A 56,490-nucleotide genomic window follows, 5' to 3' on the forward strand; every position below is an offset into this window, starting at 1 on the left:
CGCAGCAGGTTCCAGTCGGCATAGGGCACCATGACGTACTCCGCCTGGCCACCGACCCAGCCGCCCATGTCGACGTAGCCGTAGGCGCTGCCGGGCCGGTCGGGGTTCACGTTGAGGCAGATGCCGGTCTTGCGCTCCTTGCAGTTCCAGCAGCGCCCGCAGGCGATGTTGAAGGGCACCGAGCACAGGTCGCCCTCCGTGATGAACTCGACGCCCGGGCCGACCTCCACGACCTCACCGGTGATCTCGTGGCCGAGGATGAGGCCCTCGGGGGCGGTCGTCCGGCCGCGGACCATGTGCTGGTCGGAGCCGCAGATGTTGGTGGTGACCACCTTGAGGATGGCGCCGTGCGGCACCTGCCGTCCGACGTTGTCCGGGTTCACCCCCGGCCCGTCCTGGAGCACGAAGGTGGGGTAGTCGATCGACTGCACCTCGGTCTTGCCGGTGCCCATGTATGCGATGCCGCGGTTGCCTGCCATGGGGAACACATCCTTCGTGGCGACGGTGGGCGCGGGCGTCGTTGTCAGCGGGCCGCCGCCGATGGGCTCCTCACGCTAGCGCAGCCGCAGCACCACCGCAGCCGCCGATCTGCCGGTGGCGGCGAGGCTGCGGTGCTCCCGTACCCAGGCCACCCGACGGTCCCGTTCGGCGGCCTCGTCGAGGGCTTCGTCGGCGGCCTCGGCGGCCTCGTCTGGGTCGGTGCCGCGATGGCTGCCCCGGCCACGGTCCGACCGCAGCGCCTCGACCATCGCAGCCGCCACCTGGCCGACGTCGTGCGCCACCGCCGCCCCCAGCCGGTGCTCGGCGACGTCCGCGGCGGCCGGGCCCGGGCCGGCGAAGACGACCGGGGCACCGCAGGCGAGCGCGGCGATGACCTTGGTCGGGTAGGCGAAGTCGTAGCCCACCCCTGGCCGCACGCTGACCAGCGCGGCCGCGGCACCCCGAAGCCAGGCGGCGGCCACGGCCGGCGGCACCAGAGGACGCAGCTCGATGGCCCCTGGCGCGAGATCGTCGGCCACCCGCTGCAGGGCCGGCCAGGAGGCGCCCTGGCCGAGGAAGACGGCCCGTGCGTCGGGCACCTGACGCACGACCTCGCGCATCGCCTCGGCGAAGACCTCGGCGCCCTGCCACTCCGAGGCGGTCCCGGCATACACCAGGTATGCCGTCCCCGGCGCGTCCGGGTGCCGCTCACCGTCGGGGTTGAAGACCTCCGTGTCGATGCCGTTGGGGACCACCGTCACCGGGGCGCCCGGACCGGCGAGGGCGCGGACCCGCTCGGCGACGCCCTCGGAGACGGCCACGACGTCGCGGGCCCCGCGCAGCGCGAAGGTCTCCACCAGACGCATCACCCGGACCACCGCGGCCGGGGCACCCATCGACGCGGTCGCGTCCGACCAGACGTCGGCCGCGTAGTAGACGTAGGGGATGCGCCCGCCGAGGAGACCGCGGACGGCCAGCGCGACCCGGGTGACGGCCCCGGTGGTGGGCGGCGGCTCGACGACGACCACGTCCGGGCGCGGACCGGTGAGCAGCCGCGCGCCGAGCGGCAGGTCGAAGGACAGGTAGGGAAGGTAGCCACGGACATACCCGGACGCGTCCCGCAGCACCGGCCAGCGGGAGACGGTGGCACCTCCGGTCGTCTCGGGGGCGTCGGCAGGCCGGTCGCGCAGTGCCGGCGGGGCGGTCGCGGTGAGGACCCGGACCCGGGCGTGCTCGCCGAGCGAGCGGACCAGCGCGCCCAGCCGGAACGTCGCCGCCGCGGCCTCGGGGGCGAAGATCCGGGTCGCGACCACCACGAGCGGCGTCCGGTCGGTGCTCACGGCAACCACAGCCGACGCCCGGTGGTGCTGGGAGCAACCATCAACGACGCTCGGTGGAGAGAGAGGTCACAGGGCGGAGGTCTGGCCGGTGGCGGCGGACTCGAGCACGGCCTCCACCACTTGCAGCGTGTGCACGCCCTCGGCCATCGACACCACGTCGGAGGCCCGGCCCCACAGCGCGTCCCGGAAGTTCTCCTGCTCCACCCGCAGCGGCTCCCGCTGGGCGATGGCGTACCGGATCGAGTCACCCTCGGAGACCCCGCGGAAGACGGACACCTTGTCCCACTCGCTGCGCACGTCGCCGTTGGCCACGAAGGTGAGGTCGCCGTGCAGGGTGTTCGCGATGAAGGCGCCCTTCTCCCCGGTGGCGATCGTCTCGCGCACCTTGAGCGGGGACAGCCAGTTCACCACGTGCGAGACGATGATCCCGTTGCGCAGCCGACCGGTCGCCACCACCATGTCCTCGTGCTCGCGCCCGGAGCGGTGGCTCACCTGCCCGGCCACGCTCGCGTACGGCGAACGCGCAATCCACGAGGTCAGGTCGATGTCGTGGGTGGCCAGGTCCTTGACCACGCCCACGTCCGCGATCCGGGCCGGGAACGGGCCCTGGCGGGAGGTGGTGATCTGGTAGACCTCGCCGAGCTCACCGTCCGCGATCCGCCGACGCATCTCCAGCAGCGCCGGGTTGCACCGTTCCACGTAGCCCACGGCACCGACCAGACCGGCCTCCTCGAAGGCCCGGGCCACCCGGGCCCCGGACTCCGCGGTCGCCGCGATCGGCTTCTCCACCATGGTGTGCACCCCGGCCTCCGCCAGGGCCAGCGCGACCTCCTCGTGCAGGTAGGTCGGCACCGCGACCATCGCGGCGTCGATGCCCTGCGCGATCAGCGCCTGCACGTCCGGCTGCACGGCCAGGTCCTTGGCCACCCCGTGCTTGTCCCCGTAGGGGTCGGCGACCGCGACCAGGTCCATCCCCTCGACCTCACGGATCACCCGGGCGTGGTGGCGACCCATCGAGCCCAGCCCGATGACCCCCATCCGGATCGGGGTGCCCTCGGCGAGGGTGCCCACCACGGGCATCAGGCGCCCGCCCCGGCCACCGCCGCCACCGAGGCCCCGACCCGCTCCAGGTCCTCCTGGGTCAGCGACGGGTGCACCGGCAGGCTGATCACCTCGGCCGCAGCCCGTGCCGTCTCCGGCAGCTCGTGCGCCGGGGCGAACCGGGACAGCGAGACCAGCTCGTGGTTCGGCGTCGGGTAGTACACACCGCACCCCACCCGGTGCTCCTCACGCAAGGCCGTCACCGCCGCGTCCCGCTCGGCCGCCGACGCACCCTCGAGCCGGATCGTGTACTGGTGGTAGACGTGCGTGCAGCCCTCGCGCACCACCGGGGTGAGCACGCCCGGCACCGAGCCCAGGTGCTCGTCCAGCCAGGCCGCGTTCTCCTGGCGGGCCTGCGTCCAGGCCGCCACCTTGGTCAGCTGCACCCGCCCGATCGCGGCGTGGATGTCGGTCATCCGGTTGTTCAGCCCGATGACCTCGTTGGCGTACTGCTTCTCCATCCCCTGGTTGCGCAGCAACCGCACCCCGCGCGCCACCTCCTCGTCGGCGCAGGAGACCATGCCGCCCTCACCGGAGGTCATGTTCTTGGTCGGGTAGAGGCTGAACATCGCGAACGAGCCGAAGCCGCCCACCGGGGTGCCGTGGTACGTCGCGCCGTGCGCCTGCGCCGCGTCCTCGAAGAGCTGGACGCCGGCCTCGGCGGTAACCGCCCGCAGCGCGTCCATGTCGGCGGGGTGGCCGTACAGGTGCACCGGCATCACCGCGGCCGTCCGGTCGGTGACCGCGGCCCGGACCGAGGCCGGGTCCAGGTTGAAGGTGTCCGCGCTGATGTCCGCGAAGACCGGCGTCGCACCGGTCAGCGCCACCGCGTTCGCGGTCGCCGCGAAGGTGAAGCTCGGCACGATGACCTCGTCGCCGGCACCGATCCCGCAGGCCAGCAGCCCCAGGTGCAGCCCGGAGGTCCCTGAGTTCACCGCCACACAGGTCCTGCCCCCCACCAGCTGGGCACCGAACTCCTCCTCGAAGGCCGCCACCTCGGGGCCCTGCGCGACCATCCCGGAGCGCAGCACCCGGTCGACCGCGGCCCGCTCGTCGTCGCCGATGATCGGCTTGGCGGCAGGGATCATGGACTGCTCAGTCATCGTTCTCCTCGGGGGACTCGATCAGGGTCATGGCGCCCTCGCTCTCACGGTATGTCGTGCCCTCCTGCGGGCAGCGCCACTCCCCCTGGGTGCCGGTCGGCTCCAGCGGGCGGCCGGCGTGCCCGACCCAGCCGACCTGGCGGGCCGGGACCCCCACCACCAGGGCGTGCGCCGGGACGTCGGCGGTGACCACGGCACCGGCGGCGACGGTGGCCCAGGCGCCGATCGAGACCGGGGCCACGCAGACCGCGCGGGCGCCGATCGCAGCGCCGTCCCCCACGGTGACCCCGACCGCGTCCCAGTCGCTGGCCGCCTTGAGCGAGCCGTCCGGGTTCACCGCGCGGGGGAAGGTGTCGTTGGTGAGCACCACGGCGGGGCCGACGAAGACACCGTGCCCGAGGCGGGCCGGCTCGTAGACCAGGGCGTAGTTCTGGACCTTGCAGTGGTCGCCCATCCGGACCCCGGTGCCCACGTAGGCGCCGCGGCCGATGACGCACCCGGCGCCCAGCACGGCGTCCTCGCGGACCTGGGCGAGGTGCCAGATCGAGCTTCCGTCACCGACGGTGGCGCTCGAGGCCACATCGGCGCTGTCGACGATGCGTGTCGTCACGGGACTCCCAGCGTTGCGGTGAGGGACAATGCACCCATGACTCTATCGCCCGCGCAGGAGGACGCCTGGCTGGTGATCCCCCTCTTCAACGAGGCGAGCGTCATCGGGCAGGTGCTCGAGCAGGCGCGTCAGGTCTTCCCGCACGTGGTCTGCGTGGACGACGCCTCTACCGACGGCTCGGCCGACCGGGCCCGGGAGGCGGGGGCGGTCGTCGTCCAGCACCCGTTCAACCTGGGTCAGGGGGCTGCCCTGCAGACGGGGTTGCGCTACGTGCTGGAGGCGACGGACGCGGCATACCTGGTCACCTTCGACGCGGACGGCCAGCACCGGGCGGCGGACGCGGCGGACATGGTGCAGCGGGCCAAGGAGGAGGACCTGGCCGTCGTCTTCGGCTCCCGGTTCCTGGACGACCGCACCCAGCCGGGGCGGCTGAAGCGGGTGGTCCTCAAGCTGGCGGTCTGGCTGACCAACCAGCAGACGGGGATGAAGCTCACCGACGCGCACAACGGGCTGCGGGTCATCCGCCGGGACGCGGCCGAGCGGCTCGACCTGCGGCAGAACCGGATGGCGCACGCCACCGAGATCGTGCTCCAGCTGGGGCGGACCCGGCTGCCGTGGGCGGAGCAGCCGGTGCACGTGCTCTACACCGACTACAGCCGGGCCAAGGGCCAGTCGCTGATGAACTCGGTGAACATCCTCGTCGACACCATCCTGAAGTGAGGAGCTGACGTGCTCGACCAACCGGTCATCAAGATCGTCCTGCTGGTCGCCGTGGTGGTGGTCACCGCGATGCTCACCCGCTCCACCGCCGGCGTCCGGCACCAGGCGGTCCGCCGGTTGCTGCTCATCGGTTTCGTGGTGCTGGCGGCGATGGCGATCCTCTTCCCGCGACTGCTCACCCAGGTGGCGCAGCTGCTCGGGGTGGGGCGCGGTGCCGACCTGCTGCTCTACGGCCTGACCGTGGTCTTCCTCGGGTACGTCGCGGCCTCGTACCGCCGGATGCGTCAGCTGGAGCAGCAGGTCACCACGCTGGCCCGGGAGCTGTCGCTGCGGGCCGCGGTGCACGACAGCACCGAGCACCCCGGCCCCGCCGCACGCCCCGGCGCTTCCGGAAGCCGGTCCGAGGGACCTCAGGACTCCCGGACGAGCCGCTCGTAGAGACCCGGTGAGCCGGTCGCCACCAGGGCGGCCGGGTCGCTGCGCGGCCCGTAGCGCTCCCCGTCGGTGGAGCCGACCGTCCCCCCGAGCTCGCTCACCATGAGTGCCCCCGGGACGTGGTCCCACGGGCGGGTGCTGCGGTAGAGCAGCGCGTCGCAGACCCCTTCGGCCAGCTTCGGGTAGTCGATGCCGCAGCTCAGCCAGGTCAGCTCCATCGCCGGCGCCCCGACCAGCTCCTCCCCCACCCGGGCCGGGGCGGAGGTCCGCAGCCGCCAGCGGGCGGGGTCGTCGCCCACGTCCAGCCGCGGCAGCTGCTCCCCGTTGCGGGTCGTGCCGGCGCCGAGCTCGGCGACGTAGGCCAGCTCGTGCTGGGGCTGCCAGATCCAGGCCCGGACGGTGACCCCGGACCGAGTCTCGGCGACCATCACCGCGTGGTCCGGCGAGCCGTGCACGAAGTTGCGGGTGCCGTCGACCGGGTCGACCGTGAAGGCGTGCTCGGCGGCCCGGAAGTCGTCCATCAGCGATGGGTCCTCGGCGAAGGCCTCCTCCCCCAGGATCGCCGCGTCGGGGTATGCCCTGCTCAGCGCCCGGGTGATGAGCACCTCGGACTCCCGGTCGGCGACCGTGACCAGGTCCCCGGGATGCGACTTGGAGCCCACCTCGTGCTCGGCCAGCATCCGGAACCGTGGTGTGATCACCTCCGCCGCGACGTCCTGCAGCAGGGTCAGCACGGTCTCGGTGTCCAGGGCCACGCCCCTACCCTGTCACGCCGACCGGTCAGGCCTCCCGCGCAGGTGTTCTGCCCTTGACAGCCAGCACGGGGGCGGCCGACTCCAGCAGGATCTGCTGGGCCACCGATCCCAGCAGCAGCTTGCCCACGGCCGAGCGGTGGCGGACCCCGATCACCACCAGCGAGGCCTCCTCCTCCGCCGCGATGTCGAGGAAGTCTCCGACCACGTCCCGGTCGCGGCGGTCCGGGTGCCGCACCCTGACGTCGACCCCGTCGGCGTGCAGGTCGGGCGTCGGGGCACCCTCCTCCACCGGCACCACCACCAGGTCCAGGCCGCGCCGGGCGGCCTCGCTCAGGGCCGCCTCCTGGGCGGCCTGTCCCTCGGGCGTCGTCGTCCAGGCCAGCACCACGGTCATGGGTGTTCCCGCTCTCGGTGGGGTGTCAGATGTTGCTTGTCTCTTGACCTTGCGTCAGTGATAGTAGTCGCACACGCCGACACGCAAAGGGGCACGGATGAGCGGGGCACAGGTGGGGCGCTCGCGTCCCGGGTGGGCGATGGTCGTCTACGGGGTGGTCGCGGCCCTGGTCGTCGGCTGGGCGCTCACCGCGTCGGTGCGTTCCGCGCACAGCGGCGAGGACCTCCGCTCGACCCTCACCCTGATCGCCCCGGCCGGTGCCGGCGGCGGGTGGGACACCTTCACCCGTGAGCAGCAGGCGGCCATGCGCTCCAACGGCATCGTCAACAACGCCACCGTCGTCAACATCCCCGGCGCCGGCGGCACCATCGGGCTCGGAAAGTTCTCGACGATGGAGGGCGAGGCCACGAACCTGCTCACCACCGGCACCGTGATGACCGGGGCGATCGCGCTGAACGAGTCACCGGTCACCTTCGACGACGTCCGTCCGATCGCCCGGGTCTCCGAGGAGTACGACATCATCGTGGTCCCCGCCGACTCGCCGTACCGGACCATCGACGAGCTGATCGCGGACTGGCAGCAAGACCCCGCAGCGTTCCCCTTCACCGGGGGCTCGGCCGGCGGCCTGGACCACCTGATCGTGGCCGACCTGGCTCTCGAGGTCGGGATCGACCCGGCGGACATCACCTACATCCCCCAGTCCGGGGGTGGCGAGGCCATCCAGGTGGTGAACTCGGGTGGGGCCGAGGCGGCGGTCTCCGGCTACACCGAGTTCGCGTCGCAGATCGAGGCGGGGAACATGCGGGGGCTGGCCATCGTCTCCCCCGAGCGGGTCGAGGGCATCGACCTGCCCACCCTGATCGAGCAGGGCTACGACGTAGCGATGACCAACTGGCGGGGCTACCTTGCCCCCGCGGGCATCACCGACGAGCAGTTCGCCGAGCTGGAGGCGATCCTCACCGAGACCGCCGAGAGCGCGGAGTGGCAGGACGCGATGGACCGCAACCTGTGGACCGACGTCTTCCTCACCGGTCCCGAGCTGGAGCAGTTCCTCGAGGAGGACACCGCGCAGATCGAGGCCCTGGTGCAGGAGCTGGGTCTGTGAGCGCCTCCCCGGGCACGGCCACCGCGCGCGAGGACCAGGGGTTCTGGCACGGGCGTGCCGGGCTGGTGGTTCCCGGGATCGTCGCTGCCTTCAGCACCTACCTGCTGGTCGGGGTACTCACGATGGAGGTGCCCGAGGGCACCGACTTCCCAGGGCCCCGGTTCTTCCCGACCATCCTCATCGTCGCCGGGTACCTGATCGCGCTGCTGCTCACCGTCCACTACCTTCGCCACCCGGAGCCGCCGGAGGAGACCGGCGACCGTCCGCACCGGACGTTCACCGACTGGCAGGCGGTCGCCTGGTGCGTCGGCGGTTTCCTCGTCTTCGCGGTGACCATCGAGATCCTCGGGTGGATCCTGGCCGCCGGCCTCCTGTTCTGGTGCGTCGCACGAGGGATCGGCTCCCTGCGCCCGCTCTTCGACATCAGCCTGGCCCTGCTCTTCTCGTCCCTCGTCTACCTGGCCTTCAGCCAGGGCCTCGGGCTGAACCTGCCGTCCGGCTTCCTCGGGGGGTTCTGATATGGAGTCGATCTCGCTGCTCATGGACGGCTTCGCCGGCGCCCTGACCCCGATGAACCTGCTCTGGGTCGTCATCGGCTGCCTGCTCGGCACCGCCGTGGGCGTGATGCCCGGCCTCGGCAGCTCGATGGCGGTCGCCCTGCTGCTGCCGATGACTTTCGCCCTGGACCCCACCTCGGCGTTCATCATGTTCGCCGGGGTCTACTTCGGCGGGCTCTTCGGCGACTCCACGATGGCCATCCTGATGAACACCCCCGGCCAGGCCTCCGCGATCGCCTCCACCTTCGAGGGCCACCGGATGGCCAAGGACGGCCGGGCACCGCAGGCCCTCGCCACCGCGGCCATCGGCGCCTTCATCGGGGGCTTCTGCGCCTCGGTGGTCGTGGTCTTCCTGGCCCCGACCCTGGCCGACCTCTCGAACAACTTCGGGGCGGCCGAGTTCTTCGCGCTGGCGGTGTTCGCCTTCGTCGCCACCTCCTCCATCGTCGGGGACTCCGCCACCAAGGGCCTCGCCTCGCTGGTCATCGGCCTGGGGATCGCCACCATCGGCATCGACACCACGACCGGCACCGAACGGGCGACCCTCGGCATACCCGAGATGTTCGACGGCGTGTCCCTGGTCACCGTCACCGTGGCGGTGCTCGCCCTGGGCGAGGTCTTCCACATCGCGTCCCGGGTCCGCCGCGACCCGAAGACGGTCGCGATGAAGGCCGGCGGACGCGCCTGGCTGTCCAAGGCCGAGTTCAAGGAGGCCGCGCCCGCCTGGGCCCGCGGCACCGCCATCGGGCTGCCCTTCGGCGTCATCCCGGTAGGCGGCTCCGAGGTCCCCACCTTCATGGCCTACGACGTGGAGCGCCGGCTCGACCGGCGCCGCGCCACCCCCCTCTTCGGCAAGGGCGCCATCCGCGGTCTGGCGGCACCGGAGGCCGCCGGCAACGCGACCACAGGGACGGCGATGGGGGCGCTGCTCGCCCTCGGGCTGCCGGTCTCGGCGACCGCCGCGATCATGCTCGCCGCCTTCCGGCAGTACGGCATCCAGCCCGGTCCGCAGCTCTTCGTCAACCGTCCCGACCTGGTCTGGGCCCTGCTCGCCAGCTTCTTCGTGGCCCTCGTGGTGCTGCTGGTCATCAACCTGCCGTTCGCCCAGCTGTGGTCCAAGCTGCTGCTCATCCCCCCGCCGTACCTGTACGCCGGGATCACCGTCTTCTGCGGGCTGGGGGTGTATGCCCTCTCCGCGGCACGGTTCGACCTGTTCCTGCTGCTCTTCATCGGCGTCATCGGCTTCGCGCTGCGACGCTTCGGCATCCCGCTGGCCCCGCTGATGATCGGGATGGTGCTAGGCCCCCTGGCCGAGTCGAGCATGCGGGACGCACTGCTCTCCTCCAACGGCGACTACACGACCTTCGTCGCCAGCCCGATCACCTGGGCGCTCTACGGCATCCTCGCCGTGGTCCTGATCATCACGGTCCGGACCCGGCTGGTGAACCGGCGCCGTTCGGACGTCTGAGCGGCGCGGGATGATGACGACACGTTACCCGCTGCACTAGCCTGACGGGCCTGAGGCTAGGAGGCCCACCCGTGACCGATTCCCTTCCCATCCTGACGATCCTGCCGCCGCTCGTCGCGATCGTCCTGGTGATCGCGACGAAGAAGGTCCTCCTCAGCCTGGGGGCCGGTGTGCTGGCCAGCGCGCTGCTGGTGACCGACCTCAACCCGATCGAGGCCTTGGGCCTGATCTGGACGTCCTTCGCCGGCGTCTTCTGGGAGGAGGGCGCGGTCAACACCTACTACGTCTACATCCTGGTGTTCACCCTGCTGCTCGGGATCATCGCCGCCCTCATCATGATGTCCGGCGGCAGCCAGGCCTTCTCCGACTGGGCCATCCAGCGGATCCGGACCCGCCGCGGCGCGCAGGTCCTGCCCGCCACGCTCGGCATCATCATCTTCATCGACGACTACTTCAACGCCCTCGCCGTGGGGCAGGTGTCCAAGCCGGTCACCGACCGGCACCACGTCGCCCGTGCCAAGCTCGCCTACCTCATCGACTCCACCTCGGCCCCGGTCGCCGTGCTGGCACCGTTCTCCAGCTGGGGCGCCAGCATCATCGGGATCATGGCCCCGCTGGTGGCCGCCTCCGCCCTCACCATCAGCGACGTCGAGGCCTTCCTCGGCGCCGCCGCGATGAACTTCTACGCGATCGCCGCCATCGCCGTCGTCTGGATCGTGGTGGGCCTGCAGATCGACATCGGTCCGATGCGCAAGGAGGAACGCCGGGCGATCGCCGAGGGGCAGACCTACGACGCGAGCGAGGAGATCCCCGGCGAGCTGGCCGAGGACCTCCCTGTGCACCAGCCGGGCGCCAAGCGCGCCCTGGTCATCCCGTTCCTGCTGCTGGTCGTCGGCGTCCTCGGGGGCATCGTGTGGACGGGCTACAGCGCTGGGGGCAGCTGGGCGGTGCTCGACATCCTGGCGAACACGCTGGTCACCGACGCGCTGCTCTACGGCGGCCTCCTCGGGCTGGTCGCGGCCGTCTACTACTACGTGCGCTACACCTCCAGCAACCCCAAGTTCTCCGGGGCGACGCTCGGCAAGGGCGTCTGGGGCGGGCTGCAGTCGATGCTCCCGGCGGTGTACATCCTGGTGCTGGCGTGGATCCTCGGTTCGCTGATCGGCGACCTGGGCACCGGTGAGTACCTCGGCGGGCTGGTGGAGAGCGCCAACCTGCCGCCGCAGTGGCTGATCCCGGTGATGTTCGTGCTGGCGGGGGCGATGGCGTTCTCGACGGGCACCTCGTGGGGCTCGTTCGGGATCCTGCTGCCGATCGCCGGCGACATCATGAACAACGTCGAGGGCGGCCCGGAGCTGCTGCTCGCGGCCTTCGGCGCGGTGCTGGCCGGTGCCGTCTGGGGAGACCACTGCTCCCCCATCAGCGACACCACGATCCTGTCCAGCACCGGCGCCAGCTGCAACGTCATCACCCACGTCACCACCCAGCTGCCGTATGCCGTCATCGGTGCGGTGATCGCGCTGGTGGGCTACGTCGCCTACGCGCTGACCACGAGCACCGTGGTCGGTCTGGCGGCGGTGGCGCTCGGGCTGGTCGCCTTCGCGGTCATCGGCAAGACCATGGTCCGCCGGCTCGAGGAGGAGATCCCGCAGGACCAGCAGGCGGAGCGGGCGCTCAGCTGATCAGTCGATCTGCAGCTCGCCCATCGCGTCCCATCCGTCGCCCTCGACCTGCCGGGAGAGGATCTTCGGGGTGGCGGTGAGGTGCGGGCGCATCGCCTCGATGCCCTCGGTGAAGTGCGGGCTCTCGACGTGCGCGGCGGCGCCCTCGTCGGTGAACCCCTCGACCAGGACGAACTCGTTCGGGTCCTCCAGGGAGCGTGACCACTCGAAGAAGAGGTTGCCCTCCTCGCTGCGGCACGCGCTGGTGTAGTCGGAGACGATCTGTGGCCACCGGCCTGCGGACTCGGGCTTGACCGGGAACTTCACGACGATGAGGTACATGTCGTGATGCTCTCCGGCATACCCCGCCCCGGTCAAACGGAGCGGCGCGGAAAAGGTGTTGCGTGGCACCGGGGGTCCGCGGCAGGCTCACCACCTGAGTGAGCGCGCACCCCGCGTGCTCCGGCAAGGAAGGGAGGCAACCGATGTCTCGTCCCGCTTCCCGTGGCGCGATCGTCGCCCACGCCCTTCACCCTTGCAGGAGCACCAGTGCACCCTCACCCCCGGACGGGTGACATCGACCCGTTCTTCGTCTTCGACTACCGGCCGCTCGACGCGGCCGAGCACCTCACCGCTGACCAGCGGCCGACGACCTACTGGGACGTCGTGGCGGGTAACCGCGGACCCGCCCCCGTCCCGACCTGGGTCGTCCAGGACGCCGGTGCGCTCGACACCGAGCTCGGCGTGCTCAAGACCGGCAAGGAGGCCGACGTCTTCCTGCTGGAGCGCGCCGCCGGCATCCCGGGCCACAACACCGAGGCCACCTGCCTGCTCGCCGCCAAGCGGTTCCGGGACACCCACCACCGCACCTTCCACCGCAGCACGGTGTATGCCGAGGGCCGGGGTGTGCGACGCTCCCGGGACCAGCGTGCGCTCGCGAAGGGCACCGCCTACGGCCGTCGGGTGGCCGCCGGCCGCTGGGCGTACGCCGAGTGGGAGGCGCTGCGCACCACCTGGGCGCACGGCGTACCTGTCCCTTATCCGGTCTCCCTCGACGGGACCGAGCTGCTTATGGAGTTCATCGGCGACCCGGACGGGCTGGCCGCGCCACGGCTCGCCCAGGTCCAGGCGGACCCGCCGCTGATGGCCCACCTCTGGGAGCAGACCCGGCGGGTCGTGCTCCAGCTCGCCGAGCTGGGCTGGGCGCACGGGGACCTGTCCGCCTACAACCTGCTGGTCCACCAGGAGACACTGGTCGTCATCGACCTGCCGCAGGTGGTCGACGTCGTGGCCAACCCGCAGGGTCCCGCGCTGCTGCACCGGGACTGCTCCACGGTGGCCCGCTGGTTCGGGCAGCGGGGTGTCGAGGCCGACGCGGAGGAGCTCTTCGCCGAGGCGACGCGCGGTCACCCCCGCGGGTGACCCTGCGCGGTGCCGGCCGACCTCCGTACCCGGATCGGTCCGCGAGTGGTCGAGGGGTCCACGACGGCGCCTGCCTGGACGATCTCGACCTCACCGGCGGCCACCAGGCGACGCGCGGCGCGCCGCGCCGGCTCCATCAGGTCGCGCCACTCGTCGCCGGTGTCCGCGGCCACCCGTCGGGCCGCCTCGGAGGGGCAGATGGTCGCGGTGCGGGCGCGCCGCGAGAGCAGGTCGCCGATGGCCCCCTCCAGGGCACGGTCGACGTCGCCGACCCCACGCCGGCGACATGCGGCCGAGCAGTAGCGCACCTGCTCCCAGTCGCGCTCCCACTTCTTGCGCCACTCGATCCGCCGGCCGCAGGCGACGCAGATCTTGGGCTCGTGCTCCATCGGGCCACCGTAGTCGGCGTCCCTGCGGACCTCCCCGGGCCGGCTGGGAAGGTGGCGCTTCTCACATTTCATGAGACCTCCTTGTGCCTATTCCTGCTTAGGTTAGGGTTACCTCAGTTTCACCCCCTGAGCCTGTCCCTTACCGAGGAGATCCCTGTCATGCAGCACCCGCGCCACCTCCGTCTCGCCCCCGTGGTCACGGCGACCGTCGCCCTCGTCACCCTGGCCGCGTGCGGCTCCGACGCCGGGTCCGCCCCCGCCGCAGGCGGTGACGACGCCGCGGAGGGATCCGCCGACCAGCAGTCGGGCACCGTGCAGGTCACCGACTTCCAGGGAACCGTCGAGGTCCCCTCCCCTGCCGAGCGCGTCGTGGTCACCGACAACCGGGTGGTCCGGGCGATGGACGCCTGGGGCGTCGACGTCGTCGCCGCCCCGCTGGACATCTTCCCCGGCGACCTGTCCTACGCCTCCGACGAGGACGTGATCAACCTCGGCAACCACGGCGAGCCGGACATGGAGGGCTTGGTCGCGGCCGATCCGGACCTGGTCCTCAACGGCTACCGCTTCGAGAGCCACTACGCGGACATCACCGAGCTGGTCCCGGACGCCGTGATGGTGGACACCAGCACGGACCCCGAGGGTGCCCTCGAGGAGGAGCTGGCTCGGCAGATCACCCTGGTCGGCGAGGCCCTGGGTCATCAGGACGGCGCCGCCGAGCTGGTCGCCGACCTGGAGGCGTCGATCGAGCGGGCCACGGAGGCCTACGATCCCGAGCAGACCGTGATGGGCCTGCTCACCTCCGGCGGCGACATCTCCTACGTGGCCCCGGTCACCGGTCGCTCGATCGGGCCGGTCTTCGAGACCCTGGACCTGAACCCCGCGCTCGAGCAGGCCGCCGACGACACCTCGCACGGCGACGACATCTCGGTCGAGGCCATCGCCGAGGCGAACCCGGACTGGCTGCTGGTGATGGACCGCGACGCGGCCATCGCCGCCGAGGGTGCGGAGTTCTCCGGCGCGGAGGAGCTCATCAGCGAGTCGGCCGCCCTGCAGAACGTCACCGCGGTGCAGGAGGGCAACATCGTCTACCTGCCGGCCGACTTCTACCTGACCGAGGACATCCAGGCCTACACCGCCTTCTTCGACTCCGTCGCGGACGCCATGGGCGGCAGCTGACCCGCCGACGCGCGGCATACCCCGTGACAACGACAACGACGGGACGCGCCGGTCGCCCGGCAGCCGGCCCGGCGGGCTCCCCGCCGGGCCGGCTGCGGAGCCGGATCGTCGTCCCGCTGGCCGTGGTGGCCACCCTCGCCCTGCTGGTCCTCTCCCTCTCGGTCGGCGTCTACGACATCACCGGGACCGAGGACGGTTGGGAGATGTTCGCCATCACCCGCATCCCCCGCACCATCTCGCTGGTGCTGGCCGGGGCGGCGATGTCGATGTGCGGCCTCGTCATGCAGCTGCTCACCCAGAACCGTTTCGTCGAGCCGACCACCACCGGCACCACCGAGTGGGCCGGGCTGGGGCTGCTGCTGGTGATGATCCTCGTCCCGGGCGCCAGCCTGGGCACCCGGATGGTCGGCGCGGTCGTGATGGCCTTCATCGGGACCATGGTGTTCTTCGCCTTCCTGCGCCGGGTGTCGCTGCGCTCGTCCCTGATCGTGCCGATCGTCGGCATCATGATCGGGGCCGTCGTGGGCGCCGTCTCGACCTTCCTGGCGCTGTCGACCGACATGCTCCAGCAGATGGGCATCTGGTTCGCCGGGTCCTTCACCTCCGTGGTCCGCGGCCGCTACGAGATGCTCTGGATCGTGCTGGCCGTCACGGTGCTGGTCTTCCTGATCGCCGACCGGCTGACGGTCGCCGGCCTGGGCAAGGAGATCGCCACCAACGTCGGGGTCAACTACGACCGGGTGATCCTGCTCGGCGTGGCCATGGTCGCCGTCGCCACCGGGGTGGTGACCGTGGTGATCGGGGCGCTGCCGTTCCTGGGGCTGATCGTGCCCAACGTCGTGTCCCTCATCCGCGGCGACGACCTGCGCAGCAACCTGCCGTGGGTATGCCTGCTCGGCGTCTGGGTGGTCACCGTCTGCGACATCCTCGGGCGCACCGTGATCATGCCCTTCGAGGTCCCGGTGTCGCTGATCCTCGGCGTCCTCGGCGCCTTCTTCTTCATCGCCCTTCTCGTGATCAGGCAGCGCCGTGCCTGAGACGACCACCCTGACCGGCAGAGCCGGCACCGGGAGCCCCCGGAGCACCCCGACCGCCACGGCGGAGCGCCGCTCCGGGCCCTTCACCACGCGCAGCCACCGCCGCCGCTACGTGGCCACCATGGCGGTGCTCGGCACGCTGGCGCTGGCGATCACCGTGGGCCTGCTCACCTACGGCAACCCGATGGACGTCGGCACCGACGGCTACTGGCGGATCGTGGACCTGCGGGTCAGCAGCGTGCTGGTCATCCTCGTGGTGGCGTTCTGCCACGCGTTCGCCACCGTGAGCTTCCAGACGGCCACCGGCAACCGGATCATCACCCCCTCGATCATGGGGTTCGAGGCGCTCTACGTGCTCATCCAGACCGGCGCGGTCTTCGTCTTCGGCGCCTCCGGGGTGCTGCTGGTCACCGGCACCCACCAGTTCCTGCTGCAGGCCGCCCTGATGGTGGCCCTGGCCACCGCGCTCTACGGGTGGCTGCTCTCCGGCCGTTTCGGGGACATCCACATCATGCTGCTGGTCGGGGTCATCCTCGGCGGTGGGCTCGGGGCGCTGTCCACGTTCATGCAGCGACTGCTGACGCCCAGCGAGTTCGACATCCTCACCGCCCGGCTGTTCGGCAACGTCGGCAACGCCGACGCCGAGTACCTGCCCTGGGCCATCCCGATCGCCCTGGTCGCCGGCGGTGTGCTGCTGGCGCGGGCTCGCCGCCTCGACGTGCTGGCGCTGGGCCGGGAACCCACCACCAACCTGGGGCTGAACCACCGGCGCGAGGTGATGCTGGTGCTGCTGCTGGTCTCGGTGCTGATGGCGATGACGACCGCCCTGGTCGGACCGATGACCTTCCTGGGCTTCCTGGTCGCGATGCTGGCCTATCAGCTCGCCGACACCTACGACCACCGGCTGCTGCTGCCGATGGCCTTCCTGCTGGGCTACGTCGTGCTCGGCGGCGCCTACTTCGTGCTGCGGCACGTGTTCTACGCCCAGGGGATGGTCACCATCATCGTCGAGCTCGTCGGCGGCCTCGTGTTCCTCGTCCACATCGTGCGAAAGGGCCGGTTGTGATCACCCTCACCGACGTCACCAAGCAGTACGGCACCGACACCCGGATCGGTCCGGTGACCACCCGGATCAAGGCCGGCGGGATCACCGCACTGATCGGGCCCAACGGTGCCGGCAAGTCCACCGTGCTCACCATGATCGGCCGGCTGCTCGACCTCGACGAGGGCCGGATCGAGGTCGCCGGGCACGACATCTCCCGCACCCCGTCGCGTACGGTCGCCACCATCCTGTCGGTGCTGCGCCAGGAGAACCACTTCATCGCCCGGCTGACGGTGCGCCAGCTGGTCGGCTTCGGCCGCTTCCCGCACTCCCAGGGGCGGCTGACCACGGTGGACGAGGAGCACATCAGCGACGCCATCGACTTCCTGGACCTCACCGCGCTGGAGCACCGCTACCTCGACCAGCTGTCCGGCGGTCAGCGCCAGCGCGCCTACGTGGCGATGGTGCTGGCCCAGGACACCGAGTACGTGCTGCTGGACGAGCCGCTCAACAACCTGGACATGCAGCACTCGGTGCAGATGATGCGCCAGCTCCGGCGGGCCGCCGACGAGCTCGGCCGGACCGTGGTCATCGTGCTGCACGACATCAACTTCGCCGCCCGGTACGCCGACTGGATCATCGCGATGAACGACGGGGAGATCACCGAGGCCGGGCCTCCCGAGCAGATCCTCACCGACAGCACCCTGACCAGGATCTTCCACACCCCGGTGCAGGTCATCGCCGGACCGGACGGCCCACTCGCGGTGTACTACTAGGCGCCCAGCGCCTCGATCGCCGCGTCGTCCGCGGCCAGCCGGTCCTCCAGCAACCGCCGCTGCTCGGTCGACAGCTCCAGCACGGCGAGGCCGGTGCGCACGGCGTCGGCCACCCGGCGGGCCTGCTCCACCGTGATCAACCCCCACCGCGCCGCGTGCGCGGCGGCACCCGCATACGTGTCGAAGACCTGCACGCCCCGCTGCGCCCAGGCCTCCCGCTCGGCCTGCCCCAGCCCGCTGACGTCGTGCAGCAGGGTGCCGACGATGTGCTCGGGCGCCCGGGTGCGCATCTGCGCCCCCACCTCGCCGTCCGCCTGGCCGCTGTCCCCGATGAAGACCATCCGGCACTCGGGGAAGAGCAGCCGGTCCCGCTCCATGTTCTCCAACTTGCGCCGGGTGATGGCCGCCTTGGTGTGCAGGTTCAGCAGCGACCCGCCGAGCACGGTGTGCGGCGGCAGCCCCAGCCCGGAGAGGCCGTCCCGGGTGTAGCGCTCGAACAGGCCCAGCGGTCCGCCCGGGCGGGCGGTGACGAAGGTCAGGTCGCCGACCCGCGCGGGGTCGGTCACCGCCCCCTGGTCCAGCTCGAGGAGCAGCTGGACCACGCCGGGGTAGATGATCCCCCGTGGGTAGCGGTCGTCGTGCAGCATGCAGCGGGTGGTGTCGTCGATGTCGCACAGGATGCGCAGGTCGGAGGTGGGGTCGACACCGGCCTGCTCGGCGAGGTGCTCCAGCAGCAGGTCCTGCAGGTCCTCGTCCAGGTCGTGGAAGACCAGCTGCTCCAGGTCGTGACGGTCCCCGCTGGCGTTGATCCGGTACTTCAGGTCGTGGAAGTCGCGGCCCTCGGTGGCCCGGAGCACGTCGACGAGCAGCTCCTGGTGGTGCCGCGGGGTGCGGCCCCGGTGCAGCGCCGCGACGAGCCCGGCCAGCACCGGCACGGACAGCGCCTCGCGCCGCCTCACCAGCAGCAGGTCGAGGACCCCGCTCAGGTATGCCCTCCCCGCACCGCGGTCGCTCAGCGCCCCCAGCAGCTGCTCCGGGTCGAGCCCGGCCAGCACGGTGTCGAGCTGCTCCGGCGGCACCTGCTCCAGGATCCGGAGCACCCGGGCCTGCTCGTCGTCGCCGGTCCGCCAGCCCGAGGTCAGCGTGGTGAGGTGGATGGCGCGCGGGTCCATGTCGCTCCTGGTGAAGGTCGTCGTGCGAGGCGGCGGAGGGGGGGTCTGCTCACCGGCGGGCGCCGGTCGGGCCGGCGACCCGCAGCGCACCGGGCAGCACCTCGATCCGCGCCCCGAGGATATCCGGCACCACGTCACCGTCCACCTGCACCGGCCCCGCCTCCTGCAGTCCCAGCTCCAGCACCCGGCCGTGGCGGTGGCGCAGCGCCGGGTGGTCGAGGTCGGGCCGTGACCGTCGCCCGAGCGGGACCCGGGCCCCGCTGCGCAGCACCCTCCCCCAGTCGGCCAGGTGCCGGGGTGCCACCAGCACCACGTGCAGCAACCCGTCGTCCATCCTGGCCCCCGGGACCACCTGCATCCTCAGCGGCAGGCGCGCGGTGTTCACCGCGAGCACGCTCCACACCTGCTCGGTCCGCTCCTGTCCCCCGTCGAGGCGGACCCTCACCGGTCGGGCGGCACTGGTCAGCCGCCGCACTCCCGGTGTGAGGTAGGCCAGCCAGCCGAGGCGCGCCTTGGCCGCCGGGTCGAGCTCCGCGAGCGTCCGGGCGTCGTGCCCGACCCCGACGAGGACGAGGAAGGACAGCGTCCTGGTCGCCCCGTCCGAGGACCGCAGCTGCACCTGCCCCAGGTCCACGGTCCGAGGGGGGCCGGTGACCGCCCGGCGGGCGGCACGACCCGGCGCGGCCAGGGGCACGCCCAGGCCGCGGGCGGCGAGGTTCGCGGTCCCGGCCGGGAACACCCCCAGCACCGGCGGCTCCCCCGCGCTCGTCGCCGGGGCGGCCCGGGCCAGCACCCCGGCGACCTCACGGACCGTGCCGTCTCCACCGGCGACGACCACCCGGTGGCAGCCGGCGGCGAGAGCCTCCTTTGCCTGACCGCGGCCCGGGTCCGCACGCGTGGTCCTCAGCACCCACGGCGGCTCCAGCCCGGCGCCGGCGCAGGCGCGCTCGACGTGCACCCGGGCCGCCCCGGCACCGCGGGCGGCCGGGTTGAGCACCAGCGCGACCCGCGGCACGGGTCGCTCAGGCCAGCTGCGCGGACAGGGCGGTGGCGACCCGGTCGGGGGTGAGGCCGATCCGTTCCAGGACCTGGTCACGCGACCCGTGGTCGAGGAACTCGACGGGTATGCCGTACCCGTGCACCGGGGGTGTCGCGGTGGTGGAACCGTCGCCGTCCCGGTGGCCGGGCCCGGCCTCCTCGAGGGCACGGGTGAGGGCGCCGGCGATACCGCCGACGATGTTGTCCTCGATCACCGCGACGTGCGCGGCGCCCCGGGCCAGCTCGACCAGCTCGGGGCTGACCGGGAGCACCCAGCGCGGGTCGACCACCATCGTGCGGCGGCCCTCGGCGTGCATCTTGTCGGCGACCTCCAGGGCGGTCTGCACCATCGACCCGACCCCGACCACGAGCAGGTCCAGCCCGGCGTCGGCGTCGGCGTCGGCGTCGGCCGTCACGGACTGGGGGTCACGGAGCACGTCCAGCCCGCCGATCCGGCGCACCGCCTCGATCGGGGCACCGACGCTGCCCTTGGGGAAGCGCACCACGGAGGGCCCGTCGTCGATGTCCACGGCCTCCCGCAGCGCGATCGCGACCTGCTGGCCGTCGCGCGGCGCGGCCACCCGGATCCCCGGCACGATCCCGAGCAGGGTGAGGTCCCACATACCGTTGTGGCTGGCGCCGTCGCTGCCGGTGATCCCGGCCCGGTCCAGCACGAAGGTGACCCCCTGCCGGTGCAGCGCGCAGTCCATCAGCAGCTGGTCGAAGGCACGGTTGAGGAAGGTCGCGTACAGGCAGACCACCGGGTGCAGCCCGGCGAAGGACAGCCCGGAGGCCATCGCGACCGCGTGCTGCTCGGCGATCCCCACGTCGAAGACCCTGTCCGGGAAGCGCTCGGCGAAGGGCTGCAGCCCCACCGGGATGAGCATCGCGGCGGTCAGCGCGACGATGTCCTCACGCTCTCGTCCCAGGCGCACCAGCTCGTCGCTGAACTCGTCGGTCCAGGCGCGCCCGGAGAGCTCCAGCGGCAGCCCCGTCTCGGGGTTGATCTTGCCCACCGCGTGGAAGCGGTCGGCCTCGTCGGCGGTGGCGGGGTCGTAGCCGTGACCCTTCTCGGTGAGGGCGTGCACCAGCACCACCCCGCCGAAGTCGTGCGCCCGGCGCAGCGCGGTCTCCATCGCCTCGATGTCGTGCCCGTCGACCGGGCCCAGGTACTTCAGCCCCAGGTCCTCGAACAGCCCCTGCGGGCTGACGATGTCCTTGAGGCCCTTCTTCATGCCGTGCAGCGTCTCGTAGACCTGCCGGCCGACGACCGGGGTCCGGGTCAGCTGACGCTTGCCCCAGGAGAGCACCGTCTCGTACTCCTGGGTCGCCCGCAGCGAGGCCAGGTAGTCGGCCATCCCGCCCCGGGTCGGCGCGTAGGAGCGTTCGTTGTCGTTGATGACGATGATGAGCGGCAGGTCCCGCTGGTCGGCGATGTTGTTCAGCGCCTCCCAGACCATGCCCCCGGTGAGCGCGCCGTCGCCGATCACCGCGACGGTGTGCCGGTCGCCCTGGCCCCGCAGCTGGCGCCCGGTGGCGATGCCGATCGCCCAGGACAGGGAGGTGCTGGCGTGCGAGTTCTCCACGACGTCGTGGTCGGACTCGGCCCGGCTGGGGTAGCCCGAGAGGCCGCCCTGCTTGCGCAGCGTGGAGAAGTCGTGCCGGCCGGTGAGCAGCTTGTGCACGTAGGAGATGTGCCCGGTGTCGAAGAGCAGGGTGTCCCGCGGCGAGTCGAAGACCCGGTGCAGGGCGATGGTCAGCTCGACCACCCCGAGGTTGGGTCCCAGGTGCCCACCGGTCTGGGAGACCGAGGAGATGAGGTAGGCGCGGATCTCCGCGGCCAGGGCCTGTGCCTGGGTCGGGGTCAGGGCCTTGAGGTCCGCGGGACCGGTGATCGTCCGCATCAGGGGCACGGGCTCATCCTTGCTGGTCTCGACGGCGGGACAACCCCTCCAGTGTACGGCTCCGTACCTGGGGATCTGCTGCGCGCGTGCTCAGTGCATGGGCGCGCGCAGCCGCAGCGCCTCCAGCAGCAGCCCGGCCGCCCGGTGGTTGGCCCGCAGCCGCAGCCCCTCCCGGGCCAGCGACTCCAGCACGTCGCCCAGGCTGCCCGGCGGCAGACTCGGCCCCAGCTGTGGGCGGACGTCCCGCCAGGCGCCCCGCATCGCCTCGAGCTGGGCCTCCAGGTGCCGGGTCGCCATCCAGGCGAGCGCCGGCGGGTGACGCCGCCACGCGGCATACGCCCGGTAGTCGGCGGGGCACTGGTCGAGCAGCCAGGAGACCGCGGCCTGCTCCCACCCGGTGACCCCGGCCGGGGGCACCCGGTCCGGCCATCCCGGCGGTCCACCACTGCTCATGCGAACAAGTGTACGACTCCTGGGGTGGCCGGCACACCCCCCGTCGGGCGTCCCCGACCGAGGCCTTCCGCTACCGCCGGTCGTAGGGCAGCATGGGCGGATGGCCACGGACACGGGCTCGCCCCGCACGAAGGCCGGGCGCAAGGGCAAGGTCCCCCGCCTGGACAAGGACATCTACGAGGCCGAGCTGCTGCGCCTGCAGGAGCAGCTGGTGGAGATGCAGACCTGGATCAAGGAGACCGACCACCGCCTGGTGGTGATCTTCGAGGGCCGCGACGCCGCCGGCAAGGGCGGCGCCATCAAGCGGGTCACCGAGTACCTCTCCCCCCGGCAGGCGCAGATCGTGGCCCTGCCGACCCCCACCGAGCGGCAGAAGACCCAGTGGTACTTCCAGCGCTACGTCGAGCACCTGCCGGCGGCCGGGGAGATCCGGCTCTTCGACCGGTCCTGGTACAACCGCGGTGGGGTCGAGCGGGTAATGGGCTACTGCACCCCCGAGCAGCACCGGCGGTTCCTGCAGCAGTGCCCGGTCTTCGAGCGGATGCTGATGGACGACGGAATCATCCTGCGCAAGTACTGGTTCTCGGTGTCCGACGACGAGCAGCAGCGCCGTTTCGCCTCTCGCCTGGAGGACCCGATGCGCCGGTGGAAGCTCTCCCCCACCGACCTGGAGTCCCTCACCCGCTGGGAGGACTACAGCCGGGCCAAGGACGAGATGTTCGTGCACACCGACATCCCCGAGGCGCGGTGGAACGTGGTCGCCTCCGACGACAAGCGCTCCGCCCGGGTCAACATGATCGCCCACCTGCTGGCGTCCATCCCCTACGAGAAGGTCGAGCTGCCGACGCTCTCGATGCCGGACCGCCCGGGCTCGACCGGCTACCAGCGCACCGACCGCGACCTGCAGCTGCCGGTGCCCGACCACGCCGCCGAGGTCGCCGCCACCGCGGGGAAGCCGGTCCGGCGGCGCACCCGGGAGGACATGAGCTGACCAGCCGGCTCAGCCGAAACCGTGCCGGGCCAGCGGCCCGGTCAGCTCCCGCTCCTCGTAGGACAGGTGCGAGAGCAGGGTGTCGGTGAGCAGGTCGACGCTGTGCGCGAGCTCGTCCAGGGCCTCGCTGCCCGCCTGCCCGTAGCCGTCCTCGTCGACCAGGGCCACCAGGGCCCGGTCCAGCCGCTCCAGCACGTCCGCGATGACCTCGTGCTCCTCGTGCAGGCGGTCCAGCACCGGTTGCAGGGTGGGCTCGCGCCGCCCGAGGAACGGGAAGACCGAGCGGTCCTCCAGCGTGTGGTGGCCGGTGACGATCCGGCAGTACGACTCGCAGTAGGCACCGAGGGTCCAGTTGTTCTGCCGCATCGTCATGGTGTTGATGACCGAGCGTGCCTGGCCCACGTGCAGATGCCCCGAGCGCACCTGGTCGACCACGTCCCGGACGGAGGCGAGCTCGGTGCGCAGGTGGTCGTGGATGTCGATCAGGTGCTGCGGGGCGGCGAGCTGCTGCGCGGGGTATGCCGTGGGCCCGCCCTGCGGCGCCGGCCCGGTCGGGCGGGCCGCCTCGTCCCAGGCCAGCTCCCCGGTCAGCCGGGTCCCGTCGTCCGGGGTCGGGGTGATGCCCGCAGGGGCGGTGTCGACCACGTCGGTGGCCGGCCGGGCGGGGATCGGACCGGTGGGCACGGCGCTGCCGGCTCCCTGCGGGATGTCCCCCGCCGACGCGCCGGAGCGCTCGGCGTCCACCAGCTCGCGCAGCGCCGGGCCGACCTCCTGGCCGAAGGTCTGCACCTGGCCGGGGTCGTCGGTGGCCAGCACGAAGGTCGACATGCCGTGCTCGAGGACCAGGCCTGCGAGCTGCTCGGCCCAGTCGGCGGGGCTGCCCTGCAGCATCCCGGCGCCCCGGCCGAAGCGTCCGCCGATGTTGTAGAGCCGGACCACGTCGTGGGGTGAGCGACCGGCGGCGGTCGCGGCGTCGTCGATCCGGGCGTTCGCCTCGGCGAGGTCCTCGGGCGGCAGGTAGGCCATGCTCGGCAGCCAGCCGTCGGCGAGCCGCCCGGTCACCCGCAGCATCCGCGGCTTGTAGGCGCCCAGCCAGAGCGCGGGGTCACCGGCCGGGGCGGGGCCGGCGTGCAGACCGACGACCCGGTAGTGCTCGCCGTCCACCCGGACCGGGCCCGACCCGTCCCAGACCTGCCGGATGACGTCCATCGCCTCGACCAGGGCGTCCACCGCCTGCCCGGGGGTGCGCCGTGGGCCGCCGGCCGCGACGATGGCGTCCCAGAACGCGCCGGCCCCCAGCCCCAGGTCGGCCCGGCCGTGCGAGAGCAGGGACAGCGTGGCGACCGAGCGGGCGAGCACGACCGGCTCGCGCAGCGGCAGGTTGGCCACGTTCAGCCCCAGCCGCACCGTGCTGGTGCGGGCGGCGATCCAGGACAGCAGCGTCCAGCTGTCCAGGTGGGCGGCCTGGTAGGGGTGGTCCTGGACGGTGACCAGGTCGATCCCGGCGGTGTCGGCGAGGACGCCGAGCTCGACGGCGTGCTGGGGGTCCGCCGCGCCGGGGGTGGGGAAGATCCCCAGGCGTACCTGGTGGCCGAGGTCGGGCATACCTCAGACCCCCGCGACCCGGACGTGCAGCCGGTTTGCCCAGGGGTCCTCCAGGGTCACCGTCCGGCCGTCGTCGCGCAGCTGCACCCCGTGGTGGCGCATCCGCTCGGACAGCGCCCCCACGTCGTCGGCGCTCGGCAGCTCGATGTCGAGCTGGCCCAGCCCCAGGGCCGGGAAGCGCGGGCCTGCGCCGCGGCTGCGCCAGACGTTCATCGCCATGTGGTGGTGGTAGCCGCCGGCACTGACGAAGAGTGCCTGCCCGCCCAGCTGGGCGGTCGCGTCGAAGCCGAGCCGGTCGACGTAGAACTCCTTGGCCGTGCGGGTGTCGCCGACCGAGAGGTGGACGTGCCCGACCACGGCTCCGCTCACCGGCGCGGCCAGCACGTCCTCGTCCAGGTGCTCGCGCAGGAAGGCCTGCGGGTCCAGCATCACCGTGCTCATCTCCACCTGGCCGTGCACCCAGCTCCATCGGCTGCGGTCACGGTCCCGGTAGAGCTCGATGCCGTTGCCCTCCGGGTCGTCGAAGTAGAAGGCCTGGCTCACCAGGTGGTCGGCGCTGCCGGTGAAGCTGCGCGGGGCCCGGGTGGCCAACGAGGCGACGGCCACCGCCAGGTCCGCCTGGGTGGGGAAGAGGATCGCGGTGTGGAACAGACCGGCCGAGCCCGGTGCCGCGTGCGCCATCCCGGGCCGGTGCCGCAGGATCACGAGCGGGGTGCCCTCCCTGCCCAGGGTCACCACCGGTCCGTCCTGTCCGAGCACCTGCAGGGTCACCGCGTCCCGGTAGAAGGCGGTCATCCCGTCCAGGTCGGCGACGTCGAGCGTCACCGGGCCCATCGAGGTGTCGGCGGCGAGGCGGTCGAGGGTGGTGCTGGTCATCGGTGCTCCTAGGTACGTGACGTGTCACCTAGCATACCGCACCCCTGCCTTACGGACACGACGACGCCCCGCCGACCGGTCGGTCGGCGGGGCGTCGTCGGCGCGTCGTCGGCGGGTCAGGCGACCAGCGACCGCAGCACGTACTGCAGGATGCCGTCGTTGCGGTAGTAGTCCGCCTCGCCGGGGGTGTCGATCCGGACCACCGCGTCGAAGGAGACGGACTCGCCGCCCTCGCCCTTGGTGGCGGTGACCTTCACCGTCGACGGGGTGTCCCCGTCGTTGAGCGCGGTGACCCCGGCGATGTCGAAGGTCTCCGTGCCGTCCAGGCCCAGGCTCTGCGCGGTCTCGCCGGCCGGGTACTGCAGCGGGAGCACACCCATACCGATGAGGTTGGAGCGGTGGATCCGCTCGTAGGACTCGGCGATGACCGCCTTGACCCCGAGCAGCCGGGTGCCCTTGGCCGCCCAGTCGCGCGAGGAGCCGGAGCCGTACTCCTTGCCGGCCAGGACCATCAGCGGCGTGCCCTGCTCGGCGTAGGCCTGGGCCGCGTCGTAGATGGTGCTCTGCTCGCCGTCCTTCGTGAAGTCGCGGGTGAAGCCGCCCTCGACCCCGTCCAGCAGCTGGTTGCGCAGCCGGATGTTGGCGAAGGTGCCGCGGATCATCACCTCGTGGTTGCCGCGCCGGGAGCCGTAGGAGTTGAAGTCCTTGCGCTGGATGCCGCGCTCGGAGAGGTAGACGCCGGCCGGGCTGTCACCCTTGATCGACCCGGCGGGGCTGATGTGGTCGGTGGTCACCGAGTCACCCAGCAGCGCCAGCACCCGGGCGCCGGAGATGTCCTGCACCGGGTCCGGCTGCGCGCCCATCCCCTCGAAGTACGGGGGCTTGCGCACGTAGGTCGAGTCGTCGGCCCACTCGAAGGTGTCACCGTCGGGGGTGTCCAGCGAGGTCCACCGCTCGTCACCGGCGAAGACGTCGCTGTAGTCCTCGGTGAACATGTCCCGGCTGATCGAGGAGGCGATCGTGCGCTCCACGTCCTCGGGCGCGGGCCACAGGTCGCGCAGGAAGACGTCCTTGCCCTCCTTGTCCTGACCCAGCGGCTCGCTCTCGAAGTCGAAGTCCATCGTGCCGGCCAGGGCGTAGGCGATGACCAGCGGCGGCGAGGCCAGGTAGTTCATCTTCACGTCCGGGTTGATCCGGCCCTCGAAGTTCCGGTTGCCCGAGAGCACCGAGGTGACCGCCAGGTCGTTCTCGTTGATGGCGGTGCTGATCTCCTCGACCAGCGGGCCCGAGTTGCCGATGCAGGTGGTGCAGCCGTAGCCGACCAGGTGGAAGCCCAGGGCCTCCAGGTAGGGCCACATACCGGCTTTGTCGAAGTAGCCGGTGACGACCTTCGACCCGGGTGCCATCGACGTCTTCACCCACGGCGGGACGCTCAGCCCGGCCTCGACGGCGTTCTGCGCCAGCATCGCGGCGGCCATCATCACCGAGGGGTTGGAGGTGTTGGTGCAGGAGGTGATCGAGGCGATCGCGACGATGCCGTGGTCGATCTCGAAGCTCTCACCCTCCATCTCCACGGTGACCGGCTTGGAGGCACGGCGGGTGCTGCCGTCCTTGGGCCGGGCGGAGTGCCGCGGGCGGCCCGCCTCCTGGGACTCGGCACTGGCGTCGTGCGACGGGGCGTCCGAGGCCGGGAAGGTGTTCTCCAGCTCGTGGTCCACGTCGGACAGGACGGTGCTCTCGGCGTAGTTGGCCAGGTCGGCGCAGAACTGCGTCTTGGCGTCGGTGAGCGCGATCCGGTCCTGCGGGCGCTTGGGCCCGGCGATCGAGGGGACCACCGTCGACAGGTCCAGCTCGAGGTACTCGCTGTAGCGGGCCTCGGCGTTGCCGGTCGGCTCCAGCCACATGCCCTGCTCCTTGGCGTAGGCCTCCACCAGGGCGACCTGCTCGTCGGAGCGGCCGGTCAGCCGCAGGTAGTCCAGGGTGACCTCGTCGATCGGGAAGATCGCGCAGGTGGAGCCGAACTCCGGGCTCATGTTGCCGATGGTGGCCCGGTTGGCCAGCGGCACCGAGCTGACGCCGTCGCCGTAGAACTCGACGAACTTGCCGACCACGCCGTGGTCGCGCAGCTGCTCGGTGATGGTCAGCACCACGTCGGTGGCGGTGGCCCCGGCCGGGACCGATCCGCTGAGCTTGAAGCCGACCACGCGCGGGATGAGCATCGAGACCGGCTGACCGAGCATGGCCGCCTCGGCCTCGATCCCGCCGACGCCCCAGCCGAGCACGCCCAGGCCGTTGACCATGGTGGTGTGGCTGTCGGTGCCCACGCAGGTGTCCGGGTATGCCTGCAGCGCACCGTCCTGACCGGACTCGCGGGTCATCACGGTGCGGGCCAGGTGCTCGATGTTGACCTGGTGCACGATGCCGGTGCCCGGGGGCACGACCTTGAAGTCCTCGAAGGCGGTCTGGCCCCAGCGCAGGAACTGGTAGCGCTCCTCGTTGCGCTCGTACTCGATCTCCACGTTGCGCTCGAAGGCCTCCGGGCGACCGAAGACGTCGATGACCACCGAGTGGTCGATGACCAGCTCGGCGGGGGCCAACGGGTTGATCTTGGTGGGGTCGCCGCCGAGGTCACCCATCGCCTCGCGCATGGTGGCCAGGTCCACGATGCAGGGCACCCCGGTGAAGTCCTGCATGATGACGCGCGCCGGGGTGAACTGGATCTCCGTGTCCGGGTCCGCGTTCTCGTCCCAGCCGGCCACCGCGGTGATGTGGTCGGCGGTGATGTTCGCGCCGTCCTCGGTGCGCAGCAGGTTCTCCAGCAGCACCTTCAGCGAGTACGGGAGGTTGTCCGCCTGCTCGAGCTTCTTGATCCGGAAGATCTCGTAGCTGGCGTCCCCCACCTCCAGCGTGCCTCTGGCATCGAAGCTGTTCGGGTTGGTGCTCAACGTGGGTCGCTCCTTCACTCGCTGGCTTTTATCTTGACGTCAAGATATCTCACCGAGGGCGCCCTCCGCAAAGCGACACCGCTCCTGATCTCATCCTGCCGCATCCGGTGACCCGGGGTCAGGTGAGGCTCACCTGTCCTGCGCGGAGTCCGGGACCAGCAGCGCCAGGCACTCCACGTGGTGGGTCATCGGGAACGCGTCCAGCACCCGCAGTCCGGCCAGCCGCAGGCCCAGCTCAGCGGCGGTGGCCAGGTCCCGGGCCAGCGCGGCCGGGTCGCAGGCCACGTAGACGACGGCCCGGGGAGCCAGCGCCGCGAGCGCGGTCATCACCGGCGCGCCGGCGCCGGTGCGCGGCGGGTCCAGCACCACCAGGTCGATGTCCTCGCGCTGCTCCACCAGGCCGTCCAGCACGGTCGCGGTCTGCTCGGCGACCGCCTCCGCCCAGGGGTATGCCCGTAGGTGCTCCTCGGCGGCCGCGACCGCCTCCCGGTCGGACTCGACGGCGAGCACGGCCCCGCGCTCGCCGACGGCCTGCGCCAGCGGCACCGCGAAGAGGCCGACACCGGCATACAGGTCCAGCGCCCGCTCCCCCGGTCGCGGCCCCAGCCAGTCCAACACCTGGTCGGTGAAGAGGGTCGCGGCGCCGGGGTGCACCTGCCAGAAGCCGCGTGCCGAGAGGGTGAAGTCCTGGTCGTGCACGCGCTCGGTGACCTGGGGCACGGCGCCGACGGGGCGGGGACGGGGCGCACCGCCGCGCCCACCACGACCCCGCCCACCCTGGCGGCGGCCGTGACGGGGCGCGGGGAGGGCCAGCGGCACCGCGACCGGCTCCCCCACGGCCGGGGCGACGAGGTCGAGCGAGGTGACCCGGTGGTCCGGCACCGGGGCGCCGGCGACCAGGGCGGCGGGGTCGGCGAAGCCCCCGGTCGCCAGCACCCCGGGGTGCGCGATCCGGCAGTCGTCCACCGGGACGACCCGGTGCGAGCGGTGCTGCCGCAGCCCGCTGACCGGCGCCTGCCCCGGGCGGTGGCTGATCGCCACCTCCACCCGGGTCCGCCAGCGCAGACCGTCCTGGTCCCCGGGCAGCGGCTCGCAGACCACCGGGCCGAGGTCGTCGGGGTCGAGCCCGCCGAGGCGGACCAGCTGCTCGGTCACGACCTGCGCCTTGAGCCGGCGCTGGGCCGCCAGGTCCGCGTGCTGCCAGTCGCAGCCACCGCACCGATCGGGACCGGCGAACGGGCAGGGCGGCGTGACCCGGTCCGGCGACGGCTCGTGCACCTCGACGGCGTCGGCGCGCAGGAAGCGACCACCGCCGCCGACCTCGGTGATCCGGGCGGTGACCAGCTCCTCCGGCAGGGCGTGCCGCACGAAGACGACCAGGCCCTGCTCGCCCACCCGGGCGATGCAGTGACCGCCGTGAGCGACCGCACCGACCCGCAGCCGGACCTCGTCGCCGACCACCGGCACCGCGGTGTCGGGGTGGCTCACGTCTCGGTCATCGACCATGGGTCGGGCCCGTGGACGGGTCGATCGCGGCGGTCCCGCTCTCCTCGTCCTCCGGCTGGGCGGGGGTGCGCCCGACGGCCAGCAACCAGCCCATCACCACCACCGCGGCCAGGTAGGCCGGCCAGCCCAGGGCGATCTTGGTGATCCCCAGCCAGGCCACCTCGCCGGCCAGGTAGAGCGGCAGCATGATCGCGACCCGGATCGCGAAGAGTCCGACCAGCACCCAGGTCAGCCGGGAGCAGACCCGGACCAGGCCGGGGTCGCGTCGCCAGGCGGCGGGCCGCTCGGCGAAGTTCGGGTCGCCGATCGCGACGATGAACCCGAGCAGCGGCCACCGGGTCAGGATGGAGACCACGGCGCCGATCCCGTAGGCGGCGCTCACCAGGATCCCGGGAAGGAAGGCGTCCTCGGCCTGGCCGGAGCGGAGCGCGAAGAAGGCGGCGACCGCGGTGGCCAGCACCGCCGAGGCGATGAACCGCCAGGAGCCGCCGAGGTAGCCCCGCACCAGGGTGAGCACCACCAGCAGCGCGGCAGCGGCGACGACCGCCGGGCGCACCGCGTCGGTGACCAGCCAGGTCACCACGAAGGCGACGGTCGGCAGCGCCGTCTCCAGCGACCCGTACCAGCCGCCCAGCGCCTCGCTGATCCGGCGCCGGATGACCTGCTCGACGGTCTCCTGGGCGCTCTCCGGGGCGCTCACGTGAAGTCGGGGTTGTTCGGTGCCTTGGGAGCGTCGGTGGCAGCCGCCTCGGGCACGTGCTGGGCGGGCCCGGTCGGGCGGTGGGTGCTGATCCCGGCGACGGCGGTGGCGTCGCTGCTGCCGGTCGCGGAGGGGGCCTTGCGCACGGCCTCCTGGGCGGCGGCGCGGCGGGCCTCGCTCTGCTGGGCGCGGCGGGCCTCCGCCTCCTTCTCCAGGGCCTCGGTGAAGCCCCGCGGCGGGGTCAGGGTGAGCACCTCGCGGGGCGGGCGGGCCTCGTCGCCGCGCTGCACCACGATGCGGCGCACGTAGGCGAGGATGCCGCGGACCTGGTTGTCGTCGGTGGCGGCGGGACCGTTGACGACCACCCGCAGGAACCAGCGGGGCCCGTCGACGCCGAGGAAGCGGGCCGGCTGGTAGGCGACCCGTCCGTCCGGGGCGCGGCCGGGCATCCGGGCCCGCAGCTCCTTGCCCATCGTCCCGTCCACCGTCTCCGCGGCGCCGCCGGCGTCGACGAGGCCACGGGCGATGTCGGCACGCAGCTCGTCCCACAGGCCCTGGGTGCGGGGCGCCGCGAACACCTGGACCTGCGCGTGCGAGGCGCCGAAGCCGATGGTGGCGCCGATGACGCGCCCGGTGCCCTTCTCCAGGTCCAGGCGCAGCTGCATACCCCGGACGTTGGGCAGCCGGAGCGCCCCCAGGTCGATCCGGGCGTCCAGGTCGCCCCACTCGGAGACGTCGTAGGGACCGTCCTGCGCCCGCACCCAGTCGCGGTCGACCCCGGGCTCGCCCTCGGGCACGTGCGGTCGTGGCGACCCCTCCTCGAGCTCGCTCTCGTCCCCGAGCAGCTCGTCGTCGGTGAGGTCCTTCTTGCGTCGGCCAAAGAGTGCCACGGTCGGGTCAGTCCTTCGTGTGCGGATCGGTGCGGATGGGGGTCGCCGAGGTGCCGGTATGCCCGTGCCCGCCGACGCCGCGCTCGGACGGGGGCAGCTCGTCCACCTCGGTGAGGACGGGCTGCGCGACCTGCTGCAGCACCAGCTGGGCGATGCGGTCGCCGCGGCTGAGCCGGATCTCCTCGGTGCGGTCGGTGTTGAGCAGGTTGACCAGGATCTCCCCGCGGTAGCCGGAGTCCACGGTCCCGGGCGCGTTGACGATGGTCAGCCCGTGCCGGGCGGCGAGCCCCGAGCGCGGGTGGACGAAGGCGGCATACCCGGGGGGGACGGCGATCGCGACCCCGGTGGGGACCAGCGCGCGCTCCCCCGGCGCCAGCACCACGTCCTCGCGGGCGTGCAGGTCCACACCGGCGTCGCCCTGCCGCGCCGGGGCGGGGACCGGGAGGTCCGCGTCCAGGCGTCGCAGCGCGACGGGAACGGTGTGCGGTGTCGTCATCGTCACCGAGGGTAGCCGCCCGGCGTCCGGCTGCTCGCGGTGCCGGTCCTGCTCAGGCCGCGCACTCGGAGCAGACCGGCAGTCCGCCGACCTCCTTGGCGAGCTGGCTGCGGTGGTGCACCAGGAAGCAGCGGGCGCAGGTGAACTCGTCCTGCTGCCGCGGCAGCACGTGCACCGACAGCTCCTGGTCCGACAGGTCCGCCCCCGGGAGCTCGAAGCCCTCGGCCTGCTCGGTCTCGTCGACGTCGACGCTGCCCGAGGACTTGTCGTTGCGTCGTGCCTTCAACTCCTCGAGGGAGTCCTCGTTGAGCTCGTCGTCGTTCTTGCGTGGTGCGTCGTAGTCAGTCGCCATCTGTGGCCCTTTCGCCTGTACCGAGGTCTCTCGTCGTCCCTGAACGCTGTACACCCCGTTTTTGTGCCCGGGCGCACCTGGCGGTCCGCAGGTGACGCGCGGGATTCTGCCCTATCGCACCCCCGTCGCGCGAGGCGGTTGTCCCCCGGGCGTGGCGCGGGCCGCCCGGCAGGACCCGGGCGGGCCCCTCAGCGGGTCGGCGACCCGGCCCCGACCAGGCGTTCCACCTCGGCCCGGAGCACCGGGTGCAGCCCTGCCCCGGCCGCCACGATCATCTCCTGGGAGTCCGCGCTCCCGGCCTGCAGGCCGCTGGCCACGCCGCCCGCCTCGGTGAGGACCAGCAGCCCGGCCGCCCGGTCCCAGGCGTGGGTCCCGTACTCCCAATAGCCGTCGACCCGGCCGGCCGCGACGTGGCACAGGTCGAGCGCGGCGGCCCCCATCCGGCGCACATCACGGACCCGCGGCAGCAGGTCGGCCAGGACGGACGCCTGCAGCCGGCGGACCTCCCGGTCGTAGGAGAACCCGGTGGCCAGCAGGGCCTGCCCCAGGGTGTCCAGGCCGCCCGCCCGCAGCGGCAGCGAACGACCCCGGGTCTGCAGGTGGGCCCCGCCGCCGACCCGGGCGTGGAAGACCTCGTCGGTGCGCGGGTTGATGACCGCGCCGGCCACCGGGGCCCAGGCCCCGGTGGTGGTGGGGTCGCCGACCACGACGGCGACGGAGACGGCATACGCCGGCAGGTCGTACAGGTAGTTGACGGTGCCGTCGATGGGGTCCAGCACCCAGCTGAGGCCGGACGTGCCCCCGGTCAGACCCGCCTCCTCACCGAGCACGCCGTCCTCGGGGCGGCGTGCCGCCAGCCGCTCGCGCAGCAACGTCTCGGCGCGGGTGTCCATCTCGGTGACGACGTCGAGGTCGGTGCTCTTGGTGTGCGCCACGCCGAGGCCGTCCGGGCGGGTGTCCCGGATCATCGCGCCGGCCTCGCGGGCCAGCTCGACCGCAAGCAGCTCCAGCTCGCGGCGCTGCTCCTCCGGGACCCCGGTCGGGTCCGGTGCTCCGGTAGGCCCGGCGTCGCCTGCGGCGGGCATCAGTCGCTCCCGCAGGCCGCGGGGGCGGCGACCCGCAGGTTCGGGCAGCACCCCGGCCGGCAGATCGCCGGGCGCGGGTCGGAGCCGGGCCAGGTCGGCAGCGCCACCTGCTCCCCGCGGGCCTGGGCGGCGCGCTCGACGGCCAGGTCGACGAGGCCGACGACGAACTCGGTGTCGGTGCCCACGGTCGGCACCCGGAGCACGTCGAGGCCCAGCTCCTGGGCGGTCTCCTCGGCCTCGGTGTCCAGGTCGAAGACGACCTCCATGTGGTCGGAGACGAAGCCGATCGGGGCGAGCACCACGTGCTGCACGCCCCGCTCCTTGAGCGCCGTCAGGTGGTCGTTCACGTCCGGCTCCAGCCACGGCTGGCTCGGCGGGCCGGAGCGGGAGCAGTAGGTGAGGTCGTGCTGGACGTCCTCGCCGAGGGTGGCGCCCACCTCGGCGGTGATCGCGGCGGCCAGCTCGGCGTGCTGGGCGGAGTAGAGGTTGCCCTCGTCGTCGCCGGGGCCGGAGGTGTCGTCCATCGCGACCGGCAGCGAGTGGGTGACGAAGACCAGGTGCGGGACCACCCCGGTGCGCTCGTGCATCTGCCGCGCACCCTCGGTGACGATGCGCGCGTTGGCGCCGGCGAAGCCCGGGTGGTTCCAGTACTGGCGCACCTTGTCGACGTGCACCTCCTTGCCCTCCTCGCGCAGCTCGAGCTGGGCGGCGGCGATGTCCTCGCGGTACTGCCGGCAGGAGGAGTAGCAGGAGTAGGCGCTGGTGGTGACCGACAGCAGCCGGGTCATCCCCTCGTCCTGGGCCTGGCGGAACGCGTCCACCAGGAAGGGCTCGGAGTTGCGGTTGCCGAAGAGCACCGGCAGCGGCAGCCCGCGCCGGTCCAGCTCGGTGCGCAGCGCGTCGATCAGCGCCCGGTTCTGGTCGTTGATCGGGCTCTTGCCGCCGAAGTGCAGGTAGTGCTCGGCGACGGCCTCGAGGCGCTCGTCCGGGATGCCGCGCCCGCTGGTGACCCTGCGCAGGAAGGGCATCACCTCCTCGGGGCCCTCCGGGCCGCCGAAGCTGGTGAGGACGATGGCCTGGTAGGGGTAGAGGTCGTGGTCCTCGACCTCGCTGAGCTGCTCCTCCATCTCGGCCATCACCTCGTCCTGGGCGGTGGTGTCCTTACCGGTGGGGGACGGGTCGCCCGGCTGCTCGACGGCGGCGTCCTGCTCGGGGGGCTCTGCGGTGGGGTGGCTCACGATGCTTCTCCTCGGGAGGGGGTGATGGGCACGGGGGCGTGCAGGTCGAAGGCGATAGCGGCGACCCTGATGCCGAGCACCAGCAGCAGGGCGGCCCAGATGACCGGGAAGCTCAGGTGGCCGAGCTCGGAGGCGATCACGACGACCGAGGAACCGAGCAGGGCGGGCAGGGCATACAGCTCGCGGCGCAGCACCTCTGGCACCTGGCCGACGAGGACGTCGCGGATCATCCCGCCCCCGACCGCGGTGATGCCGCCGACGAAGACGGCGGCCAGCGGCGGGGCGCCGAGGCTGATCGCCTTGAGCGAACCGGCGACCGCGAAGGTCGCCACCCCGACGGCGTCCAGGTACTTCACCGACTGGGCGATCCGGCGCAGCCGCAGCTGCGGGCGGTGCCGGGAGAGGTCGACGAAGAGGCCGTGGAAGGCGAAGACGACCAGCCCGGCGACCAGGATGGTGATCACGTACCAGCCGTTGCTGATGCCGTCCGGCGGGAGGTCGCCGAGGAACACGTCGCGGATGATGCCGCCGCCGAGGCCGCTGACCCAGGCGAGCACCACGACGCCGAAGAGGTCGAGCCGGGCGCGGACGCCGACCAGACCTCCGGACAGGGCGAAGACGAAGATGCCGCACAGGTCCAGGGCGAGACGGACGTCTGCGGAGGCGGCGATCATGGCCCCTCCAGGGTATCCCTCGCGGCGCGCCCTCTCGCTGCTGGTCCGGCCGGGGTGGCACAGTGGTGGACCATGCAGCAGCTCCAGTTCGTCGAGCTCGACGAAGGCGGTCGCCTGGTCCTCGCGGACGAGGACGGCACGCAGTACGCCCTGCCCGTCGACGACCGTCTCCGGGCCTCGCTCCGCCCCCGCCGTGGCAACCCGTTCTCCAAGGACGGGCGGACCACCGTGAGCCCCCGCGACGTGCAGGCGATGATCCGGGCCGGGCAGCCGGCCGAGGACGTCGCCACGTCGACCGGTTGGGACCTGGACCGGGTGCGCCGCTTCGAGGGGCCGGTGCTCGCCGAGCGGGAGCACCTGGTGGGGCTGGCGCAGCGCGCGCCGGTGCGGGCCAGCGGACGCACCGACGGCTCGCACACCCTGGACCGTCGGGTCCAGGAGCGGCTGCAGAGCCGGGGCGTGGACCTGACCGCCGTGTCCTGGGACGCGGCCCGGGGTGAGGCGCACGGGCCCTGGACGGTCATCGTGGCGTTCGCCGCCGGGGGCCGTGAGCGCCGCGCCGCGTGGCACTACGACGTGCGCTCCCGCTCGCTGGAGTCGCTGGACGACGAGGCGCGCTGGCTGAGCGAGGACGAGCAGGCCCTGCCGGGCGGGCTGGCCGGACATCCGTTGCTGGGCACCAGCCACGGTGAGGACGAGGCCGCCGCGGACCTGATGGCGACGATGCGGGAGCGGCGTCAGCGCCGCGGCCGGCGCTCGCAGAGCAGCGCCCGCCGCACGGACGACCCGACGCACGTGCCCGGCCAGCAGCAGATGCCGGACGAGGTGCTGCCGCTGGAGGAGCTGTCCTACGACCCGGGGACGATGGGCGACCCGCCCGCGGCGCACCCCCGAGACCCTGCGCTGATGCCGGAGGGGGCCGAGGAGGCTTCCGAGACCGAGACCGAGACCGAGACCGAGGCCGAGGCCGCGGCGGAGGTCGAGATCCGGGTTGGCGAGACCGAGACGGAGACCGTGGCGCCGGTGGAGCCGCCGTCGCCGGAGGAGGCCCAGCGTGCGGTCGGCCGGTCCCCCGGGCGCAAGCGCCGGGGACTGCGGCTGCCGAAGGTGGGGGCCGTCCCCGAGCCCGAGCGGGACGAGGAGCCCGAGCCCGTCTTCGCCCGGGTGCACCACGACCCGAACGAGGTCACCTTCGACGAGTTCTTCGGCACCGACGAGGGGGACGAGGACGACGAGGCTGCCCCGGACGTGGCGCGTGGCGACACAGCTGCTGACGACGCGGGTGCCGACGACGCGATCGCGAACGAGAGCGAGGAGAGCGACGCCGACGCGGCTCCTGAGCCGATGGACGCGGACGGGCCGGTCGGCGTGGCGCTGGTGGACGAGATCGAGGAGGCCGACGAGGAGTCCGACCCCGACGAGGCCCCGGCCGACGAGGCTGACGCTGACGAGGACGACGCCCCGGACGACGAGGCTGGCCGCGATGAGGACGACGCTCCGGACGACGAGGCTGCCCCCGAGCAGCCGCCCGCCCGGGAGGCCGAGGAGTCACGACCGAGCAAGAAGGGCCGTACCAGCGTGCCCAGCTGGGACGACATCATGTTCGGCTCCCGCGACCGCCGCTGACGATCCCGACCGGCTCTCCCCACCCGACCGAGCGTCGCTTGTGGTTGCCCTCAGACCGACCGAGCGTCGCCTGTGGTTGCTCCCAGCCCGACCGGGCGTCGCCTGTGGTTGCGCGGCATACCTGGGAGGTATGCCGTTCACCCCGACCGCTCCCCCGTAGACTGCCGCGGTGGCCGAGCTCGTTTTCTTCACCGGGACGATGGACTGTGGGAAGTCGACCCTCGCGCTGCAGATGGACCACACGCACGCGGTGCGCGGTCGGGGCGGCCTTCTCTTCACCCAGCACGACCGGTCCGGCGCGGCGGTGGTCTCCTCACGTTTGGGGCTGAGCAAGGGCGCGCTGGAGGTGGACGACGACCTTGACTTCTGGGAGTTCGTCGCCGAGCAGCGCACCAAGGGGCGGCGCATCGACTACGTCATCTGTGACGAGGCTCAGTTCTACCGGCCGGAGCAGGTCGAACAGCTCGCCCGGCTGGTGGACGAGATGGGGATCGACGTGTATGCCTTCGGCATCACGGCGGACTTCCGCACCGAGCTCTTCCCCGGGTCCCGTCGGTTGATCGAGCTGGCCGACCGGACCCAGCAGTTGCAGGTGCAGGCGCTGTGCTGGTGCGGCCGCCCCGCCACCGTCAACGCCCGGGTCGTGGACGGCACGATGGTCGTCGAAGGTGAGCAGGTGGTGGTCGGTGACGTCGGCGGCGAGGACGACGACGCCGAATTATCGGGTGAGCCGGCGCCCCTGGTGGAGTACGAGGTCCTCTGCCGTCGGCACTACATGCGCCGGATGAACTCCGCGGCCGCGCGGGCTGCATCGCTGTCCCCGGACACGTTGCCCTTCGACCTCGACCTGTGCCCGCTGCCGATGGTGCCGCCGCCCTGAGCGATCAAGGAGTTGGTCCGGGCTGACGGCATACCGGCGGGGTGGTGGCAACCACAGGCGACGCCCGGTCGGTCTGAGGACAACCACAGGCGACGCTCGGTCCGTCTGAGGGCAACCACAAGCGACGCTCGGTCGGTCTGGAGGGGTGCCGGCCTCAGGTCTGGGTGACGAGCAGCGGGATCGCGGTCTCCGCGTCGGTGATCGAGCCGTGGTGCCCGCGCAGCCCCAGGACCGCCGGGCGCAGGTCCCGCGAGTCGAGCAGGGTCGCGTCCCCGAGCATCGCGGCCACGACCTCGCCGATCCGTTCCTCGTAGCCCGGGCGGACCGGGCCGAACCAGCCCGCCTCGACGGCCTCCTCGCGGGACAGCACGACCGCGCTCTCCCCCAGCTCGGCCCGCCAGCCGGCGACCACGTCGTCCACCGCGCCGGGCGCGCACCAGGCCTGCGGGGCCCGGGGCTCACCGGCCAGCAGCGACACCCCGGATGCCAGCGCCGGCTCGTGGGCCAGGTCGCGACGGCTCCCGTGCGGGGCCTCGACCATCCCGTGGTCGGCCGTCACCGCCAGCACCGCACCCGCGGGCAGCCGCCCCAGCAGATCCGCCACCCACGCGTCGAGCGCCTCCACGGCCTCGCCCCACTCGAGCGAGTCCGGGCCGTGCACGTGCCCGGCCTTGTCGATCTCGTCCCAGTAGGCATACACCAGGGACCGCCCCCGACGACCTCCTTGAGCGACCGCACGCAGCACCCCCTCCGTCCGTTCGGTATGCGTGCTCGCACCCACGAAGCCCCCTCCGCGCAGCGAGGCGCGGGTCAGGCCGGAGTCGGCATACCGCGGCCAGGAGACCGTGCTCATCGTCACGTCCCGCCGGGCAGCGTGCTGGAACAGCGTCGGCAGCGGCTGGTGCGAGGCGGGGTCAGGCCCGTCCTGCCAGGCGAGGTGGTTGAAGCGCCGACCCCGCCAGTTGGTCTGCCAGCCGATGATCCCGTGCCCGCCGGCCGGCAGACCGGTGCCCAGGCTGGTCAGGCTGGTCGCGGTGGTCGAGGGGAACCCGCAGGCGAACCCCTCGGCCCCCGCCGGGCTCGACATCGCGCGCAGGGTGCGGGCGTGCCCGCTGCGGCGGGCCAGCTGCTCGGCGCCGAGCCCGTCGACCAGGAGCACCACCACCACCCGCGCCTCCGGCAGCTCCCAGGAGGCGGGGTGCACCCCCTCGGGCAGGTCGGGCACGCCCAGGGACCGCAGCGCGGCGGGCACCACGGACGGCAGCCCGGTGCCGGGTCCGGGTGGTCTGTAGCCCCCGGCGGGCGTGGCTCCCTCAGGCACGTCCCCGGCCGGCACGGCCCCGGTCATCGGCCGAGGCGCGCGGACAGCTCGCTGGCGAAGGCGAGCGCCTGCTCGAGCCGTTCCACCCCGTCGGTCTCCGCGGCCACCCGCAACGAGATGTCGTCGCTGGAGACGGTGCCCTCGTAGCCGTGGTCGCCCTCGCACTGCGGGTCCTCGCAGAGCGCCGGCAGCAGGTCCACCCGGGCCACGGCCCCCCAGCCGAGGGTGAGCGTGATGGCGCGCCCGGCGAGCCCCCCGTCGTAGGTCTCCGGGTCCGGCACGACGTGCGTGAGCATCACCCCGCGGACCGAGCGCAACGGCACGGTCTCACTGGTCGCGGTCGCCAGCCGCTGCCGCTCCGGCCCCTCGTGGTCGTCGGCGTGCGCGATCACCAGCCGCCGGTCGGTGAGCACCAGCACGGTGAGGTGGTTGCGCACCGCGGTCTCGTCGAAGGTCGTCTCCGCGTGCACCAGGTGGGTGACCACGGTGTCCCGGCCGACCGCGGTGACGACGACGTCGTGCACGACGGCCGGCAGGTAGCCCGCGGCCTCGATGTCGGCGACCAGCGAGTCCGGCAGGGGTGACCTCACACGACGAACCATGCGCCCATCGTCTCAGACGCCGGAGAGCAGCGACCGGCGCTCGGCGTCGGCCCGGGTCGGCGCGGGCGCGACCCGGATGCTCGCGCCCAGCACCTCGATGCCGTCCTGGTGGGCCAGCACCGGGTTGAGCCGCACGTGGGCGAGCTCGGGGTGGTCGTCGGCGAGCACCGAGACCCGGGCGATCAGGTCGTGCAGCGCGGCCTGGTCCACCGGCATCGCGCCGCGGTAGCCGTCCAGCATCGGGGCCGCCTTGATCGAGCCGACCATCTCGGTGATGTCCACGTCGGTGAGCGGCGGGAAACGGTGCGCCTCGTCCCCCAGCAGGTCGATCGGCAGGCCGGCCACCCCGAAGCCGACGACCGGCCCGAACAGCGGGTCCTCGACCGAGTTGACCTCCACCGGCACCCCGGAGGGCGCCATCCGCTGCAGTGCGATGCCCTCGACGCCCAGCGGTCCGAGCAGCCCCGCCATGTCCCGGTATGCCGCCCCCACCGCCTTGGGGTGGCGCAGCCCGGTGCGCACCCACCCCTGTCCGGGCTGGTGCTGGATGACCGGTGAGGTCGCCTTCAGCACGACCGTGCCGCCGAGCCTCTTGTAGGCCTCGACCGCCTCGGTGTCGGAGTGCACCGGCACCCGCGGCCAGACCGCGATGCCGTAGGCCGCGAGCACCGCGGTGACCTCGTCGGCATCCAGGTCCACCCCCCGCGGGGCACGGGCCAGCGCCCCCTGCAGGATCTCGGTCGCCGCACCCCGGTCCAGCCCCTCGGGGCGCACCCGCTCGCCGTGGTCGCGGCCCAGCCACTGGGCATACCGGGTGGCGGCGGCCAGCGCACGCACCCCCTCCTCCGGCATCGGGTAGGTCGGCACCCCGGTGCCCTCGGTGTCGCCGCGCATCCCGAGGAAGGTGGCCACGCACGGCTTCTCGTGCCCGGCGACGGCCTGCCCTACGGCCTCGACCACCTGCGGGTCGATGTCGGCGACCGGAGGGATGAAGCAGGCGATGAGCGAGTCGACGTCGTCGTCGGCGAGCGCGGCCTCCACGACGCTGCGGAACTCCTCCAGCTGCGCCTCCGCGGAGACGGTGACGGGGCCGTGCGTGACCTCCAGGCCGCGGGCGCTCGCCGCGTCCGCCGCCAGCGACCCGAGTGCGTCGTTGTTGCTGACCACCGCGACCCGCGGCCCGCGGGGCAGCGGCTGCGTGGTGACGAGCAGCGCCACGTCGAAGAGCTGGCGGGCGTTGTCCACCCGGATCACCCCGGACTGGCGCAGCATCTGACCGAACGTCTCGGGGCGCTCGCGGGTGTCCCGCACCCGGTGCCCCTGCGGGATCGCGAACTTGCCGGCCCCGGACTTCACCACGATCACCGGTTTGGTCATCGCCAGCTTGCGGGCGATCCGGGAGAACTTGCGCGGGTTGCCCATCGACTCCAGGTAGAGCCCGACGGCGGTGGTGGCGTCGTCGTCCATCCAGTACTGCATGAGGTCGTTGCCGGAGATGTCGACCCGGTTGCCGGCCGAGGCGAAGGTGGACAGCCCCAGCCCGCGGCGGCGGGCGGAGGCCAGCATCGCGATGCCCAGGCCACCGGACTGGGTGAACAGGCCCAGGGTGCCGAACGGCGGCAGGTGCTCGGCCGAGGCGATGGAGGCGTTCAGGCGTGTCTCGGGGTCGTTGTTGATGAGCCCGAAGCTGGTCGGCCCCAGCACCCGCATCCCCAGGTGACGGGCCGTGACGAGCAGCTGGTGCTGCAGGGCACGGCCTTCGGTGCCCGCCTCCGCGAACCCCTCGGAGGCCACCACCAGCCCCTTCACCCCGGCGTCGGCGCATTCCTGGACGGCGCCCAGCACGTCCTCGGCGGGGACGGCGACCACCGCGAGGTCGACGCCGCCCTCGATGTCCCGCACCGAGGCATACGTGGGACGGCCGCAGACCAGGGTGCCCGGCTCGGCGCGGCTGTTCACCGGGTGCGCGGCGCCGGTGAACCCGCCGGCGACGATGTCCTCGAAGAACGCGCGCCCGATGGTGCCCTGGCGGCGGCTGACCCCGATCACCGCCACGGTGGACGGGTGCAGCACGGCCCGCATCGACCGGGACTCGGAGCGGTGCTCCCGGGACATCCGCACGGCCCGGGAGGCGTCCGTCGGCTCGATGTCGAAGGACACCGCGATGACGCCGTCGTCGAACTCGTGAGTCACCTCGAAGCCGGCGTCCCGGAAGACGCCGATCATCCGCCGGTTCTGGGGCAGCACGTCAGCGACGAACCGGGTGATCCCGGACTCCCGGGCGATGTCGGCCAGGTGCTCCAGCAGCACCGAGCCCACCCCGCGGCCCTGGTGGTGGTCGGAGACGTTGAAGGCCACCTCGGCCACCGGACCACCCGAGGTGGTCCGGTCGTAGCGGCCGATCCCGACCAGGTCGTCGCGGACGAACATCACCAGCGCCACCCGGTCGTCGTAGTCGACGTGCGTGAACCGGTGCACGTCCTTGTCCGAGAGCCGCTTGATCGGGGCGAAGAAGCGCAGGTAGATGGACTCCGCGGACTGGGCGGCGTGGAAGCCGTGGATCGCCTCCACGTCGTCGGGGCGGATCGGCCGGACGTGGGCGACCATGCCGTCGGAGAGGACGACGTCGGCCTCCCACTCGCGCGGGTAGCCCGGGGGAAGGGTCTCCGGCTCGGACGCGCTCATGGCTCCACTATCCCATCGCGGACCGACACGGGTCGGGTGGTGGCCGTCACCGGTGCGGCCGGGGTCGTCTGCCGTGCCACCCTCGGGGTATGCAGTTTCGCGAGGTGGTGCGCCGACGCCGGATGGTCCGCGCCTACGACCCGGACCGGCCGGTCCCGCCCGAGGTCCTGCAGCGTGCGCTGGAGCACGCGATCCGGGCCCCCAGCGCGGGCTTCTCCCAGGGGTGGGACTTCGTGGTGCTGGTGAGCCCGCAGGAGCGCGGGACGTTCTGGGACGCGGCCACCGGGGCGGACGACGAGCAGCGGCAGGACGCCTGGCTGCGGGGGGTGCGGACCGCCCCCTGCCTGGTGGTCTGTCTCTCGGACAAGGACGCCTACCTGGACAGGTATGCCGCCCCGGACAAGGGCTGGAGCGACCGGGACGAGGAGCGCTGGCCGATCCCCTACTGGGACGTCGACACCGGGATGGCGGCGCTGCTGATGCTGCTCACCGCGGTGGACGAGGGTCTGGGCGGGCTGTTCTTCGGGGTTCCCGCTCCCCGGCAGGCCGCCACCTTGGAGGCGCTCGGGGTGCCGGCAGGTCGGCGGGCCGTGGGCGTGGTGGCCCTGGGCTACCCGGCGCCGGACCGCCGCTCCCCGTCGCTGCGGCGGGGACGGCGCGAGGTGTCGCAGGTCGCGCACCGGGGGCGCTTCGGCGTGCCCTGGCAGGGCTGACCGTCAGGCGCGGCCCGCGAGGAAGGCGTCGACCTCGGCCGCGGTGGGGGCCGTCGCCGGTCCGCGCCGCGTGACCTTGATGGCCCCTGCGGCGTTGGCCCGGCGAGCCGCCTCCGGCCAGTCGCGGCCACCGGCGACCTCGGCGCACAGCACGCCGGTATGCGTGTCGCCGGCGCCGTTGGTGTCGACCGGGGTCTGCGGGAAGCCGTCGACCTCGGTGGTCCGCCCGTCCACGCGCACCACACAGCCGTCCGGGCCGTCGCGGACCACCACCACGGCGCCCTCGGGGAGCAGGCGGGCGACCGCCTCGCAGAGGTCCGCCACGCTCGGGGTGGGGTCGGCAGCGTTGTCCTCCGTGTCGCTCGGATCGCCGACCAGCTCCCGCGCCTCCTGCGCGTTCGAGGTCCACACGGTGGTCCGTGCCAGCACCCGTTCGACGACGGATGCCTCGAGCGTCGCCATCGGCGCGCCGGGGTCGAGCACCACGTCGACCCCCGCGGGCAGAGCCTCCAGCCAGGTCAGCAGCGGGCCCTGGGTCGGCGGCAGCAACGTGTACCCGGAGACGCAGACGAGGTCGCCCGCCGCCGGTCGGCTGGTGGCCAGCGACTCGGCGGTGATCCGGCGCTCGGCCGCCCGGGTGGTGACGAAGGTGCGTTCGGCGCTCGGCTCCACCAGCACCACGCAGACCCCGGTGTCCAGGTCGGTGACCGGGGCCGCGCTCGCCCGGACGCCCTCGGCGGCGAGCACCTCCCGGACCAGGTCGCCGTTGGGTCCGGTGCCGACCGCCCCGGCGAGCACCGCCTCCGCCCCGGTGCGGGCGGCCGCGACGACGATGGTCACCGAGCCACCGGCATACCGGGTGGCGGTCTCGGCCATCACGTTCCCGCCGCGGGGCGGCAGCCGGGGCACCTCGACGACGAGGTCGACCATGGCCTGACCGGTGTGGATCACCCTGCGGGACGACGAGGTCATGGCGGCCAGCCTGCCACGGTGCGGTCCGCGCACGGCGCCGCCCCGGCGAGCGCATACCCTCGGGCGCATGAGCACCAGCGCCGTCCTCGCCGCCCTGCCCACCGTCCGGCCCTGGCTGGAGGACCTCTATCGGCACCTGCACGCGCACCCGGAGCTGTCGATGGCCGAGCACGGCACCGCCGCCCGCGTCGTCGAGGAGCTGCGGGAGATGGATCCGGACGGGACGGCCTTCGAGATCGGCACCGGATTGGGTGGGACCGGGGTGACCGCGGTGCTGCGCAACGGCGAGGGACCGACCGTCCTGGTGCGCGCCGACATGGACGGGCTCCCGGTCGCCGAGGACACCGGACTGGAGTATGCCTCCACGGTCACCACCATGAACGCCGCCGGTGAGCAGGTCCCGGTGATGCACGCCTGCGGCCACGACACCCACGTGGCGACGCTGCTGGCGTCGGTGCGGCTGCTGCTGGCGGGGCGCGAGCACTGGTCCGGCACCCTGGTCGCCGTCTTCCAGCCGGCCGAGGAGCAGTTCAACGGGGCCGAGGCGATGGTGGCGCAGGGGCTCGTCGACGCGGTCCCGCGACCGGACGTGGCGCTGGGCCAGCACGTGCTGCCGGGGCCCGCAGGGTCGGTGCAGGTGGCGGCCGGGCCGATCATGGCGAGCTGCGACGACTTCCGGGTCACCCTCTACGGAAAGGGCGGGCACGGGTCCGCGCCGCACACCGCGATCGACCCGGTGGTGATGGCCGCCTCGCTGGTGATGCGGCTGCAGACGGTGATCTCCCGGCAGGTGTCTCCGCAGGCCACCGCGGTGCTGACGGTCGGTCGGATCGCGGCCGGGACGAAGACCAACATCATCCCCGAGCACGCGGTGCTGGAGGGGACGGTGCGCACCTACGACGACGCGGTGGCACGGCACTGCCTCGAGGTCATCGAGCGCACCGCGCGCGCCGAGGCCCTCGCCTGGGGCGCCCCCGACCCGCTGGTGGAGACCTTCGACCACCTGCCGGTCACCGACAACAGCCCGGACGCCACCGCGGTGGTGCGGGCCGCTCTCGGTGCCGAGCTCGGGGCCGGGCAGGTGCGGGACTTCACCCCGGAGATGGGTTCGGAGGACTTCTCCGAGCTGCCGAACGCCTGGGGCGTGCCCTACTGCTACTGGGGGTTCGGGGCGTTCGACGCCGACGCGTGGGCGGCCGCGGAGGCGCGGGGCAGCGAGCGGCACGACTTCCCGGACAACCACTCCTCGCACTTCGCCCCGGAGCTGCAGCCGACGCTGGACACCGGGGTGCGGGCGATGGTCGCCGCGACGATGGCCTGGGTGGGGCGCCCGCAGCCCTGACCGGTGGGGGCGGACCGGTAGCGGTTCGTTTCGGCTTGCGGCGAAAAGGCATTGCGGGTATGTCAGGGGTCGGGCCTAGCATGCCAGCGTGGCCATCATCGAGGCGCATGACCTGCGCAAGACCTATCACTCCCGCTCCGGCGACGTGCATGCCCTCGCAGGGCTGAGCCTGAGCGTGCCCGAGGGCACCGTCAAGGGGCTGCTGGGCCCCAACGGAGCCGGCAAGACGACCGCCGTCAAGGTGCTCAACACGCTGCTGCAGCCGGATGGTGGCACCGCGACGGTGGATGGCATCGACGTCCTCAGCGACCCCGAGGCGGTGCGCCAGGTGATCGGTGCCAGCGGCCAGTACGCGGCGGTCGACGAGCACCTCACCGGCCGGGAGAACCTGGAGATGGTGGGCCGGCTCTACCACCTGGGCTCGCGGCGTGCCAAGGCCCGCGCGGGTGAGCTGCTGGAGCAGTTCGACCTGGTCGAGGCCGCCGACCGCCCGGTCAAGGGCTTCTCCGGGGGTATGCGCCGGCGCATCGACCTGGCCTGCGCCCTGGTCAACACCCCGCGGGTGCTCTTCCTCGACGAGCCGACGACCGGGCTGGACCCGCGCAGCCGGATCGGCCTGTGGGAGGTCATCAAGGACCTGGTCAAGCACGGCACCACGGTGCTGCTCACCACCCAGTACCTCGAGGAGGCCGACTACCTGGCCGACGACATCAGCGTCATCGACCACGGGACGGTGATCGCCGAGGGCACGGCCGACGAGCTCAAGGCGCAGATCGGTGGCCACCGGGTCGTGGTGACCCTGGTGGACGCCGCGCAGAGCGGTGCCGCGTCCGAGGTGCTGGCCCGGCACGGCACCGAGGAGGTGCAGGTCGACTCCTCCGGCCGGACCCTGTCGGTCGCGGTCGCCGGTGGTCCGCAGGCGCTGCAGCAGGTGCTGGGGGCGCTCGCCGACACCGGGGTCGAGCTGCACGACGCGGGGATGCGCCGCCCCACCCTCGACGACGTCTTCCTGGCCCTCACCGGCCGGGAGCGTGCCGACGAGACGGCTGACGAGACGATCGAGCAGGGAGCCCGACCATGACCGCTGTGAACACCACCTCCGGGACCACGCGGCCGGCGACCGGGGGCGACAGGGGCGCGACGCTCGGGACCTGGGCGAGCGACGTCGCCACGGTCACCTGGCGCAACCTCATCAAGTTCCGCCGCAACCCCGAGATCCTGCTCTTCGCGGTGCTCCAGCCGATCATGTTCGTCGTCCTGTTCAGCCAGGTGTACGGCGGGTCCATCGAGACCGAGGGGGTCAACTACACCGATTACCTGATGGCCGGGATCTTCGGGCAGACGGTGCTCTTCGGGTCCACCTTCTCGGGCTACCAGATGGCGCAGGACCTCAAGGAGGGGATGATCGACCGGTTCCGGACGCTGCCGATGCACGACTCGGCGGTGCTCTTCGGACGGACCAACGCCGACCTGGCGCTGAACGCGGTCTCGATGGTCATCATGATGGCCACCGGCTTCGTTATCGGCTGGCGGTTCACCGAGGGCTGGCTCTCGTTCCTCGGTGGTGTCGGCATCCTGCTGCTGTTCAGCTACGCCTTCAGCTGGGTGATGGCGCTGCTGGGGATCGTCGTGCGCACGCCCGAGGTGATCAACAACGCCTCGTTCATGATCCTCTTCCCGCTGACCTTCATCTCCAACGCCTTCGTGCAGACCCAGAACCTGCCGCGCGTGCTGGAGGTCTTCGCCAACTGGAACCCGATCTCGGCGCTGGTCCAGGCGGCCCGGGAGCTGTTCGGCAACACGGGCGGCGCACCGACGCCGGACACCTTCCCGATGCAGAACCCGGTGCTCACCATCATCGCCGGGTCGCTGCTGATGCTGGCCGTCTTCATCCCGCTCGCGGTGTCACGCTTCCGGAAGGCGTCCTCGCGCTGAGGGCGAGGGCGAAGGTCAGCGGTCAGTGATCCCCGGGGACGCCTCAGGCGGTCCGGTCGAGGATGAGCCTGGCTGCCTCCTCGGGCGCGTCCCACTGCGGGAAGTGCCCGCACCGCTCGAACCAGTGCAGCTCCGCGTCCGGGAAGGCCGTGATGGCGCGCTGGGCCTGCCGGGGCAGGGTGACCAGGTCGCGGCGGCCCCAGCCGATCGTGGCCTGTCCGGGCAGCGTGCCGCGGGCGGCGCCCTCCTGCTTCGGTCCCTTCGTCAGGGCGTCCATGGCCGCGCCGGTCGAGGGTGCCGTGGCGAGCCCGCGCAGGTCCGGCAGCACGGTGTCGGCCGACAGCGCCCAGGGGCGGGCCGAGAACTGCGCGAGCAGGGCAGAGCGCGACACCGGGTTGCCCAGCAGGGTGGGCAGAGCCCCGCTGAGCGCCGTGACGAGCTTGATCGAGGGACGCAGGGTGCCGCTGAAGACGGCGACCTCACGGTCGCTCCAGAAGCCGCCGGGGGCGAGGGCGACGGTGTCGCCGCCCACCCCGCGGCGGGCCAGCTCGAGCACGATCCGGGCACCCATGGACTGGCCCGCGGTGGAGACCGCGCCGAGGCCCTGCTCGTCGATGAAGTCGGCGACCGCGTCGGTCAGGGTCGCGATCGAGACCTCTCCGGTCAGCGGTGCGGACTCACCGAAGCCGGGCAGGTCGACGGCGATGACCTCGCGCTCTGCGGTCAGCCTCTCGAGGATCGGGGCCCAGGACTGCGAGCCTGCGCCGAGGCCGTGGACCAGCAGCAGGGGGTTGCCGCTGCCGCGCCGTACGTGATGGAGAGTCATCCACCGATCCTAGGGCGGTGGTCCTCGGGCATCCCTGGTGGGAGCAGGCCGACCGATGGGTGTGCGGAAACGGTGTGTCACATCGGTCGTCCTGATAACGATGTGACACACCGTTTCCGCACAGGTATGCCTGCGCCCCACCCTGCTCAGGAGGAGGTGGTGGCCCGCCAGACGAGCACGGCTGCGGCCAGGTCCTCGGCGGCCGTGCCGACGGACTTGAAGACGGTGACCTCGGACTCATCCCGGCGGCCCGGGTCCCGCCCGGACGCGAGGTCCGCCAGGGTGACTGCGACGTCGTCCTCGGTGAGCGTCCCGCGGCGCAGGGGTCCGGCGAGCTCCCCACAGGTATGCCGTGCCTCGGGGACGTCGACCACCACCCGGGCGCTGGTGACGAGTGCCTCGTCCGCCTCGACCATGTCGGGGGTGAACGAGCCGATCAGGTCGACGTGGGTGCCGGGTGAGACGTCCTCGCCGAGGATCAGCGGGCTGGTGGCCGAGGTGGCAGAGGTGATGGCGTCGGCGGTGCGGACGGCGGCGCGCAGGTCGTCGACCGCCTCGGCGGCCACGCCTTCCTCCCGCAGCTGGGCGGCGAGGGTCTCCGCCTGGTCCGGCTGCCGCGCCCAGACGCGGGTCAGCTGCACGTCGCGGACGGCGGAGTAGCAGGCGGGGACAGCGGCGCAGACGTTCCCGGCGCCGACCAGCAGGTGCTCGCGCACGACCCTGGGTGCCAGGTGGTCGGCGGCCAGGGCGCTGGCGGCGGCGGTCCGCCACCGGGTGAGCTCGGTGCCGTCAAGGACGGCGACGGGGACGCCGGTCGCCGCGTCGATGAGGGCATACGTCCCGTGGATGGCGGGGAGACCACGGGTGCCGTTACCGGGGTGGTGGGTGGCGATCTTCACCCCGAGCCATCCGCCGTCGCGCCAGGCGGGCTTGACGAGGAGGGTGTCCTGCTGGTCCGCGCCGAGGCGCAGGTTCATCCGCTCCGGGACGTGCACGTCGTCGGCGGCGAAGACCTCCCGCAGGGCGGCGACCAGTGCGGCCGGCTCGAGTGCGTCCCGGACCTGGGCTGCGTCGAGGAGGCGCATCAGAGCGCGACCCGCTCCCCCGCGAGCCACACCTGCTCGACCCGCTCCCCCAGACCGGTGAGGTCGTCGTAGGCGCCGTCGAGGACGACGACGTCACCGACCTTGCCCGGCTCCAGGGTGCCGTGCTCCTCGGCGACCCCGAGCAGCTCGGCGGCGACCTGGGTGCTCGCGTGCCAGGTCTGGACGGCGCTCATCCCGAGGTCCCGCATCAGGGCCAGCTCGTCCAGGTTCGTGCCGTGCACGCCGACCCCGGAGTCGGTGCCCATGGCGACCTTCACGCCCGCCTCGATCGCGCGCCGCACGGAGTCGTCGTGCGCCTGGGAGACGAGCCGGGCCTTGGCCACGACCGCGTCCGGCAGCGGGGCTCCGGCATCCGCCTGGGCGAGCACCGCCCGCGGGGCGAGCAGGGTCGGCACCAGCCAGGTGCCGCGCTCGAGCATCATCTCGATCGCCTCATCGTCCAGGTAGATTCCGTGCTCGATGGACCGGATGCCGCTGCGGATCGCGGACTTGATGCCGGCGGTGGCCTGGGCGTGCGCCATCACGTGCAGGCCCGCGGCGCTGGCCTCGGTGACCAGGGCGGTGAGCTCGTCGTCGCGCAGGTGACCGTGCAGCGGGTTGCTGCGCGGGGAGAGGACCCCGCCGCTGGTGGCGACCTTGATCACGTCGGCACCGCCGCGGATCAGCTCACGGACCTTCTTGCGCATCTCGACCGGTCCGTCCACCACGCCGGAGGGGCAGCCCGGGTGCTCGGGCATGAACCCGACGTGCGCCCCGCACAGCTGCCAGTCGTCCCCGTGACCGCCGGTCTGGCTGATCATGTTGATCGCGATCTGCATGCGCGGGCCCGGCACCAGCCCGCGGCGGACCGCCTCGGCCACGCCCAGGTCGGATCCGCCGGCGTCGCGCACCCAGGTGATCCCGGTGGCCAAGGTGCGCTGCATCCGTCCGGCCGCCTCGAAGAACGGCAGGCTGAACGGGGTCTGCAGGGCGCGGGTGACGCTGGGCTGCTCGAACATGAAGTGCACGTGGCAGTCGAAGAGTCCCGGGGTGACCGTCTTCCCGGTGCAGTCGACGACGGTGTCCGCCTCGACCTCCAGGCTCGGGCCGACCTGGGCCACCCGTCCGTCGACCACCAGGACATCCGCGACGGTGGGCTCGGCGAGCGTGCCGTCGACCACCGTGCCACCACTGAAGAGAACGCTGCTCATGGTCTGCACGCTACCCGGCGGGGTATGCCGGTCGTCCGGTCGGAGCACGACGCCCGCCCGGTCGGAGCACGACGCCCGCCCGGTCGGAGCACGACGCCCGCCCGGTCGGAGCACGACGCCCGCCCGGTCGGAGCACAACGCGCGCCCGGTCGGAGAAAGGGTGGTCAGGTGATGGTGCGGTCCTGGCCGGCGACCCACATCGAGGCGAAGGCCGCCATCGCCACCCCGATCAGCACCAGGCCCGGCACCGCCCAGCCGCCGGTCGCCGAGGCCAGCACCCCGACGACGAACGGGCCGGCGGCCCCGATGCTGTAGCCGATCAGCTGGCTCATCCCGGACAGCGGCCCGGTGACGCTCTCGTCCGCCGAGCGCAGCACGATCAGGGTGAGCGCGAGCGCGAAGCCGGTCCCCTGGGCGGCGCCGGCCACCACCACCCAGAGCGGCCAGGCCTGCGGCAGCACCGCCAGCCCGAGCAGCACCAGGATCCACACCACGGCCACGGTGCAGCCGATCCAGCCCTGGGTGGGCCGTCGTCTGGTCAGCCAGGGCACGGCGAGGGTGAACGGGATGCCCATCACCTGGAAGACGGACAGCGCATACCCAGCGGTGACCTGGGCCAGCCCTACCTCCTCCATGAGGTACGTCGGGATCCAGGTGGTGAAGCTGTAGTAGAGGGCGGACTGGGTGCCCAGCGCCACCGCGACCACCCACGCCAGCCGGTAGCGCCACAGCGTCCGGACCGCCGGCCGGGTGGTGACCGACCCGTCGTCCGCAGCCGCCCGCCGCTCCTCACGCCGTTCCTGTCGCTCGTGCCGGGCCACCGCGAGCCACCACAGCGGCGCGGCGAGCACCGCCAGCACACCCCAGACCCCGAGCCCGACCCGCCAACCGAACTGGTGCGCCACCGGCACCGTCAACGCCGCGGTCAGCGACGCACCCACCGCCAGGCTCGCGGTGAACGCCCCGATCAGCTGCGGGGCGCGTTCCCGGAAGTCCCGTTTGGCCACCACCGGCACCAGCACGTTGCCGATCGTCATCCCCACCCCGAGCACGAGGGTGCCGACGAGCAGGGCCACCGGTCCGCCGAGGACCCGCGCCACCGACCCGAGGACCACCAGGGCGAGGCCGACCAGGATCGCGCTGCCCGGGCCGACCCGGCGCCCGAGCCGGACCGCCCCGGGCGCGGCGAGGGCGAACAGCAGCACCGGCAGCGTGGTGAGCAGGCTGGCACCGGCCGTGGACAGCCCGATCTCCTCCTGCAGCTCCCCCAGCAGCGGGGGCACCGCGGCGATGGAGCCGCGCAGGTTGAGGGCGACCAGGACCACCGCGGCCAGGGTCAGGCCGGCGCTCGAGGGTCTGCTCACCGGGACAGGGTATGCGTGCTGGGGTGCACCGCCGAGGTCGCGTCAGTCGAAGATCGCGCTGTAGGCGTTGAGCGCCAGCTGCCCACCGAGGTGCGCGTAGAGCACGGTCGAGTCCGGACCGATGGTGCCGTCGCCGACGAGGTCGATGAGCCCGGCCATCGACTTGCCCTCGTAGACCGGGTCCAGGATGACGCCCTCCAGCCGGCCGACCGTTCGGATCGCCTCCACCGTCGCCTCGTCCGGGATGCCGTAGGCCGGCCCCTCCCAGCCGGGAAGCACGGTGATCTCGTCGTCGCGCAGCTCCCGGCCCAGGTCGAGCAGGCCAGCGGTGTGGGTGGCGATCCGGCGGACCTGGTCGCGGGTCTTCTCCAGGGTGGCGGAGGCGTCGATCCCGATGACCCGGCGCGGCCGCCCGCCCGCGTCCTCGATCTCGGCGAAGCCGGCGATCATCCCGGCATGCGTGGAGCCGGTCACCGTGCACACCACGACGGTGTCGAAGAAGACTCCGAGCTCTTCCTCCTGCGCCACCACCTCGTGCGCCCAGTTCGCGAAGCCCAACCCGCCCAGGTGGTGCTCGGAGGCGCCCGCCGGGATGGGGTATGCCGTCCCGCCCGCCTCCTCGACCTCGGCGATCGCGGCCTCCCAGCTGGAGCGGATGCCGATGTCGAAGCCGGCGTCGTCGAGCCGGACGTCGGCGCCCATGATCCTGGACAGCTCGATGTTGCCGACCCGGTCGTTGCCCGGGTCCTCCCAGTCCACCCAGCGCTCCTGCACGAGGACCGCCTTGAGCCCGAGGTGGGCGGCGACCGCCGCGACCTGCCGGGTGTGGTTCGACTGGTAGCCCCCGATGGAGACCAGGGTGTCGGCACCGGAGGCGAGGATGTCGGGGACGATGTACTCCAGCTTGCGGGTCTTGTTGCCGCCGAAGGCCAGCCCGGAGCTGACGTCCTCGCGCTTGGCCCAGACCCTCGCCCCACCGAGATGGTCGCTGAGCCGGTCCAGCGGGTGCACCGGGCTGGGCCCGAAGGTGAGGGGGTGGCGGGGGTAGTCGGACAGTGCCATCGAGGTGCTCTCTTCCCGGTCCGTGGGCCGGACCACATCAGCAATATATTGCATATCGCAGCGTTGCGGCGGCGGTCCCGGCCTCTAGGCTGGGTGGATGCCGGTCCCCAGCACCCCCGCACGCAGCCGCAGCCTGCTGCGCGACGACGTCTACGGCCAGATCAGGGACGCGATCGTCCGGGGCCGGCTGGCCCCTGGGGAGAAGATCAACGACGCCGAGCTCGGCGCCTGGCTCGGGGTGTCTCGCACCCCCGTCCGGGAGGCGCTGCTGCGGCTGGGCCGTGACGGTCTGGTGCTGGCCCGGCCCGGGCGGGTGACCACCGTCTCCCCCGAGGACGAGACGACCCTGGCGCACGCCCGGGAGGTGGCGGCCGAGCTGCACGGGCTCGCCGTCCGCACCGCGGCATCCCGCCTGGGCGCCGACGACCTGGCAACCATGGACGAGGCCACCGCCCGGCTGCGGGAGGCCCTGTCGGTGCCCGACCCCGCCGCGGCGCTGCAGGCCGACGACGACTTCCACGCGGTGGCCGTCCAGGCCGCCGGCAACCCGATCCTGGCCGACCAGCTGGACGCGGTGACGGCGATGCTGCGGCGGGCCGAGTTCCTGCACTTCGGCTCGCTCACCGGCAGCGACTCCCCCGCCGAGCACGACCTCATCGTCCGCCGGCTCCGCGAGGGCGACGTCCCCGGGGCCGTGCAGGCGACCCGGGCCAACTGGCTGGGCCTGGGCCGACCCCGGCCCGCCGCGCCTCCGCCGTGATCCCGGGCCCTCGGCATACCCTGAACGGACCCTGACGCGCCCGTCGGGGCCCCACCGTGAGCACGAAAGGTCGCCCCACCTCCCCATGGCCCGTCGCAAGCGCCCGCAGAGCGAAGACCTCTTCGACGTCGAGGAGAAGATCATCGACGTCGACGTCCAGGAGGAGATGGAGGGGGCGTTCCTGGAGTACGCCTACTCGGTCATCTACTCCCGTGCGCTGCCGGACGCCCGGGACGGCCTGAAGCCGGTGCAGCGCCGGATCCTCTTCGGGATGCGCGAGCTGGGGCTGCGCCCGGACAAGGCGCACGTCAAGTGCTCACGGGTCGTCGGTGAGGTCATGGGTAAGTACCACCCGCACGGGGACACCGCCATCTACGACGCGATGGTCCGGATGGCGCAGCCGTTCACCATGCGGCTGCCGCTGGTCGACGGGCACGGCAACTTCGGCTCCCTCGACGACGGGCCCGCCGCCAGCCGCTACACCGAGGCCCGGATGGCGCCGGCCGCGCTGCTGATGACCGGCAGCCTGGACGAGAGCACCGTCGACTTCGTCCCCAACTACGACGACCAGCTGCTGCAGCCGGAGGTGCTGCCCGCGGCATACCCGAACCTGCTGGTCAACGGCGCCACCGGCATCGCGGTCGGGATGGCGACCAACATGCCGCCGCACAACCTGGTGGAGGTGATCGGCGCCGCCCGGCATCTGATCGCGCACCCGGAGGCCGACCTGGAGGCGCTGATGCGCTTCGTGCCCGGGCCCGACCTGCCGCTCGGCGGGCGGATCGTAGGCCTGGACGGGATCCGTGATGCCTACGAGAGCGGCCGCGGCAGCTTCCGGACGCGCGCCACCGCCCGGATAGAGAACGTCACCCCCCGCAAGAAGGGCATCGTCGTCACCGACCTGCCCTACACGGTGGGTCCGGAGAAGGTCATCGAGAAGGTCAAGCAGCTCGTCCAGAGCAAGAAGCTGCAGGGCATCTCCGACATCATCGACCTCACCGACCGGACCAAGGGCCTGCACCTGGTGATCGAGATCAAGACCGGGTTCAACCCCGACGCGGTGCTCGAGCAGCTCTACAAGCTGACCCCGATGGAGGAGTCCTTCGGGATCAACAACGTCGCGCTGGTCGAGGGCCAGCCGCGCACCCTGGGGCTGCGCGAGCTGCTGGCTGTGTATGTCGACTTCCGCACCGACGTGGTGCGTCGCCGGACCGCGCACCGGCTGGCGAAGAAGCAGGACCGGCTGCACCTGGTCGAGGGATTGCTGATCGCGATCCTCGACATCGACGAGGTCATCCAGCTGATCCGGGCCGCCGAGGACGTCGGCACCGCGCGGGAGCGGCTGATGCAGGTCTTCGACCTGACCGAGATCCAGGCCAACCACATCCTCGACCTGCAGCTGCGCCGGCTGACCAAGTTCTCCCGGATCGAGCTGGAGAGCGAGCGTGACGAGCTGCGCCGCGAGATCGAGGAGTTGCAGGCGATCCTGGGCGACGAGGCGCTGCTGCGCAGGGTCGTGTCGCAGGAGCTGGCCGAGGTCGCCGCCGAGCACGGCACCCCGCGGCGCACGGTGCTGCTGGAGAGCGACGGCTCGGGCGGTGGCGGGTCTGCGGCCACCTCCGGGCGCAACGCAGCCACGGGGACGACCGCGGGTATGCAGCTCGAGGTCGCCGACGACCCGTGCTGGGTGCTGCTCTCCTCCACCGGGCTGCTGGCCCGGACCTCCGGCGCCGACAGCGAGGACGAGGCTGACGGCGAGGGCGAGCGTGCTGCGGGCCGACGCGCCAAGCACGACGTCATCACCGCGCGGGTGCGGGCCACGGCCCGGGGCGAGGTCGGTCTGCTGACCAGCGCCGGCCGGGTTGTCCGCCTCTCCGTCGTCGAGCTGCCGGCGCTACCGCCCTCGGCGGACGCACCGAACCTGTCCGGTGGGGCCCCGGTCTCCGCGTTCGTGGACATGCCGCCCGGGGAGCAGGTGCTCGGCCTGTGCACCCTGGGGACCGAGGGGCAGGGCCTGGTGCTGGGCACCCGGCAGGGGGTCGTCAAGCGGGTGAACCCGGACTACCCCTCCCGGGACAGCTTCGAGGTCATCTCCCTCAAGGACGGCGACAGCGTGGTCGGGGCCCTGGAGCTCGCGACCGGTGAGGAGGAGGTCGTCTTCATCACCTCCGAGGCGCACCTGCTGCGCTACTCCGCCTCCCTGGTCCGGCCGCAGGGCCGCTCCGGCGGTGGGGTGGCCGGGATCAAGCTGGGGGCCGGTGGCGCGGTCGTCGGCTTCACCGCGGTGGACGCCTCGGTGGAGAACGTGGTCGTCACCGTGGCCGGTTCTGCCGCCAGCCCGCCCGCCACCCAGACCGGCACCGTCAAGGTGACCGACCTGTGGGCATACCCCACGAAGGGACGGGCCACCGGCGGGGTCCGCTGCCACCGGCTGCTCAAGGGTGAGGACGCACTCATCCTCGGCTGGGCCGGCGCCGCTCCCCCGCGTGCCGCGTCCGGGAACGGGGTGGCCGTCGAGCTGCCGGAGACCAACGACAAGCGGGACGGGTCCGGGGTGCCGGCCGCGGCCCCGATCGCCAGCGTCGGCTGAGCTCTCCGGCCTCGAGCCCT

General features: G+C 72.6%; 53 protein-coding genes (1 of these 53 cut by a window edge). 20 read left to right on the top strand and 33 right to left on the bottom strand.

Annotated elements, in window-relative coordinates; genetic code table 11:
* The 5 genes from fdhA to ACI3EY_RS07385 form a co-directional block, all read right to left on the bottom strand.
* On the bottom strand, nt 1–479 hold the 5' end (the start) of the coding sequence (gene fdhA / locus ACI3EY_RS07365; RefSeq protein WP_405039957.1) for a formaldehyde dehydrogenase, glutathione-independent. The gene continues 736 nt to the left of window position 1, outside the view; 479 of the gene's 1,215 nt are visible here — the first part of the coding sequence; the start codon lies at nt 477–479; its stop codon lies beyond the left edge, outside the window.
* Between the two features lie 75 nt (nt 480–554).
* Nucleotides 555–1,820 carry a glycosyltransferase gene (locus ACI3EY_RS07370; protein ID WP_405039958.1) on the bottom strand — a complete coding sequence of 422 codons (1,266 nt, stop codon included), beginning with the start codon at nt 1,818–1,820 and terminating at the stop codon, nt 555–557.
* A 66-nt stretch (nt 1,821–1,886) separates the two neighbouring features.
* Nucleotides 1,887–2,900 carry a Gfo/Idh/MocA family protein gene (locus ACI3EY_RS07375; protein WP_405038106.1) on the bottom strand — a complete coding sequence of 338 codons (1,014 nt, stop codon included), beginning with the start codon at nt 2,898–2,900 and terminating at the stop codon, nt 1,887–1,889.
* Complete coding sequence (locus tag ACI3EY_RS07380; protein ID WP_405039959.1) at nt 2,900–4,024, bottom strand: DegT/DnrJ/EryC1/StrS family aminotransferase; 1,125 nt, start codon at nt 4,022–4,024, stop codon at nt 2,900–2,902. Before ACI3EY_RS07380 ends, ACI3EY_RS07375 begins: the two co-directional genes overlap by 1 nt.
* Entirely contained in the window at nt 4,017–4,634 is a 618-nt protein-coding gene (locus ACI3EY_RS07385; protein WP_405038104.1) for an acyltransferase, read from the bottom strand. Before ACI3EY_RS07385 ends, ACI3EY_RS07380 begins: the two co-directional genes overlap by 8 nt.
* 36 nt (nt 4,635–4,670) lie before the next feature.
* On the opposite strand from ACI3EY_RS07385, the gene ACI3EY_RS07390 reads away from it, so the two are divergent.
* Together ACI3EY_RS07390 and ACI3EY_RS07395 are read left to right on the top strand one after the other, a co-directional pair.
* Nucleotides 4,671–5,354 (top strand): glycosyltransferase family 2 protein, encoded by a 684-nt coding sequence (locus ACI3EY_RS07390; RefSeq protein ID WP_405038103.1) that lies wholly within the window; start codon nt 4,671–4,673, stop codon nt 5,352–5,354.
* A gap of 9 nt (nt 5,355–5,363) precedes the next feature.
* The gene (locus ACI3EY_RS07395; protein WP_405038102.1) at nt 5,364–5,792 is read left to right on the top strand and encodes a DUF2304 domain-containing protein; all 429 of its coding nucleotides are present in this window, start codon (nt 5,364–5,366) and stop codon (nt 5,790–5,792) included.
* Here the strand turns inward: ACI3EY_RS07395 and ACI3EY_RS07400 are convergent.
* Both ACI3EY_RS07400 and ACI3EY_RS07405 read right to left on the bottom strand, forming a co-directional pair.
* Entirely contained in the window at nt 5,765–6,544 is a 780-nt protein-coding gene (locus ACI3EY_RS07400; protein ID WP_405038101.1) for an inositol monophosphatase family protein, read from the bottom strand. The two genes, ACI3EY_RS07395 and ACI3EY_RS07400, sit on opposite strands and share 28 nt — an antisense overlap.
* A 25-nt stretch (nt 6,545–6,569) precedes the next feature.
* On the bottom strand, nt 6,570–6,938 hold the full coding sequence (locus ACI3EY_RS07405; protein ID WP_405039960.1) for a universal stress protein: 369 nt from the start codon (nt 6,936–6,938) through the stop codon (nt 6,570–6,572).
* Between the two features lie 97 nt (nt 6,939–7,035).
* Between ACI3EY_RS07405 and ACI3EY_RS07410 the strand changes: the two genes are divergently transcribed.
* The 4 genes from ACI3EY_RS07410 (at nt 7,036) to ACI3EY_RS07425 (ending at nt 11,750) form a co-directional block, all read left to right on the top strand.
* Complete coding sequence (locus tag ACI3EY_RS07410; protein ID WP_405039961.1) at nt 7,036–8,043, top strand: Bug family tripartite tricarboxylate transporter substrate binding protein; 1,008 nt, start codon at nt 7,036–7,038, stop codon at nt 8,041–8,043.
* Complete coding sequence (locus tag ACI3EY_RS07415; RefSeq protein WP_405039962.1) at nt 8,040–8,561, top strand: tripartite tricarboxylate transporter TctB family protein; 522 nt, start codon at nt 8,040–8,042, stop codon at nt 8,559–8,561. Before ACI3EY_RS07410 ends, ACI3EY_RS07415 begins: the two co-directional genes overlap by 4 nt.
* A 1-nt stretch (nt 8,562) precedes the next feature.
* Nucleotides 8,563–10,068 carry a tripartite tricarboxylate transporter permease gene (locus tag ACI3EY_RS07420; RefSeq protein WP_405038097.1) on the top strand — a complete coding sequence of 502 codons (1,506 nt, stop codon included), beginning with the start codon at nt 8,563–8,565 and terminating at the stop codon, nt 10,066–10,068.
* Nucleotides 10,069–10,139: 71 nt separating this feature from the next.
* Complete coding sequence (locus ACI3EY_RS07425) at nt 10,140–11,750, top strand: Na+/H+ antiporter NhaC family protein (RefSeq protein ID WP_405038096.1); 1,611 nt, start codon at nt 10,140–10,142, stop codon at nt 11,748–11,750.
* Here the strand turns inward: ACI3EY_RS07425 and ACI3EY_RS07430 are convergent, their stop codons facing one another.
* On the bottom strand, nt 11,751–12,071 hold the full coding sequence (locus tag ACI3EY_RS07430; protein WP_405038095.1) for a putative quinol monooxygenase: 321 nt from the start codon (nt 12,069–12,071) through the stop codon (nt 11,751–11,753). It lies immediately after the preceding gene.
* 207 nt (nt 12,072–12,278) lie between these two features.
* Here ACI3EY_RS07430 and ACI3EY_RS07435 point away from each other — a divergent pair, with 207 nt between their 5' ends.
* A complete protein-coding gene (locus ACI3EY_RS07435) occupies nt 12,279–13,151 on the top strand; it encodes a serine protein kinase RIO (protein WP_405039963.1) in 873 nt (290 codons plus the stop codon).
* Here the strand turns inward: ACI3EY_RS07435 and ACI3EY_RS07440 are convergent.
* The gene (locus ACI3EY_RS07440) at nt 13,136–13,612 is read right to left on the bottom strand and encodes a DUF3253 domain-containing protein (protein WP_405039964.1); all 477 of its coding nucleotides are present in this window, start codon (nt 13,610–13,612) and stop codon (nt 13,136–13,138) included. The genes ACI3EY_RS07435 and ACI3EY_RS07440 overlap by 16 nt on opposite strands.
* Nucleotides 13,613–13,699: 87 nt before the next feature.
* Between ACI3EY_RS07440 and ACI3EY_RS07445 the strand changes: the two genes are divergently transcribed.
* From ACI3EY_RS07445 to ACI3EY_RS07460, 4 genes are read left to right on the top strand one after another with little or no spacing between them, the layout of a single operon-like run.
* Nucleotides 13,700–14,716: a siderophore ABC transporter substrate-binding protein gene (locus ACI3EY_RS07445; RefSeq protein ID WP_405038092.1), complete on the top strand. Its 1,017-nt coding sequence runs from the start codon at nt 13,700–13,702 to the stop codon at nt 14,714–14,716.
* A 23-nt stretch (nt 14,717–14,739) separates the two neighbouring features.
* Complete coding sequence (locus ACI3EY_RS07450) at nt 14,740–15,753, top strand: ABC transporter permease (RefSeq protein ID WP_405038091.1); 1,014 nt, start codon at nt 14,740–14,742, stop codon at nt 15,751–15,753.
* Complete coding sequence (locus ACI3EY_RS07455; RefSeq protein WP_405039965.1) at nt 15,746–16,819, top strand: iron chelate uptake ABC transporter family permease subunit; 1,074 nt, start codon at nt 15,746–15,748, stop codon at nt 16,817–16,819. Before ACI3EY_RS07450 ends, ACI3EY_RS07455 begins: the two co-directional genes overlap by 8 nt.
* A complete protein-coding gene (locus ACI3EY_RS07460; RefSeq protein WP_405039966.1) occupies nt 16,816–17,571 on the top strand; it encodes an iron ABC transporter ATP-binding protein in 756 nt (251 codons plus the stop codon). The genes ACI3EY_RS07455 and ACI3EY_RS07460 overlap by 4 nt, the downstream gene beginning before the upstream one ends.
* Here ACI3EY_RS07460 and ACI3EY_RS07465 read toward each other — a convergent pair.
* The 4 genes from ACI3EY_RS07465 to ACI3EY_RS07480 form a co-directional block, all read right to left on the bottom strand.
* Nucleotides 17,568–18,743: a hypothetical protein gene (locus ACI3EY_RS07465; protein WP_405039967.1), complete on the bottom strand. Its 1,176-nt coding sequence runs from the start codon at nt 18,741–18,743 to the stop codon at nt 17,568–17,570. The two genes, ACI3EY_RS07460 and ACI3EY_RS07465, sit on opposite strands and share 4 nt — an antisense overlap.
* Before the next feature lie 49 nt (nt 18,744–18,792).
* The gene (locus ACI3EY_RS07470) at nt 18,793–19,758 is read right to left on the bottom strand and encodes a diacylglycerol/lipid kinase family protein (protein WP_405039968.1); all 966 of its coding nucleotides are present in this window, start codon (nt 19,756–19,758) and stop codon (nt 18,793–18,795) included.
* A gap of 7 nt (nt 19,759–19,765) precedes the next feature.
* The gene (dxs, locus tag ACI3EY_RS07475; RefSeq protein WP_405039969.1) at nt 19,766–21,694 is read right to left on the bottom strand and encodes a 1-deoxy-D-xylulose-5-phosphate synthase; all 1,929 of its coding nucleotides are present in this window, start codon (nt 21,692–21,694) and stop codon (nt 19,766–19,768) included.
* An 81-nt stretch (nt 21,695–21,775) separates the two neighbouring features.
* Nucleotides 21,776–22,138, bottom strand: a complete 363-nt coding sequence (locus ACI3EY_RS07480) for a hypothetical protein (RefSeq protein WP_405038085.1) — start codon at nt 22,136–22,138, stop codon at nt 21,776–21,778.
* A gap of 100 nt (nt 22,139–22,238) precedes the next feature.
* On the opposite strand from ACI3EY_RS07480, the gene ppk2 reads away from it, so the two are divergent.
* Nucleotides 22,239–23,129, top strand: a complete 891-nt coding sequence (ppk2, locus tag ACI3EY_RS07485; RefSeq protein ID WP_405039970.1) for a polyphosphate kinase 2 — start codon at nt 22,239–22,241, stop codon at nt 23,127–23,129.
* Nucleotides 23,130–23,138: 9 nt separating this feature from the next.
* Here ppk2 and ACI3EY_RS07490 read toward each other — a convergent pair whose 3' ends face one another.
* The 11 genes from ACI3EY_RS07490 to ACI3EY_RS07540 all read right to left on the bottom strand — a co-directional run bounded on the left by ACI3EY_RS07490 (nt 23,139) and on the right by ACI3EY_RS07540 (nt 35,496).
* Nucleotides 23,139–24,734: an LLM class flavin-dependent oxidoreductase gene (locus tag ACI3EY_RS07490; protein WP_405038083.1), complete on the bottom strand. Its 1,596-nt coding sequence runs from the start codon at nt 24,732–24,734 to the stop codon at nt 23,139–23,141.
* 3 nt (nt 24,735–24,737) lie between these two features.
* A complete protein-coding gene (locus ACI3EY_RS07495) occupies nt 24,738–25,610 on the bottom strand; it encodes a VOC family protein (protein ID WP_405039971.1) in 873 nt (290 codons plus the stop codon).
* A gap of 116 nt (nt 25,611–25,726) precedes the next feature.
* Complete coding sequence (locus ACI3EY_RS07500) at nt 25,727–28,573, bottom strand: aconitate hydratase (protein ID WP_405039972.1); 2,847 nt, start codon at nt 28,571–28,573, stop codon at nt 25,727–25,729.
* Between the two features lie 111 nt (nt 28,574–28,684).
* A complete protein-coding gene (locus ACI3EY_RS07505; RefSeq protein ID WP_405039973.1) occupies nt 28,685–30,043 on the bottom strand; it encodes a class I SAM-dependent RNA methyltransferase in 1,359 nt (452 codons plus the stop codon).
* A 7-nt stretch (nt 30,044–30,050) separates the two neighbouring features.
* Nucleotides 30,051–30,761: a DUF3159 domain-containing protein gene (locus ACI3EY_RS07510; RefSeq protein WP_405039974.1), complete on the bottom strand. Its 711-nt coding sequence runs from the start codon at nt 30,759–30,761 to the stop codon at nt 30,051–30,053.
* Nucleotides 30,758–31,651 (bottom strand): DUF3710 domain-containing protein, encoded by an 894-nt coding sequence (locus ACI3EY_RS07515; protein ID WP_405039975.1) that lies wholly within the window; start codon nt 31,649–31,651, stop codon nt 30,758–30,760. Before ACI3EY_RS07515 ends, ACI3EY_RS07510 begins: the two co-directional genes overlap by 4 nt.
* 7 nt (nt 31,652–31,658) lie before the next feature.
* Complete coding sequence (dut, locus tag ACI3EY_RS07520; RefSeq protein ID WP_405038078.1) at nt 31,659–32,147, bottom strand: dUTP diphosphatase; 489 nt, start codon at nt 32,145–32,147, stop codon at nt 31,659–31,661.
* 52 nt (nt 32,148–32,199) lie between these two features.
* Nucleotides 32,200–32,499 (bottom strand): DUF4193 domain-containing protein, encoded by a 300-nt coding sequence (locus ACI3EY_RS07525; RefSeq protein ID WP_405038077.1) that lies wholly within the window; start codon nt 32,497–32,499, stop codon nt 32,200–32,202.
* 188 nt (nt 32,500–32,687) lie between these two features.
* Complete coding sequence (locus tag ACI3EY_RS07530; RefSeq protein WP_405038076.1) at nt 32,688–33,584, bottom strand: inositol monophosphatase family protein; 897 nt, start codon at nt 33,582–33,584, stop codon at nt 32,688–32,690.
* On the bottom strand, nt 33,584–34,822 hold the full coding sequence (locus ACI3EY_RS07535; RefSeq protein ID WP_405039976.1) for a ferrochelatase: 1,239 nt from the start codon (nt 34,820–34,822) through the stop codon (nt 33,584–33,586). Before ACI3EY_RS07535 ends, ACI3EY_RS07530 begins: the two co-directional genes overlap by 1 nt.
* Entirely contained in the window at nt 34,819–35,496 is a 678-nt protein-coding gene (locus ACI3EY_RS07540; protein WP_405038075.1) for a trimeric intracellular cation channel family protein, read from the bottom strand. The genes ACI3EY_RS07535 and ACI3EY_RS07540 overlap by 4 nt, the downstream gene beginning before the upstream one ends.
* A 72-nt stretch (nt 35,497–35,568) precedes the next feature.
* Between ACI3EY_RS07540 and sepH the strand changes: the two genes are divergently transcribed.
* Complete coding sequence (sepH, locus tag ACI3EY_RS07545; RefSeq protein WP_405039977.1) at nt 35,569–37,122, top strand: septation protein SepH; 1,554 nt, start codon at nt 35,569–35,571, stop codon at nt 37,120–37,122.
* Between the two features lie 169 nt (nt 37,123–37,291).
* Nucleotides 37,292–38,002, top strand: a complete 711-nt coding sequence (locus ACI3EY_RS07550; protein ID WP_405039978.1) for a thymidine kinase — start codon at nt 37,292–37,294, stop codon at nt 38,000–38,002.
* Between the two features lie 154 nt (nt 38,003–38,156).
* Here ACI3EY_RS07550 and ACI3EY_RS07555 read toward each other — a convergent pair whose 3' ends face one another.
* Genes ACI3EY_RS07555 through ACI3EY_RS07565 form a run of 3 tightly spaced genes read right to left on the bottom strand, consistent with a single transcriptional unit; the run spans nt 38,157 to nt 42,610 of the window.
* The gene (locus ACI3EY_RS07555) at nt 38,157–39,350 is read right to left on the bottom strand and encodes an alkaline phosphatase family protein (protein ID WP_405039979.1); all 1,194 of its coding nucleotides are present in this window, start codon (nt 39,348–39,350) and stop codon (nt 38,157–38,159) included.
* The gene (locus ACI3EY_RS07560; RefSeq protein WP_405038071.1) at nt 39,347–39,925 is read right to left on the bottom strand and encodes a DUF5998 family protein; all 579 of its coding nucleotides are present in this window, start codon (nt 39,923–39,925) and stop codon (nt 39,347–39,349) included. The genes ACI3EY_RS07555 and ACI3EY_RS07560 overlap by 4 nt, the downstream gene beginning before the upstream one ends.
* Before the next feature lie 12 nt (nt 39,926–39,937).
* Nucleotides 39,938–42,610, bottom strand: a complete 2,673-nt coding sequence (locus ACI3EY_RS07565; protein WP_405039980.1) for a bifunctional acetate--CoA ligase family protein/GNAT family N-acetyltransferase — start codon at nt 42,608–42,610, stop codon at nt 39,938–39,940.
* 89 nt (nt 42,611–42,699) lie between these two features.
* Between ACI3EY_RS07565 and ACI3EY_RS07570 the strand changes: the two genes are divergently transcribed.
* Nucleotides 42,700–43,323, top strand: a complete 624-nt coding sequence (locus tag ACI3EY_RS07570) for a nitroreductase family protein (RefSeq protein WP_405039981.1) — start codon at nt 42,700–42,702, stop codon at nt 43,321–43,323.
* Nucleotides 43,324–43,326: 3 nt separating this feature from the next.
* On the opposite strand, the gene ACI3EY_RS07575 is transcribed toward ACI3EY_RS07570, so the two are convergent.
* Nucleotides 43,327–44,295, bottom strand: a complete 969-nt coding sequence (locus ACI3EY_RS07575) for a PfkB family carbohydrate kinase (RefSeq protein WP_405039982.1) — start codon at nt 44,293–44,295, stop codon at nt 43,327–43,329.
* Between the two features lie 67 nt (nt 44,296–44,362).
* Between ACI3EY_RS07575 and ACI3EY_RS07580 the strand changes: the two genes are divergently transcribed.
* The 3 genes from ACI3EY_RS07580 (at nt 44,363) to ACI3EY_RS07590 (ending at nt 47,572) form a co-directional block, all read left to right on the top strand.
* The gene (locus ACI3EY_RS07580; RefSeq protein ID WP_405039983.1) at nt 44,363–45,637 is read left to right on the top strand and encodes an amidohydrolase; all 1,275 of its coding nucleotides are present in this window, start codon (nt 44,363–44,365) and stop codon (nt 45,635–45,637) included.
* Nucleotides 45,638–45,725: 88 nt separating this feature from the next.
* Entirely contained in the window at nt 45,726–46,718 is a 993-nt protein-coding gene (locus ACI3EY_RS07585; protein ID WP_405039984.1) for an ATP-binding cassette domain-containing protein, read from the top strand.
* Nucleotides 46,715–47,572 (top strand): ABC transporter permease, encoded by an 858-nt coding sequence (locus ACI3EY_RS07590; protein WP_405039985.1) that lies wholly within the window; start codon nt 46,715–46,717, stop codon nt 47,570–47,572. Before ACI3EY_RS07585 ends, ACI3EY_RS07590 begins: the two co-directional genes overlap by 4 nt.
* Nucleotides 47,573–47,615: 43 nt before the next feature.
* Here the strand turns inward: ACI3EY_RS07590 and ACI3EY_RS07595 are convergent, their stop codons facing one another.
* The 5 genes from ACI3EY_RS07595 to ACI3EY_RS07615 all read right to left on the bottom strand — a co-directional run bounded on the left by ACI3EY_RS07595 (nt 47,616) and on the right by ACI3EY_RS07615 (nt 53,120).
* Nucleotides 47,616–48,398, bottom strand: coding sequence for an alpha/beta fold hydrolase (locus tag ACI3EY_RS07595; RefSeq protein ID WP_405039986.1), 783 nt, complete (start codon nt 48,396–48,398; stop codon nt 47,616–47,618).
* A gap of 146 nt (nt 48,399–48,544) precedes the next feature.
* Entirely contained in the window at nt 48,545–49,483 is a 939-nt protein-coding gene (lhpI, locus tag ACI3EY_RS07600) for a bifunctional Delta(1)-pyrroline-2-carboxylate/Delta(1)-piperideine-2-carboxylate reductase (RefSeq protein WP_405039987.1), read from the bottom strand.
* Entirely contained in the window at nt 49,483–50,694 is a 1,212-nt protein-coding gene (locus tag ACI3EY_RS07605; RefSeq protein ID WP_405039988.1) for a metal-dependent hydrolase family protein, read from the bottom strand. The genes lhpI and ACI3EY_RS07605 overlap by 1 nt, the downstream gene beginning before the upstream one ends.
* Nucleotides 50,695–50,858: 164 nt before the next feature.
* Nucleotides 50,859–52,058 carry an MFS transporter gene (locus ACI3EY_RS07610; protein WP_405039989.1) on the bottom strand — a complete coding sequence of 400 codons (1,200 nt, stop codon included), beginning with the start codon at nt 52,056–52,058 and terminating at the stop codon, nt 50,859–50,861.
* A gap of 42 nt (nt 52,059–52,100) precedes the next feature.
* The gene (locus ACI3EY_RS07615; protein WP_405040006.1) at nt 52,101–53,120 is read right to left on the bottom strand and encodes a 1-aminocyclopropane-1-carboxylate deaminase; all 1,020 of its coding nucleotides are present in this window, start codon (nt 53,118–53,120) and stop codon (nt 52,101–52,103) included.
* A gap of 97 nt (nt 53,121–53,217) precedes the next feature.
* Between ACI3EY_RS07615 and ACI3EY_RS07620 the strand changes: the two genes are divergently transcribed.
* Complete coding sequence (locus ACI3EY_RS07620; RefSeq protein WP_405039990.1) at nt 53,218–53,880, top strand: GntR family transcriptional regulator; 663 nt, start codon at nt 53,218–53,220, stop codon at nt 53,878–53,880.
* Nucleotides 53,881–53,965: 85 nt separating this feature from the next.
* Nucleotides 53,966–56,470 (top strand): DNA gyrase/topoisomerase IV subunit A, encoded by a 2,505-nt coding sequence (locus ACI3EY_RS07625; RefSeq protein ID WP_405039991.1) that lies wholly within the window; start codon nt 53,966–53,968, stop codon nt 56,468–56,470.
* Nucleotides 56,471–56,490: the final 20 nt, after the last annotated feature.

This window comes from Serinicoccus shuyuelongi (genome assembly GCF_045032955.1).
Taxonomy (GTDB): Bacteria; Actinomycetota; Actinomycetes; order Actinomycetales; family Dermatophilaceae; genus Ornithinicoccus.

Coding starts and splice junctions, on each gene's coding strand:
- ACI3EY_RS07375 (WP_405038106.1), bottom strand. CDS start 2,900: ATGCCCGTGGTGGGCACCCTCGCCGAGGGCACCCCGATCCGGATGGGG.
- ACI3EY_RS07380 (WP_405039959.1), bottom strand. CDS start 4,024: ATGACTGAGCAGTCCATGATCCCTGCCGCCAAGCCGATCATCGGCGAC.
- ACI3EY_RS07390 (WP_405038103.1), top strand. CDS start 4,671: ATGACTCTATCGCCCGCGCAGGAGGACGCCTGGCTGGTGATCCCCCTC.
- ACI3EY_RS07405 (WP_405039960.1), bottom strand. CDS start 6,938: ATGACCGTGGTGCTGGCCTGGACGACGACGCCCGAGGGACAGGCCGCC.
- ACI3EY_RS07410 (WP_405039961.1), top strand. CDS start 7,036: ATGAGCGGGGCACAGGTGGGGCGCTCGCGTCCCGGGTGGGCGATGGTC.
- ACI3EY_RS07420 (WP_405038097.1), top strand. CDS start 8,563: ATGGAGTCGATCTCGCTGCTCATGGACGGCTTCGCCGGCGCCCTGACC.
- ACI3EY_RS07430 (WP_405038095.1), bottom strand. CDS start 12,071: ATGTACCTCATCGTCGTGAAGTTCCCGGTCAAGCCCGAGTCCGCAGGC.
- ACI3EY_RS07440 (WP_405039964.1), bottom strand. CDS start 13,612: ATGAAATGTGAGAAGCGCCACCTTCCCAGCCGGCCCGGGGAGGTCCGC.
- ACI3EY_RS07445 (WP_405038092.1), top strand. CDS start 13,700: ATGCAGCACCCGCGCCACCTCCGTCTCGCCCCCGTGGTCACGGCGACC.
- ACI3EY_RS07465 (WP_405039967.1), bottom strand. CDS start 18,743: ATGGACCCGCGCGCCATCCACCTCACCACGCTGACCTCGGGCTGGCGG.
- ACI3EY_RS07480 (WP_405038085.1), bottom strand. CDS start 22,138: ATGAGCAGTGGTGGACCGCCGGGATGGCCGGACCGGGTGCCCCCGGCC.
- ppk2 (WP_405039970.1), top strand. CDS start 22,239: ATGGCCACGGACACGGGCTCGCCCCGCACGAAGGCCGGGCGCAAGGGC.
- ACI3EY_RS07490 (WP_405038083.1), bottom strand. CDS start 24,734: ATGCCCGACCTCGGCCACCAGGTACGCCTGGGGATCTTCCCCACCCCC.
- ACI3EY_RS07495 (WP_405039971.1), bottom strand. CDS start 25,610: ATGACCAGCACCACCCTCGACCGCCTCGCCGCCGACACCTCGATGGGC.
- dut (WP_405038078.1), bottom strand. CDS start 32,147: ATGACGACACCGCACACCGTTCCCGTCGCGCTGCGACGCCTGGACGCG.
- ACI3EY_RS07525 (WP_405038077.1), bottom strand. CDS start 32,499: ATGGCGACTGACTACGACGCACCACGCAAGAACGACGACGAGCTCAAC.
- ACI3EY_RS07530 (WP_405038076.1), bottom strand. CDS start 33,584: ATGCCCGCCGCAGGCGACGCCGGGCCTACCGGAGCACCGGACCCGACC.
- ACI3EY_RS07540 (WP_405038075.1), bottom strand. CDS start 35,496: ATGATCGCCGCCTCCGCAGACGTCCGTCTCGCCCTGGACCTGTGCGGC.
- sepH (WP_405039977.1), top strand. CDS start 35,569: ATGCAGCAGCTCCAGTTCGTCGAGCTCGACGAAGGCGGTCGCCTGGTC.
- ACI3EY_RS07555 (WP_405039979.1), bottom strand. CDS start 39,350: ATGACCGGGGCCGTGCCGGCCGGGGACGTGCCTGAGGGAGCCACGCCC.
- ACI3EY_RS07560 (WP_405038071.1), bottom strand. CDS start 39,925: ATGGTTCGTCGTGTGAGGTCACCCCTGCCGGACTCGCTGGTCGCCGAC.
- ACI3EY_RS07565 (WP_405039980.1), bottom strand. CDS start 42,610: ATGAGCGCGTCCGAGCCGGAGACCCTTCCCCCGGGCTACCCGCGCGAG.
- ACI3EY_RS07570 (WP_405039981.1), top strand. CDS start 42,700: ATGCAGTTTCGCGAGGTGGTGCGCCGACGCCGGATGGTCCGCGCCTAC.
- ACI3EY_RS07575 (WP_405039982.1), bottom strand. CDS start 44,295: ATGACCTCGTCGTCCCGCAGGGTGATCCACACCGGTCAGGCCATGGTC.
- ACI3EY_RS07580 (WP_405039983.1), top strand. CDS start 44,363: ATGAGCACCAGCGCCGTCCTCGCCGCCCTGCCCACCGTCCGGCCCTGG.
- ACI3EY_RS07590 (WP_405039985.1), top strand. CDS start 46,715: ATGACCGCTGTGAACACCACCTCCGGGACCACGCGGCCGGCGACCGGG.
- ACI3EY_RS07595 (WP_405039986.1), bottom strand. CDS start 48,398: ATGACTCTCCATCACGTACGGCGCGGCAGCGGCAACCCCCTGCTGCTG.
- lhpI (WP_405039987.1), bottom strand. CDS start 49,483: ATGCGCCTCCTCGACGCAGCCCAGGTCCGGGACGCACTCGAGCCGGCC.
- ACI3EY_RS07605 (WP_405039988.1), bottom strand. CDS start 50,694: ATGAGCAGCGTTCTCTTCAGTGGTGGCACGGTGGTCGACGGCACGCTC.
- ACI3EY_RS07615 (WP_405040006.1), bottom strand. CDS start 53,120: ATGGCACTGTCCGACTACCCCCGCCACCCCCTCACCTTCGGGCCCAGC.
- ACI3EY_RS07620 (WP_405039990.1), top strand. CDS start 53,218: ATGCCGGTCCCCAGCACCCCCGCACGCAGCCGCAGCCTGCTGCGCGAC.
- ACI3EY_RS07625 (WP_405039991.1), top strand. CDS start 53,966: ATGGCCCGTCGCAAGCGCCCGCAGAGCGAAGACCTCTTCGACGTCGAG.